At 45.5% G+C, this 57,671-nt stretch carries 48 protein-coding genes and 1 pseudogene (2 of these 49 running past the window's edge); 10 read left to right on the forward strand and 39 right to left on the reverse strand.

The window, feature by feature from the left end:
• From GUA98_RS08670 to GUA98_RS08715, 10 genes are all read right to left on the reverse strand, one after another.
• A protein-coding gene (locus GUA98_RS08670) for a PucR family transcriptional regulator (RefSeq protein ID WP_153978925.1) crosses the window boundary here: on the reverse strand, window positions 1-521 show its 5' end (the start). It extends 1,087 nt beyond the left edge of the window; the window shows 521 of its 1,608 coding nt (coding positions 1-521); its start codon is at window positions 519-521; its stop codon lies off the left edge, out of view.
• Between the two features lie 16 nt (window positions 522-537).
• Window positions 538-972: a cupin domain-containing protein gene (locus GUA98_RS08675; RefSeq protein ID WP_153978926.1), complete on the reverse strand. Its 435-nt coding sequence runs from the start codon at window positions 970-972 to the stop codon at window positions 538-540.
• 41 nt (window positions 973-1,013) lie between these two features.
• Complete coding sequence (locus GUA98_RS08680) at window positions 1,014-2,087, reverse strand: ring-opening amidohydrolase (RefSeq protein ID WP_153978927.1); 1,074 nt, start codon at window positions 2,085-2,087, stop codon at window positions 1,014-1,016.
• On the reverse strand, window positions 2,084-2,836 hold the full coding sequence (locus tag GUA98_RS08685; protein WP_127536827.1) for an ABC transporter permease: 753 nt from the start codon (window positions 2,834-2,836) through the stop codon (window positions 2,084-2,086). Before GUA98_RS08685 ends, GUA98_RS08680 begins: the two co-directional genes overlap by 4 nt.
• Window positions 2,833-3,657, reverse strand: a complete 825-nt coding sequence (locus tag GUA98_RS08690) for an ABC transporter ATP-binding protein (RefSeq protein WP_153978929.1) — start codon at window positions 3,655-3,657, stop codon at window positions 2,833-2,835. Before GUA98_RS08690 ends, GUA98_RS08685 begins: the two co-directional genes overlap by 4 nt.
• An 11-nt stretch (window positions 3,658-3,668) precedes the next feature.
• Window positions 3,669-4,676: an ABC transporter substrate-binding protein gene (locus tag GUA98_RS08695; protein WP_153978930.1), complete on the reverse strand. Its 1,008-nt coding sequence runs from the start codon at window positions 4,674-4,676 to the stop codon at window positions 3,669-3,671.
• A 48-nt stretch (window positions 4,677-4,724) separates the two neighbouring features.
• Window positions 4,725-5,408: a cysteine hydrolase family protein gene (locus GUA98_RS08700; protein ID WP_193722734.1), complete on the reverse strand. Its 684-nt coding sequence runs from the start codon at window positions 5,406-5,408 to the stop codon at window positions 4,725-4,727.
• A gap of 336 nt (window positions 5,409-5,744) precedes the next feature.
• On the reverse strand, window positions 5,745-6,284 hold the full coding sequence (locus tag GUA98_RS08705; RefSeq protein WP_153978932.1) for a GNAT family N-acetyltransferase: 540 nt from the start codon (window positions 6,282-6,284) through the stop codon (window positions 5,745-5,747).
• Window positions 6,285-6,503: 219 nt separating this feature from the next.
• Window positions 6,504-7,706, reverse strand: coding sequence for a glycoside hydrolase family 5 protein (locus GUA98_RS08710; RefSeq protein ID WP_095286566.1), 1,203 nt, complete (start codon window positions 7,704-7,706; stop codon window positions 6,504-6,506).
• Between the two features lie 440 nt (window positions 7,707-8,146).
• Window positions 8,147-9,553 carry a glycoside hydrolase family 4 gene (locus tag GUA98_RS08715; protein WP_193722735.1) on the reverse strand — a complete coding sequence of 469 codons (1,407 nt, stop codon included), beginning with the start codon at window positions 9,551-9,553 and terminating at the stop codon, window positions 8,147-8,149.
• A gap of 173 nt (window positions 9,554-9,726) precedes the next feature.
• Between GUA98_RS08715 and GUA98_RS08720 the strand changes: the two genes are divergently transcribed.
• Window positions 9,727-10,578 carry an AraC family transcriptional regulator gene (locus GUA98_RS08720; RefSeq protein WP_193722736.1) on the forward strand — a complete coding sequence of 284 codons (852 nt, stop codon included), beginning with the start codon at window positions 9,727-9,729 and terminating at the stop codon, window positions 10,576-10,578.
• 112 nt (window positions 10,579-10,690) lie between these two features.
• On the opposite strand, the gene GUA98_RS08725 is transcribed toward GUA98_RS08720, so the two are convergent.
• From GUA98_RS08725 to GUA98_RS08760, 8 genes and pseudogenes are all read right to left on the reverse strand, one after another.
• Window positions 10,691-11,623, reverse strand: a complete 933-nt coding sequence (locus GUA98_RS08725) for a copper amine oxidase N-terminal domain-containing protein (RefSeq protein ID WP_193722737.1) — start codon at window positions 11,621-11,623, stop codon at window positions 10,691-10,693.
• Window positions 11,624-11,706: 83 nt separating this feature from the next.
• Window positions 11,707-12,357, reverse strand: a pseudogene (locus GUA98_RS08730) (HAD hydrolase-like protein); the annotation flags it as partial.
• Between the two features lie 249 nt (window positions 12,358-12,606).
• Window positions 12,607-13,566 (reverse strand): amidohydrolase family protein, encoded by a 960-nt coding sequence (locus tag GUA98_RS08735; RefSeq protein ID WP_193722739.1) that lies wholly within the window; start codon window positions 13,564-13,566, stop codon window positions 12,607-12,609.
• Window positions 13,567-13,582: 16 nt separating this feature from the next.
• Window positions 13,583-15,067 carry an ABC transporter substrate-binding protein gene (locus tag GUA98_RS08740; protein WP_193722740.1) on the reverse strand — a complete coding sequence of 495 codons (1,485 nt, stop codon included), beginning with the start codon at window positions 15,065-15,067 and terminating at the stop codon, window positions 13,583-13,585.
• Between the two features lie 56 nt (window positions 15,068-15,123).
• A complete protein-coding gene (locus GUA98_RS08745; RefSeq protein ID WP_415753006.1) occupies window positions 15,124-16,014 on the reverse strand; it encodes a carbohydrate ABC transporter permease in 891 nt (296 codons plus the stop codon).
• A gap of 9 nt (window positions 16,015-16,023) precedes the next feature.
• Window positions 16,024-16,956 carry an ABC transporter permease gene (locus GUA98_RS08750; RefSeq protein WP_193722877.1) on the reverse strand — a complete coding sequence of 311 codons (933 nt, stop codon included), beginning with the start codon at window positions 16,954-16,956 and terminating at the stop codon, window positions 16,024-16,026.
• Window positions 16,957-17,281: 325 nt separating this feature from the next.
• Window positions 17,282-18,562: an amidohydrolase family protein gene (locus GUA98_RS08755; protein ID WP_227779501.1), complete on the reverse strand. Its 1,281-nt coding sequence runs from the start codon at window positions 18,560-18,562 to the stop codon at window positions 17,282-17,284.
• Window position 18,563: 1 nt separating this feature from the next.
• Window positions 18,564-19,784, reverse strand: a complete 1,221-nt coding sequence (locus tag GUA98_RS08760) for an amidohydrolase family protein (protein ID WP_193722742.1) — start codon at window positions 19,782-19,784, stop codon at window positions 18,564-18,566.
• Between the two features lie 204 nt (window positions 19,785-19,988).
• Between GUA98_RS08760 and GUA98_RS08765 the strand changes: the two genes are divergently transcribed.
• A complete protein-coding gene (locus tag GUA98_RS08765) occupies window positions 19,989-21,614 on the forward strand; it encodes a PucR family transcriptional regulator (protein ID WP_193722743.1) in 1,626 nt (541 codons plus the stop codon).
• A 166-nt stretch (window positions 21,615-21,780) separates the two neighbouring features.
• On the opposite strand, the gene GUA98_RS08770 is transcribed toward GUA98_RS08765, so the two are convergent.
• From GUA98_RS08770 to GUA98_RS08800, 7 genes are all read right to left on the reverse strand, one after another.
• Window positions 21,781-22,005, reverse strand: coding sequence for a hypothetical protein (locus tag GUA98_RS08770; protein WP_193722744.1), 225 nt, complete (start codon window positions 22,003-22,005; stop codon window positions 21,781-21,783).
• An 86-nt stretch (window positions 22,006-22,091) separates the two neighbouring features.
• Window positions 22,092-22,847, reverse strand: coding sequence for a class I SAM-dependent methyltransferase (locus GUA98_RS08775; RefSeq protein WP_153978943.1), 756 nt, complete (start codon window positions 22,845-22,847; stop codon window positions 22,092-22,094).
• Between the two features lie 183 nt (window positions 22,848-23,030).
• Complete coding sequence (locus tag GUA98_RS08780; protein WP_193722745.1) at window positions 23,031-25,082, reverse strand: serine hydrolase domain-containing protein; 2,052 nt, start codon at window positions 25,080-25,082, stop codon at window positions 23,031-23,033.
• Between the two features lie 112 nt (window positions 25,083-25,194).
• The gene (locus tag GUA98_RS08785; protein ID WP_193722746.1) at window positions 25,195-26,493 is read right to left on the reverse strand and encodes a sensor histidine kinase; all 1,299 of its coding nucleotides are present in this window, start codon (window positions 26,491-26,493) and stop codon (window positions 25,195-25,197) included.
• A gap of 1 nt (window position 26,494) precedes the next feature.
• Entirely contained in the window at window positions 26,495-27,235 is a 741-nt protein-coding gene (locus tag GUA98_RS08790; protein WP_193722747.1) for a LytR/AlgR family response regulator transcription factor, read from the reverse strand.
• A 250-nt stretch (window positions 27,236-27,485) separates the two neighbouring features.
• Window positions 27,486-28,526: an ABC transporter substrate-binding protein gene (locus tag GUA98_RS08795; RefSeq protein ID WP_227779502.1), complete on the reverse strand. Its 1,041-nt coding sequence runs from the start codon at window positions 28,524-28,526 to the stop codon at window positions 27,486-27,488.
• A gap of 285 nt (window positions 28,527-28,811) precedes the next feature.
• On the reverse strand, window positions 28,812-29,969 hold the full coding sequence (locus tag GUA98_RS08800; RefSeq protein ID WP_193722749.1) for a DUF2264 domain-containing protein: 1,158 nt from the start codon (window positions 29,967-29,969) through the stop codon (window positions 28,812-28,814).
• Between the two features lie 113 nt (window positions 29,970-30,082).
• Between GUA98_RS08800 and GUA98_RS08805 the strand changes: the two genes are divergently transcribed.
• A complete protein-coding gene (locus GUA98_RS08805; protein WP_193722750.1) occupies window positions 30,083-30,868 on the forward strand; it encodes a helix-turn-helix domain-containing protein in 786 nt (261 codons plus the stop codon).
• A 17-nt stretch (window positions 30,869-30,885) separates the two neighbouring features.
• Here the strand turns inward: GUA98_RS08805 and GUA98_RS08810 are convergent, their stop codons facing one another.
• The 3 genes from GUA98_RS08810 to GUA98_RS08820 form a co-directional block, all read right to left on the reverse strand.
• On the reverse strand, window positions 30,886-31,425 hold the full coding sequence (locus GUA98_RS08810; protein ID WP_193722751.1) for a GNAT family N-acetyltransferase: 540 nt from the start codon (window positions 31,423-31,425) through the stop codon (window positions 30,886-30,888).
• A gap of 208 nt (window positions 31,426-31,633) precedes the next feature.
• Window positions 31,634-32,047 (reverse strand): cupin domain-containing protein, encoded by a 414-nt coding sequence (locus GUA98_RS08815; RefSeq protein WP_193722752.1) that lies wholly within the window; start codon window positions 32,045-32,047, stop codon window positions 31,634-31,636.
• Window positions 32,048-32,076: 29 nt separating this feature from the next.
• Window positions 32,077-32,841 (reverse strand): carboxymuconolactone decarboxylase family protein, encoded by a 765-nt coding sequence (locus GUA98_RS08820; RefSeq protein ID WP_193722753.1) that lies wholly within the window; start codon window positions 32,839-32,841, stop codon window positions 32,077-32,079.
• Window positions 32,842-33,049: 208 nt separating this feature from the next.
• Here GUA98_RS08820 and GUA98_RS08825 point away from each other — a divergent pair, with 208 nt between their 5' ends.
• A complete protein-coding gene (locus GUA98_RS08825) occupies window positions 33,050-33,601 on the forward strand; it encodes a TetR/AcrR family transcriptional regulator (RefSeq protein WP_193722754.1) in 552 nt (183 codons plus the stop codon).
• Between the two features lie 566 nt (window positions 33,602-34,167).
• On the opposite strand, the gene GUA98_RS08830 is transcribed toward GUA98_RS08825, so the two are convergent.
• On the reverse strand, window positions 34,168-34,656 hold the full coding sequence (locus GUA98_RS08830) for an NUDIX hydrolase (protein ID WP_193722755.1): 489 nt from the start codon (window positions 34,654-34,656) through the stop codon (window positions 34,168-34,170).
• Between the two features lie 195 nt (window positions 34,657-34,851).
• On the opposite strand from GUA98_RS08830, the gene GUA98_RS08835 reads away from it, so the two are divergent.
• Window positions 34,852-35,793: a DMT family transporter gene (locus tag GUA98_RS08835; RefSeq protein WP_321573849.1), complete on the forward strand. Its 942-nt coding sequence runs from the start codon at window positions 34,852-34,854 to the stop codon at window positions 35,791-35,793.
• Window positions 35,794-35,891: 98 nt separating this feature from the next.
• Here GUA98_RS08835 and GUA98_RS08840 read toward each other — a convergent pair whose 3' ends face one another.
• From GUA98_RS08840 to pdxS, 4 genes are all read right to left on the reverse strand, one after another.
• Window positions 35,892-38,162, reverse strand: a complete 2,271-nt coding sequence (locus GUA98_RS08840; protein WP_193722756.1) for a beta-glucosidase family protein — start codon at window positions 38,160-38,162, stop codon at window positions 35,892-35,894.
• An 18-nt stretch (window positions 38,163-38,180) separates the two neighbouring features.
• On the reverse strand, window positions 38,181-39,413 hold the full coding sequence (locus tag GUA98_RS08845; protein ID WP_153978956.1) for a PTS sugar transporter subunit IIC: 1,233 nt from the start codon (window positions 39,411-39,413) through the stop codon (window positions 38,181-38,183).
• A gap of 201 nt (window positions 39,414-39,614) precedes the next feature.
• Window positions 39,615-42,128 (reverse strand): GH39 family glycosyl hydrolase, encoded by a 2,514-nt coding sequence (locus GUA98_RS08850; protein ID WP_321573850.1) that lies wholly within the window; start codon window positions 42,126-42,128, stop codon window positions 39,615-39,617.
• Between the two features lie 209 nt (window positions 42,129-42,337).
• The gene (gene pdxS / locus GUA98_RS08855) at window positions 42,338-43,222 is read right to left on the reverse strand and encodes a pyridoxal 5'-phosphate synthase lyase subunit PdxS (protein WP_212676968.1); all 885 of its coding nucleotides are present in this window, start codon (window positions 43,220-43,222) and stop codon (window positions 42,338-42,340) included.
• 213 nt (window positions 43,223-43,435) lie between these two features.
• On the opposite strand from pdxS, the gene GUA98_RS08860 reads away from it, so the two are divergent.
• Window positions 43,436-44,908 (forward strand): PLP-dependent aminotransferase family protein, encoded by a 1,473-nt coding sequence (locus tag GUA98_RS08860; RefSeq protein ID WP_193722757.1) that lies wholly within the window; start codon window positions 43,436-43,438, stop codon window positions 44,906-44,908.
• Window positions 44,909-45,087: 179 nt separating this feature from the next.
• Here the strand turns inward: GUA98_RS08860 and GUA98_RS08865 are convergent, their stop codons facing one another.
• Together GUA98_RS08865 and codB are read right to left on the reverse strand one after the other, a co-directional pair.
• On the reverse strand, window positions 45,088-46,356 hold the full coding sequence (locus GUA98_RS08865; protein WP_110823174.1) for a cytosine deaminase: 1,269 nt from the start codon (window positions 46,354-46,356) through the stop codon (window positions 45,088-45,090).
• Window positions 46,325-47,602 (reverse strand): cytosine permease, encoded by a 1,278-nt coding sequence (gene codB / locus GUA98_RS08870; protein WP_193722758.1) that lies wholly within the window; start codon window positions 47,600-47,602, stop codon window positions 46,325-46,327. The genes GUA98_RS08865 and codB overlap by 32 nt, the downstream gene beginning before the upstream one ends.
• Window positions 47,603-48,138: 536 nt before the next feature.
• Between codB and GUA98_RS08875 the strand changes: the two genes are divergently transcribed.
• Window positions 48,139-48,693, forward strand: a complete 555-nt coding sequence (locus GUA98_RS08875) for a GNAT family N-acetyltransferase (RefSeq protein WP_193722880.1) — start codon at window positions 48,139-48,141, stop codon at window positions 48,691-48,693.
• A 112-nt stretch (window positions 48,694-48,805) separates the two neighbouring features.
• On the opposite strand, the gene GUA98_RS08880 is transcribed toward GUA98_RS08875, so the two are convergent.
• Entirely contained in the window at window positions 48,806-51,058 is a 2,253-nt protein-coding gene (locus GUA98_RS08880; protein WP_193722759.1) for a glycoside hydrolase family 3 N-terminal domain-containing protein, read from the reverse strand.
• Window positions 51,059-51,249: 191 nt separating this feature from the next.
• Between GUA98_RS08880 and GUA98_RS08885 the strand changes: the two genes are divergently transcribed.
• Window positions 51,250-53,265: an ATP-dependent DNA helicase gene (locus tag GUA98_RS08885; protein WP_193722760.1), complete on the forward strand. Its 2,016-nt coding sequence runs from the start codon at window positions 51,250-51,252 to the stop codon at window positions 53,263-53,265.
• Window positions 53,266-53,518: 253 nt separating this feature from the next.
• On the opposite strand, the gene GUA98_RS08890 is transcribed toward GUA98_RS08885, so the two are convergent.
• Entirely contained in the window at window positions 53,519-54,199 is a 681-nt protein-coding gene (locus GUA98_RS08890; RefSeq protein ID WP_193722761.1) for a TetR/AcrR family transcriptional regulator, read from the reverse strand.
• Between the two features lie 141 nt (window positions 54,200-54,340).
• Here GUA98_RS08890 and GUA98_RS08895 point away from each other — a divergent pair, with 141 nt between their 5' ends.
• Window positions 54,341-55,690 (forward strand): MATE family efflux transporter, encoded by a 1,350-nt coding sequence (locus GUA98_RS08895; protein WP_193722762.1) that lies wholly within the window; start codon window positions 54,341-54,343, stop codon window positions 55,688-55,690.
• A 138-nt stretch (window positions 55,691-55,828) separates the two neighbouring features.
• On the opposite strand, the gene GUA98_RS08900 is transcribed toward GUA98_RS08895, so the two are convergent.
• Together GUA98_RS08900 and GUA98_RS08905 are read right to left on the reverse strand one after the other, a co-directional pair.
• On the reverse strand, window positions 55,829-56,545 hold the full coding sequence (locus GUA98_RS08900) for a 3-ketoacyl-ACP reductase (RefSeq protein WP_153978965.1): 717 nt from the start codon (window positions 56,543-56,545) through the stop codon (window positions 55,829-55,831).
• A gap of 166 nt (window positions 56,546-56,711) precedes the next feature.
• Window positions 56,712-57,083, reverse strand: a complete 372-nt coding sequence (locus GUA98_RS08905) for a winged helix-turn-helix transcriptional regulator (protein WP_153978966.1) — start codon at window positions 57,081-57,083, stop codon at window positions 56,712-56,714.
• Window positions 57,084-57,378: 295 nt separating this feature from the next.
• On the opposite strand from GUA98_RS08905, the gene GUA98_RS08910 reads away from it, so the two are divergent.
• On the forward strand, window positions 57,379-57,671 hold the 5' portion of the coding sequence (locus tag GUA98_RS08910) for a DinB family protein (protein ID WP_193722763.1). The gene runs 235 nt beyond the window's last position; the window shows 293 of its 528 coding nt (coding positions 1-293); it begins with the start codon at window positions 57,379-57,381; its stop codon lies beyond the right edge, outside the window.

The following is a 57,671-nucleotide window of genomic DNA, read 5'->3' on the forward strand; positions in this document are numbered from 1 at the left end:
GGATTGTTCAATATGCCATCCAGCGTTTGCAAAAATTCCTCTAAACCTTTCCCATACAGGAGCTGTTGAGAAAGCTTTTGAAAACGGCTTTGCAGCAGCGAAAGCTCTCTTGCCTCCTGTACAAGGACCCGCTCCATAATATCCCGGACAACATCCGAAAATACGGTCGCGGCCGGAAGCTCGAAGATCGGAAAGCCCAATTGGTCAGCCAGCTCGAGTGCACGGGCAGGAATATGATCGATGAATCGTTTGGTTTTGATCCCCAGCGCCGATACACCTTTCTCCACCAGCTGCGGTATGATGTCCGCAATAGCTTCCGGCTGATCACGAAATGGAAATCCACTGGTAATCAGAAACTCCCCCGGGCGTACCCAATCGATCACATCGGGCACTTCCATCACGTTGACACGGTTAATCATTCGCTGCATGCCACTCGCTCCAGCCAAGACGACAGCTTCCTTAAAGTCGGGGATCAACAAAACATCACTGCACGTGAATCCTGCCTTCTTGTGATCTGCCATCTCCTATCCCGCCTGACTATTTCAATTTGGTGGAAAAGACATCTTCCACTAATGTCGTATTAAAAAAGGAGTTAACCGGAGCATTTTCTTCAACCGGCAAAAAAATACTGATCTGCTCTGTCGGCTGTACATCATCATTGGCTACCGAATGAATAACGCCTGCCGGTACATGGAAGGTATCTCCTGCCTGGTAGCTCTTCCATTCTCCATTGCACAGCAGTTTCACTTTACCTACCGTGATGTGAATGATTTCGGCTACATCATGATAGTGAGGCAGTACCTGACCGCCGACTCCAATCTTTTCCCACAAAACAGAGCTGGCACGAAACCCCATCTGATCCGCCTGTTCCGCTGACACAATCTCGCGGTGATACAGGTGGATATGATTCGGCATTAATCCCCATTGCATGTCTTCTCCAGTGATAACCTCAGTTTTCTTGGCTGTAATCATCGTGTCATTCCTCCATTTGTTTTTTTATGGATGTATCCCGTCTAATCCCTGCGTTTAAAAACGACAGCCACCGGCCCGCCGCCTGCCGGCCCTTGATGTTCGGCTCCACCAGACACATAGATCATTGGATCACCACACACCGAAGCAAGCACACCTCCGACGACCGCTCTCGCATGTCTCGTATGGTTGATATCTGAATCATCCAGCATCGTATGTCGGTGACCCCGGATGAACCCGGTGGGATCAGCCTCTGCCTTAGCCATCACCTGCACCATTTCAGCATCTGCATGAACATCCAGCAGGCGCTTGAGTGCAGGAGCGTCAATCGAATCTTTCATTACAGCATGGTCGATAAAATACGGACCTTCCGCAAAGTCGGAATTGCCGAAGACGATCACCTCACAATACGCCAGCTCGCTGCCTGCCGACGTGGAGGCTACACTGCTGAACAGATGCCATGAATTGCAGATGTCCGTATTTTGAAGTCCAGCTCGCTCCACCTCGCCAAGAGCAACTGCCGCACCAAGTGCGGAGGCTCCTCGTGAATATCCCATGGATTTGTAGGTATCTTCTGTCACGGTGGTTTGAGATCTGCTCAAGGCATCATGCACGCCCTCGGACGTTAACAGCGGACACTTGATTTGCACAAAATGTACATCTGCTGAAGATTCGATGCCAGCTTCCGCTATGGCTCGCTGAACGGCCGCAGCCACTTCGTCCACTTGAGCCAGCCTTCCAATCTCCTCGGGAAGGAAATCCCGTGTTTTTGCGACGCCAATGGCCAGCGATTTCTGATCTTGTCTCTGACCATCTCGGTTGTAAGCACCCTTGCGGCTAATCACTGTAAAATGAGGGCTCAATATGCCCTCGGTTCCTCCTGACATGACATAGGATATCGTAGAGGTTGATTCTTTTCGGTATTCGCCAAAAAATTGCTTTAAGGCCAGCACAGCATAACCACGCGTAAAATCGTTCACGCAGCCATTGCCCTCGGTTTTGCCTAAGACTGCAACCACATCTTGAGGATCAATGACTCCCTCTTGGATCGCTCTCTCTATCGCAGCCGTATCGTTAGGCGAACGGCTTGGAATACGGTTCACAGTGCATCTCATCATAGGTCATCCGTCCTTTGCCAGAATATAATTCTTCTCTCAAGTAAGCTGATGGCCCAAAAGAGAACCAGTCCGCATAGTGCGGATGCAATAATTGCGGAGAACATTACAGGTGTATCCATATGGTATGAAGATACCAGGACGACATAGCCGAGCCCTTTGTTAGCGCCGACAAATTCACCGACAATGGCACCCACGATCGCCAGCGAGGTCGAGATTTTCAATGCAGAAAACACATAAGGCAAGCTTGCAGGCAGCCGTAATTTCCAGAAAATCTCCGACTTGGTGCCTTTATATGTGGAGAACAGCTCCCATGCTTCGTGCTCAATGGCTTTCAGACCCTTTACGCTGTTGACCAAAATCGGGAAGAAACAGATTAGCATGGAGGCTACGACCTTGGAGGAATATCCCGTCCCCATCCAAACCACCAGAAGCGGAGCCAGAGCCACAAGCGGGGTCGTTTTGAGTGCAATCGCCAGTGGGAATACTCCCTTTTCAATCGGCTTGGAGTGCACGAAGATCACAGCGGTAATCAATCCCAGGACATTGGCAAGCACGAAGCCCGCCAAAGCCTCCAGCAGCGTGACCAGCATATGTGACCATAAGGAGCTGTCCATCACCGATAAGATGCCTGTGGGAGATGGGAGCAAATAAAGGGGGATGTCGAAAAGGCGTACAATGAGTTCCCATAAGATAAGAAAGGCAATGGCGAATACGACAGGATACATGGCATCTTTGATCTTGGTTTTCATAGGTGTTTGACCCGCTTTCTTAACTCATTGACAGTCTGGTGGAAGGCCGGAAGTTCATCCATGCCAATCTCCCTCGGTGAAGGCAGCGGAACCGATATAATTTCCTCCACGCCGGCAGGCCTTGGTGACATCATGATCACGCGGTTGGATAGCAGCACGGATTCCTGAATCGAGTGGGTAACCATAACAACTGTACTTAGGCTCGTTTCGGGACTCTCCCATAAACGCAGCAGCTCGAAATTCAGCTTTTCTCTCGTAAATTCATCAAGCGCCCCAAAGGGCTCATCCATAAGCAGTACTGTCGGATCTGCAGCGAGTGCCCTTGCAATCGCAATCCGCTGCTGCATGCCCCCGCTCAGCTGATGCGGAAAATGATTCATGAAATCCTGAAGTCCAACCAACCGCAGCGAGGATTCTGCTTTTTCCTTGATCTCTTTTTTGGTGAATTTCTTCTCTCCAATCGTGAGAGGCAGGGATATATTTTGGATTGCGGTTAGCCAGGGCATCAATACAGGTTTCTGAAACACCATGCCGAGCGAGAGATCTTTCGATGGATAAATGATCTCTCCTCCTGCATTGGGTTGAAGCAGGTCGAGCATTAACCTGAGCAGCGTCGACTTCCCGCAGCCGCTTGGGCCGAGAATCGAAACAAACTCATTTTTATAAATATCAATCGACACATTATTCAATACGTTGACGTCACCAAAGGATAAGGAGCAATTTTTCAACGTAACCGCGATGTCGCTTTTGGAAGAAATGGTTGTCTGTTGTTCATGCAGCCCCGAAGCTTCTTTCTCCAGACCACTGGTCGTTGTTAGCATAAAATCACACCCTATTCGATAAATTCGTTTGAAAAGACGTCTTCAAGGTCTTGCTTTTTCTTCAAGAATTCCAGATCGATCAAGTTCTGCTGCAGCACGTCCCATGCCTCTGATTCCATTTTGCCGAGTGGAAGATTTTCCGGCTCCAGCAAAGGAATGCTTGCGTTCATCATGCTCACCTCGTGATCAATGGTCAATTTATCCCCGTATTTCAAGCCAAATTCGGCAGCCTCTTCCGGGTTCTCAATAGCGTAGCTCCAGCCCTTCATGGAAGCCTGTACGAAGCTTTTCACCATTTCGGGATCACGCTTGATGATGTCCTCTGTCGTAAACAACGTATCTGCATAAAAGTTAATATCATAATCGTTTGGCTCAATGATATTGACTTCATTCCCCTGCTCCTGTACGGCGAGAACCTCATTGATGACATAACCTGGCCATGCCTTTACCTGTCCACTGAGCAATGGGCTGAGATCATATTTTGCTGGCATTTCCTCCACCTTGGTTCCATCTATGCCCGCATTCTTCACCATTGCTCGGTAAGTCAGCTCTTCATTCCCTCCAAGCTTCACACCGATCTTCTGGCCGACCAGATCCTCCATTTTCGTGATCCCTGAATCCTTGAGACTAAACAACACAAATGGCGTTTTTCTGTAAATGGCGGACAGCGCCTTCACGGGAACCCCTTTCTCCCTGGCCATCAGTATTTGATCTGCGCCAGTCACCCCGAATTGCTCCGCACCTGATGCAATCATCTGTACGGAAGGAAAATCAGCGCCGCCGGGTCTGATCTCAACATCCAATCCCGCTTCTTTGTAAAATCCCTTTTCTACGGCGGTATAGAAGCCGGCAAACTGTGCTTGATGAACCCATTTTAGACGCAGAACCACTTTTTTCAGTTCACCGGATTCTCCATCTCCTGAAGCTGAACTGGGCACATCGTTCGACCCGCAAGCTGTTAGTGCGAGCAAACAAACCGACATTACGATAAGCAGTGACTTTCTGGACCATCTCCACATATGATTTCCTCCCATGCTGTTGTTTTTCTAATGCTGTATCGGTGTTGCTTAAAAGGCAGCTAGCGCCTTTAAAACCTCGCTGGAGTTACTGACGCTGCCGAACACGCCTCCCTGCATTTTGACCATCTGGAGTGCTGCATGATGATTATCAGGGTCGGTTGCTCCCGTGCAGTCTTCCAGAATCAGACATTCATATCCTCTGTCGTTGGCTTCCCGCATGGTTGTATGCACACAAACATCCGTTGTGATTCCCGTCAAAATCAGATGAGTGATGCCTTTATTCTTCAGGATCAGATCCAGGTCTGTGGCATAAAAACTGCCTTTACCCGGCTTATCAATGATCGATTCACCTTCAATGGGAGCAAGCTCCTCTATAATCTGCCAGCCCGGTTCACCTCGAACCAAAATGCGTCCTGCCGGTCCGGAAGAACCGATCTCTGCCCCGATCTGTTTGCTGCGCCAACGTTTGTTTGCTGGCAGATCGGATAGGTCCGATTTATGTCCCTCTCTCGTATGAATGACGTGAAAACCATCTATCTCCCTGACCCGATGCAAGAGCTTTTGAATAGGCTCAATGGGTTTGGCCGTCATGGACAAGTCATATCCCATCTGTTCCACATACCCGCCTTTTCCGCAAAAATCGATTTGCATATCAATAATGACTAATGCCGTTTTACCGGGATCGATGCTCCCGTCGTAAGGCCAACGGTAAGGTGCTGCTGTAATTTGCATAGATATTCTCCTTTCAGAACAGAGACTGAGATCCCTGTGTTGATTAATTTAGATGTAATATAACCTTACTTATTCCTTCATTTATTCTTCTTGTGTCATATTATATTACGAACATTTCTGGATGTCTTTGTAGTTTTCCATAAAAAAGCTTCATTATTTTTTGTTGTTTTTCACAATCATTCATTCTTTGTGTTATAAATTATTACATAATAACTCACTCCATGGCCTAAAGAGCAACAAAAAAAGTCGCTGATTCAGCGACTCTCAATTGTATGCGTTGGTATGATGAACACCTATCTATGACCTCATATAGGATTCATAAGGTTTACTGTGCAGTTATGTAGCCACGCCCTGGTTCAGGATCATACTGTATTCGATAAAGTCGAACCGTTCCACGCGATACAGATCATAGAACGTCTCCCCGGCATTGATGGACCCGTATAATTCATCATGCGAATCATTGGCCAGTTTTACATAGGGCAGTTTTTGTGCAGCTTTGCTCGACCGGATATTTTGTTTGCGAATCTTCAAAAATACCGTTTCTATGGCATGTTCGAGAAAAAGCTCACTCAAAAAGACGGATTTCGCCCGTTGGCTGTATCCATTACCGAAGTAAGGCGCTCCAATCCATGTGGCCAGAAACCCTGTTTGATTTACGATATGATATAAATCAATGGTTCCAATCGGCAGGCCCGCTTCGTTTAGAATTGTACGGGAAATCGCGGTTTTCTGTTCTTCCTCATCCATCAACTGTTTGGTCAGGAATACATATTCCTCAGGTGATTGACATCGGTAACGAACATAAGGTGACACTGAGGGGTCGTTCAATAAGCTGTACAGTGCGTGGCATTCATGCAAATCGCGTTTTTTTAACATTCTGTCTACCACCTAGTCCTTTTAGTTCGCTGTATAAGCAAATTAAGTATATAAAAGGTATTGTGGAGTTTAATGAATTCTGTATGTGGCTTATGTAAAATTCATTCGGCAATATGATATTTGTGGTTTGAATGATACCGAACGAGTATTGCATAAAAAAAAGGCATGTCCTTTCTTATGAGAGGACATGCCTTTAATACGATGAAACGCATGATTGGATTACTGCATACCCTGCATAATGGCATTAATAATGCCTTGCTGGGTAACCGTGTTGTTTGAGCGGTTAAACAAAGCAAAACCATGCTGACCGTTATGTCCATTGTCCCAATACACCGGCACGGCCCCGTACTTCTTGGCAGTTGCCGTTACCGCCTTGGCATAAGCTTGACGATAAACGTTATTGGTGGAGTCATACGCCGTTTTATCAATGGAGCCAAATTCACCAATAACAACCGGATAGCCCTGCGTTACAAACTTATCGTACATCGATTTGAACTGTGCATTCAGATAGTCTTCCTGACCCCAGGTTGATTTCTTCGAAGGATTTGTTGCCGCTGCGCCCCACTGCGTGATATTTCCGTTCTCCTCACCAGCAAAATCCCACGGAGAGTAGTAATGTGCAGAGATCATAATTCTCTTCTGAGAGCTCGGAATTGCCGAGGATCTGAAATGATCTGTTGGAAGAGCAAAGCCATAATTGCCCACCGTATAGTCAATATTGGTGTTCCAGCCTGGAATCAGTAACCATCTGGCGTTGTTGTTGCCCCCAGTCTGCCGGACCGTGTCCACAAAGATTTGATTATAGGCGTTCAAGTTAGCATAATATGCCGCATTCGGATTGCCGTAATTTCCGTCGAACACTTCGTTCATCGATTCAAAAATAAGACGCTCATTATAATTGCTGAACTTGGTAGCTATCTGCTGCCATACCTTTTGGTATTTCTCCTTAATTGCAGCCTGATTGCTGCCATTCACAAGAAGCCATCCGCCCGGGATGGAATTATAGCCATCTCCATGGATGTTAATGACGACATATAAACCTTCATTATATGCATAATCAACGACGGTTTGGACTCGATTCAACCACGCTGCGTTAATGGTGTAATTGGGAGCGCTTCCAATATGATTCAAATAGGATACTGGAATGCGAATGGTCTTGAAGCCTGCCGCCTTTACCTTTTTAATCAACTCTGGAGTAACAACAGGATTGCCCCAGGCCGTTTCACTAGGGACGCCATTCACTGTTGCTTCAAGCTGATTCCCCAGATTCCATCCTGCACCCATCTCCGATACAATCTGTGAGGCGTTCAATGATCTGAAATCCGCTGCCGATGCTTTAGTACTCCACCCGGTCAGAGCCGCAGCCGCAAACAATACAAGTGCCAAACTGCAAACGCCATATTTCTTCATTTTTTTGAGCATAACCAAACCTCCGCTTATTTTTCATTTTTTACAAGCAGTGCCGTTACTCTCTTTATACCAATTGAATGAATCGAGAAGATGTACCTCCCTTCCATATCGATCAGACAAATGAAATGGCCGCCTATCATCAACAGAATAACACAAAAATGGAAAATAAAGAACGATATTTTCCATGGAATCTTCGACGAAAATATCTATACCAATCTCGGATATACTAACTTCATATGAAGCAAACTCTGGCTAAAGAGCTGATTATGAAGATCATACAGTTTGTCCCCTACAATTTCCCACCCGCCTTCGTGTATACATGCCCATGACTCATAAAAATCCGATCGTGTTTCCTTCAATCAAGAAAAGCCGCCACACGAGCGACTTTCATTGGTAGTTCGTAAACAATTTAGGATTAAAAATCTGTTCCTTTTCTGTGAATTATCCGAAATTCAGATTTTGATCAGTCCATCCGAATACCAGATACTTGGGATCATCTCACGCTCCAGTTCCAGAAGATCTTTGATGATCTGGTCCGCGTCACCGATGGAACTGACAAGCGGATCCGTCAACATCGCTCTTCTTAGCTTCTCGTAGCTCTGCTCCACAACGGCTTCTGCCGTAAGCTCATGGGTATCGAGTACAAGCTCCTGCATCCCTCGAATTCCTCTCGGCATCTCACCGACATGAACCGGCTTCGCTCCCTCCATGCTTACATCACATAACAGCTCCAGGAACGAATCATCATTCATATTTGTCACTGCCCCATTGTTGAGCGTATTCACGAAGAAGCGTTTCCCCAGATTGCCCACCATATTTTCAATAATGTCTGTTGCATGATCCGGGCCGAAGGTACTCATATAATCAGCAATGGGAATGTCACCCGAAAGGAAACCGTCCACTTGGTTCCACATCTCGTCGTGACGCTGATAACGGTCCTCTGTCTCCCAGATCGATAATGGCGGGATACGATCTGGCGATTTGCCATGACCTTGCCAATAACGGACATACTCCTTCGTATGTGCAGTGCATGTAGGAATATAACCAAAAATATCGTACAACTCATACGTAATGGCATCGTTATGGAGAGCTTTGGCGCCTTGGTCACCACCGTTGTTCTCCTCACCGGCCGATATCCGCATAGCCTCCGCAATCGTCGGCATGACATCCTTGCCTTCGAACTCCGCTTTTAGGAGCCACGTAAAATGATTGACCCCGGCAATGCGGAAATCAAACTTCCGATCGATTTCCTCGGTGAACTCTTTTCTGTCGTCGATGATGCCTGCTCGCACAGCATAATAAGCCTTCTTATGAGGCATATGATGACTGTCACAGAGCGCAAACGATTTCAGCTTCGGTGCATAACGGTGCAGCGCTATACCGTGCACGGTAGACGGATTGATATAGTTAATCACCCAAGCATCGGGACACAGCTCTTCTATGTCTTTGGCGCATTCCATAATGATCGGCAATTCCCGCATCGCTCGGAAAATACCTCCTGGTCCGATCGTATCCCCCGAGCACATACGAATGCCATATTTCAACGATACCTCGCAATCCATCCCTCGATATTTCACCGATTGCTCTGCGAAGCTGAGTACAACGAAGTCGGCCCCCGGCAGCACTTGTCTGCGGTCTGTCGAGCCCTCAATCTTCAGTGATACATGGTTCTCCCGAGCAACCATCTCCGCAAGTTTCACCATTTTTGCCAGCCGCTCTTCGTCCGTATCGACCAGAGCAAGCGTGCCCTGGTTCAAGTAAGGGGAATGAACCATCTGCCATATGGACTGACGACCAAAGAATAGACTCCCTGCTCCAATAACGACAACCTTAGGCTGCGGCATATTTGTCGCGTTCATGAATAACCCTCCTCATGTGATATAAGTTCATTATAGAAGAGTGGCTGATAATCGGAATGTGCAATAGTTTTCAATACATGTCATATCGTACGATATTTAACAACGTGTAAAACCTTTGATATAATGAATTAATTTTATAGATGTCAGGTGGTAAAGGTGGATGAGGAAATCGGATGAGTGAAAACAGATTGAATATGAGCATCCTTAATGAACTTTCGGAATATATCCATCTCCGGATGAGCTCCTACCTGGAACAAACTCACGATCATGACTGGACAGAACACAAATCGCATCCTGATTACGATCTTTGGTTCATTCAGGAGGGCTCCGTCAAGATGATGATCGATGGGTTCGAATATACGGCAGTCCCGGGAGATGTCATATTCTTTTATCCGGATATGCCTTATATCGCCTCGTCGTCCGAGAACAGCTGCCGATTCATATACATCCATTTCGATTTTGGCATTGGGGAGCAGCAGCGAATTCTGGGCGGATTTCAACTTCCGGGAATTGTGCCGGGCAACCTGATTGAGGAGGAAACCAAGCTTTTCACCAGGGCGTTTCGTCGATTGAAACAGGAGAACGGCACGTCAGGGAACCAGCTTTACTTAAAGGCCTCTCTTCTCGCCGTAATTGCAAAGATTCTCGAGCTTCACGGTCAGGGCGCCTACGTGGGTCAATTTCTGAACGGCAAGAAACCGAGGAAATCTGAAGGTAGCCTGGAAGTATTACAAGACGTATTCCAATATGTCGATGCGAACCTGCACCATCCGATCCGAATGAACGATCTCGCAGCCATGGCTGGAATCTCTGAGAAGTATTTTATTTCCTATTTCAAGAAAACCGTCGGGATCACCCCGGGTCAGTACATTTCACAGATCAAAATGAATCGCGCCAGGGACTATCTCTACGAGAAAAAGTATACAATCCAACAAATCGCCGGCTTCCTGGGCTATCCTGATCCGTTTACCTTCTCGAAAGCTTTCAAAAAATACTATAACGTGCCTCCATCCAAATTTGAGTGATGAGGTTCCATTGATGTAGTGTGAGGGAAAAACGCAAAAAAACCGCCTCATGGCGGCTTCTTATCCTAGATCTGCTGAAGATTGGTTGCTAATCGTTCTGTCCCTACCCTATTTATTCTTCATAGACTACAACGGTTCTGCTTTGCTCTTCCCATAGGACCGTTGCTCTCAATGCCTCACTTACAAAACGAACAGGCACATAAGTACTCCCTTTGGTGATGGTGGCTGGTGCATCCAATGATACGTATTGACCATTAACCGTTGCGGTCTTACTGTCAACCACAAGTTTAATGCTTACTCCATCCTTACTGACAGTTATGGAGCGTTCTTCAGGGTTCCAGGTGACTTCTGCGTTCAAAGTCTCGGCAATGGCGCGAAAAGGAACGAATGTGTTACCTTTTTTGATGAACGGTTCGGCATCTGTCCCTTCACCATTCACATACAATTTCACTCCATTCTTTTTACCCGCCTTTTCATTCAGTTTCCCCAATGTTTTGTACAGATCGAGATTTTTGAAATTAGATTTTATCGCTTCTTCCTGCAAATACACAGCATCCGTCACACTACCATTATTCTCAAGCATCTCTGCTGCGGTTTCCAATGCCTTATCCTCTTCGATGATGGCTTCCAGTTCTTTTTTCTGTTCGTCTGTCAATTCAGCTGCATATTTTGTGAGCAAAATATCGGCCAAAACAGCACCCGCTGGCTTGTCTTTTACATTTTGAATGGCTTTTAACAACCCTTTGTATCCTTTGGGTCCTTTTTTACCAGGTTCGGATGAATCGGTTGCAGGGCTCTCTGTATTCTCTGCCTCTGATACTGAAGGCTCCTTCACTTCATCTTCTTCCGGCTTGGCCGTTTCAGAAGGATCCATTTCTTCGGTCTGTTTCTCCTCCACTTGACGCTCCTTGTCCTTAGGTGCTTTGGATGATACTTCTTTACCTGTTTTTCCGGGTGGAGTGTTTCCCGGTTTGGCTGAGGCTGTGCCAGCAGTGGTGACTAACATTAGTGCTAGACTTGTTAACAAGATGACCTTTTTTTTCATCGATGATTCCTCCTGAAGTAAAAATATATGCACCTTCATTATCGGCAGAATGCATACGTTTCGATAGGGAGTTTACAACACCATCAGTGAGAAAAATACTCTTTTAACTCGATTAGATCATCGATAACGATATCAGCCTGTGAAAGCTCATCACTTTTGGCAAAATCAAAATTACATCCGACCGCTACTAAACCGTTGTCTTTGGCAGCATGAATATCCGATAGGCGGTCCCCTATTACGGCTCCCTTCGAAATTCCATATTTTACGATAATCTGCTGAACAAGATCAGATTTATTCAACGATTGAATTTGCTGAATGCTAAACGTCTCCGTAACCCATTGATCCAAGCGATAATACTCAACAATGGCTCTGAGATATTCAGTCAAACCATTACTTGCTATGTAAATGGAGAAATCTCTATTTTTAAAGTAGGTGAATATTTCTTTTACGTTAGGGTATAGAGCCCCTTTACCATCTCTTATGTTATGTATTAATCTTTCCAGGAAATACGCGTCCGTTAATTCCCTCACCTCTGCAGAATGCTGGGGTAATAGCGTTTCCCATACCTTGGGCAGCGGCACCCCCATAATTTCTCGATATTGATCAATTGGTGTAGAAGTAAACCATTCATGTCGTACTCTTAAATGATTAAATGTATCTTCAAGTGATAATTCTAAAATTTTATCTGTTTGAAACAACGTTCCATCCATATCAAATATAAGTGATTGTGACATAGCTGCATCTCCCTTAATTAAGTTACATAATATATTATTATACATTTATTAGGTTCTTACAGGTGTAATTATTAAAATGGCAGATGGATCGGTATGTTGGCGCCGATGAGAGAATCCTTGTGACTGAAATGATCTCTCTTCATAACTATTGAAAAAGAGCAGTTGCCCATTGGCAAGCTGCTCTTTTTTAATTTCCAACAGATATATCCCTCTACTCTTCATTCGGCACAGTTTAAAGTCGTCCTGAAGTTAGTTCAATGTCACTTTTTCGTAGAACTTACTTATACGGGGAAAGAGTCGAAATGCGTTGCCGTAAGCAATCGCCTTCATGTTATCTTCGCTAATTTGCATGGCTTCATGGAGAACCGACTCCCGCTGCATGCGAAGCACGCTGTCTGCCGGCCAAGGAATATCCGCACCGAAAAGAATCCGATCAGGCTCAATTAACTTTTGGATTGTGCCGAGGTTCAGCGTGGAATCATAGTAGAGATGGTCCAGTTTGGCCATTTCGGCTTCAAATAGTTCCGGCGTTGCTTCCACTTGTATGGAATCCTGCCCTATGGCAGCAAGGGCAATTCTCCATTTGATATACGGAACCATGCCTCCTGTATGAGGAAGAATAAACCGAATTGAAGGGTATTGGTCAAAAATGCGATGAACCGCCATCGTAGTGACAGCACGAGTCGTATCAAAGGTTCCTTCTAGCAGCGCAGGACTCAGTCCGGCAATTTTCTGGGGAATGAGAATCGGGTGCATAAAGACAACCGCACTCCGTCGATCCAACTCGCTTAGCAGTTCAGCGTAATCTGGATGACTTAAATATTTCCCTTGATAGCTAGAGAGCATTGCAACTCCATCCAGTCCAAGGATATCTAGCGCATATATAGTTTCTTCCAGGGCAGCTTCAGCATCCGGGAGCGGCAGCGTAGCGAATGCACCATACTTTTCTGGATACTGCTGAGCATACGAAGCAAGCTCTTCATTCATCTTCCGCGCAAGCATATTGGCAGATGGCTGGTCAATGAATGTCAGATCTGACGGGGCCGAAAGAAACGAAAACGAAATGTCGGCTACACCCATTTTCTCGAGTCCAATCTCGGGCGTCCACTTCGGCATAAAACTTGGAATCTCCATGCCAAGCTCCTTCTGCTTTCTTTGCATTTCTCCAGAAATGATATGATGATGCACATCAATAACGGGATTAAACATAGATGATCAGCTCCTTTTATTTGTTTTCAAGCCATTGGTTTAGCTGGTTTTGCTTTTCTTCCAATATTTTGTCAACGCCTGCACTCTTTAATTTTTCGATATACGCTGGCAATTCTGCCGGGTCAAACGTTCCTGTCTGAAATCCAGCGTCATACTGATTCTGGACATTGGTTACCGATGTAATTTGCGTTTTGACCGGATTGATATCGAAGCTGAATCCCATCGCCCTTGATTTTACGGCACTTTCATTTTCACTCTTTAACACCTCCCACATATCAGGGTCATTCCCTTCCCAGATATAGGATAGAAAATTGTTGCCAACTGCGTACTGATTGGAATCATAGCCTGTTGAGCTCACACCGTCCGGCTTGGCAATGAGGCCATCGCTCTGTTTAACGTAATGCTTGCCCTCGATTCCATTCGTGAACAAATTAATGACTGCTTCGTCCGAGTAGAACAGTTCCAAAACCTGAATTGCCTTGTCTGGCTGCTCACTGTTTCTCGCCAAAGACATCATGTTGGAAGCTACGCTGTTTCGTGTCATATACGAATCCTCCAGGGGAACACATGCAAGCTCTGTCCCTGCCGCCAGTGATTCCGAGTAACACTCATTGATATTCCGGATATAGGAGAAGGCTTTGCCCGCCTTAATCAGGTTGGATCCCGTTTCCTGGGATGTTGCAACATCTTTGCTGAAATAACCTTTCTCGTACCATTCACGCATCAGATCGGCCATCGTCGAGAAGCGTTCGGTAGCAAAGAGATTGTGCACTGTGTAATCTGTTCCATTGAAATCCAGTACGCCAGGCGCTGTTCCCAAAGGATCGAAATTCAGCATGGCCTGTCCGGGAGTTTCCTGAGAGGTATAACTGACGATTGGTGTAACTCCCGGCTCTTCATCCTTGATACGCTGCAGCACACCCGAGATATCACTCCATGTCTTTATGGACGCAAGGTCGATACCATGCTTATCAGCCAGCTCCTTGCTCATCACAAAACTTGGAGATAGTGCCCAGGCTTTGATGCTTGGAACGCCATAGGTTTCACCATTCATTCTTCCGGCTTCCACCGCTTCTCCCGGAATGGTCTCCAGAATCTTTTGGCCGAATTCGTTCAACTGTTTGTCCATAGGCAGCAGCTGCCCCCTGCTGATCTGAGATTCCAGACCGAACCAGACACTGGTATACACCAGATCCAGTTTGTCGCTGCCAGCCAGCATCAAGTTCATCTGATTTGCATAATTGGAGCCATTTACAGGCAGGAGCTTAACCGTTGCACCTACTTTCTCAGCTGTAATTTCACTAATGGCATCCTGAACCTCCTTGACATCCGTCACGTCACCAAAAGCCGGATACGTCATGACCACTTCGTACAAGCCGGTTTCTGCGTCATTTCCGCTTACCGCTTCTTCCTCACTGCCCGAATTCCCGCATGCTGTTACTAAAACACCAAACAAGGAAACCACCAGCGCGAAACCTACAAACCTTTTTTTTGTAAACATCTTTCTTCACTCCCCCATGTTTGCTATTGGAACAACCTATTGGACGCTGAGCGCTGTTAGCCTTTTACAGCGCCAATGGTCAACCCTTTAACGAAGAACTTCTGGAAAAACGGATAGGCTGCAATAAGCGGCAGTACACCGATGACCGCAATAGCCATCCTCACGCTTGCAAGAGGTACGGATGAAGCGACAGCCGTCTGGCCGGACAAACTGTTCTGCTGTAAATACTGGACATCCGACAGCATGCGGTTAAGCAGGTTCTGAATACTGTACAGGCTTCCGTCATTGATGAAGATCAGACCGTTAAACCAATCGTTCCAGTACGAAATCATGAGCATCAGACCAATCGTAGCCAGACTGGGAAGTGCTAGCGGGAGAACAATTTTACAATAAATGACCCATTCACTCGCGCCATCCACGTAAGCCGACTCCACAACTTCACCGGGAATGGACGTGGAGAAGAAGCTGCGCATCAATAAAATGTAGAAGCCATTAGTCAGTAGATTCGGGATGATCAAGGACCAGATGGTGTCTTTCAAATGGAAGAGGTCCGTATACACCAGGTACATGGGCACGAGCCCGCCATTGAAAAGCAGAGTGAAAAATACAAAGAAGGACAGGAACGAACGAAACGGAAGCACATTTCTCGATAATGGATAAGCGATGAGGGTTGTAATCAGAAGGCCAAGAATGGTTCCCACAATCGTGATGAACGTGGTAATTCCGTACGAGCGCAGAATCAATGAATACTGATTGAACAAGTACACATAAGCGTCGAAACTGAATTGATCTGGAATCAAGCTATATCCATTTCTAATGATGGCTTGTTCCTCGGTAAGCGAAGCGGATATTAGAAGAAGGAATGGAAAAGCTGCAGCAATTGCCATTGTGATGAGCACGAAGTGAACCGTTATTTGATAAATTCGATTTGAATACAAGTTGACCACCCCCTTTTACTAAAACAGCGCCAGATCCTTGTCTTTTCTGCGAACAAACGCATTGGTCGTCAAGACTAATACAAAACCGACGATGGACTGGTACAGTCCTGCTGCAGATGACATCCCGAAGTCCCCGAAAGTCATCAAGCCGCGGTAAACATAAGTATCAATGACATCCGTAGTGGTTTGCAGTGCACCTGAATTCAACGGGACCTGATAGAACAGTCCAAAATCGGAATTGAAGATGCGTCCAACCGAAAGGAGAACCAGAATGACCATTGTGGGTTTAATCAGAGGAAGGGTGATGCTCCAAACTTGTCTCCACCTGGATGCTCCGTCCAGCGTAGCCGATTCGTAATACTCCTGGCTGATGCCTACGATAGAGGCCAGATAGACGATGCAGGTATAACCAACATTTTTCCACAGGTACACGACACTTAATATGTAAGGCCATTTCCCTGCGTTTGCATACCACGACACCGAATCGATCCCCAGCCAAGGAAGCACGTAATGGTTGACGAACCCATTCTCCTCGTTTAGCAAGGCTAGTACCAAATAAGCGACTATAACCATCGAGATGAGGTAAGGGAGTAAAATAACGCTCTGATACAAGCGGGAGACAAATCTTTTTCTTACTTCGTTTAGTAATACCGCTACGGCGATGGAGAGTATCGTTCCGAGCACGATAAACGCGCCATTGTACAATAATGTGTTTCGGGTAATCACCCAGGCATCCTGCGTTTGGAACAGGTAGGCGAAGTTCTCAAAACCTACCCAGTCACTTCCCCATATCCCCTTTGCAAAATTAACATTCTTAAACGCAATGATAATGCCAAGCATCGGCAAGTAGTTGTTGATGAACAGATAGATGAGACCTGGTAAGATCATGACCAATAGCAACCAATGCCTTTTTATGTTTTGGATGCGATATGCAAAGGCACTACGACGCATGCCCTTCTCCCCCTTTTCCACGTAACGATACTTGGTGTCGTAAATCAAATATATCCCTCCTTTTCTTCTTCGTGTAAGTTTATCTAACGTTATTTTCTTCTTACAAGAATAATACGCTGTAAACACCCCCTAGTCATTGGTGTAATCGTCTAAAAAAATCAACGCATCTTGGACTGATACACCAAAAGGAAATCGATATCAAGGCATCCGTGTCAACAATGATTACGTAACAACCCAACATGTCTAGTTTTTCGTACAACCTACTTCCACAAACCAAAAAGCAGCGCATCAAGGACGCGCTGCTTTTTACTCTAAGCCAAAAAAGTTATGAATGGATTTCGTCCATGTGCCTGCTGGTTGAGAACGCACGGCCTCCAACGAGTACACCACCCGAGAATACGGCTTCTCTTGGTGATGCCGCTGCCAGTGCATGCATCGCATTCAAGGCATGTACTAAGGAGAAATCGGCGCGATCCCCCACTTTTGGAGTTAACGGCGCATCGGAAATAAGCTTGTACGTTTCTAGCAACCAGTGGTCTTCTACCCAACCGGATGCTTCAGCGAGACGTGACCCACGTGAGAGCATGTCGCCATTGCCGAATGGACTCCACGAATCCAGAATATTATCTGAACCGACATGTACAGCTACTCCCGCTTCCAGCAATAGTTTGACGGGCGGCATAGGTCTATCGATAGGTGCACTTGTCATAATGGATACGCCGTTCGCACACAGCTTTTCTGCCAATGAACGTACCTCTGCTTCACTAACCTGACCCAAACAATAGGCGTGGCTCACTGAAGTGCGGCCGGACATGCCTGCCTGTTCCGTCAAATCAGCAAAACGATCAATCGTGTATATTCCGAGGTGATCCGGGTCATGCAGATGTAAGTCGATTCCCGCAGCAAATTCTGCCCCCAGCTCAAACATCGCTTCCAGGCTGGCATCCACTCGGCGGTCCAGCCCGGCCGGATCCACACCGCCTACATAGTCGGCTCCAGCCTGGAGTGCTTGCCGCATGACGGCTACAGATTCGGATCGAAGTAGTCCTTGTTGAGGAAACGCAACGACCTCCATATCCATGCGGCCGCGATATAATTCGCGAACTTCCAATATCTCTTCAAGATGCGAAAGACCGATTTGCGGATCTACGTCAACGTGCGTTCGGATCTTGGCCGTACCTTGGGCCAGCATTAAATCGAGCAACCGTTTAGCGCGTTCTCCTGCTCCTGTCGGAAGTTCTCCCAGCATGCGTTTCTCAAATTCCAATTGGCCAGGCAGGGTGACAAAGGGCTGCAGTGTCTTCCACGGCTCGCCAAGAAAATGTTTGTCCAGGTGGATATGCATATCTGCCATGGGCGGAACGTAATGTAAACCTTCTGCTTCAAAGACATTTGCCTCTTGATGGTTAGTACCTCCAGATGCAAACTCTGCATCGGTTGCGGCTGTTTCGATGCTGATGATCGTTCCTGTCATCCGATCAATCGTTAGATTGAACAGATCATCTGCCCATTTGACGTTTTTAATAATGGTTAACTGTTTCTCCATAGCTTCATCCCCTTCACTCGTGTTCCAATGGTATCCATAGCTTGTGATTTCCGCAGCCATTCTATTGCTTTTGAACCATATTACTGACCTGCACACCCGATTTCCAAACGATTCGCTTTTCCGGCTTATCCAGCAGTACATCCCTTTCTGATCGTTCCTGGAACAATATTAAATCCGCCGGAGCGCCTACCTTCATTCCATAATTTTTAATACCCAATGCCTGAGCTGCGTTATACGTCAGCATCCTGATCAACGCAAGGGCATCCCGTTCCCCGCCCATATACGAAGTGACTGCCAGAAGCCAGGCGACCTCTAACGGATCCGCTTTGCCAAACGGTGTAAATGCGTTGCGGACATTGTTGACGCCAATTGCTACATTCACACTGCATTCCTGCAGCAATTTCACTGGCGCCAAGCCTCTGCGCGGCCCTTCCGCATCTCCCCGGCCATTCAAAAACAGGTCGGTCATCGGCAGCGTAATAACGCTGATCCCGGCACGATGCAGAAGTTCCGCGATATCCATGGCTTCATGCTCAGGCATTGAACCGAGCGAGGTTACATGTCCGGCAGATACTTGTCCCTGCATTCCTGTGATGAGTGTTCTTCTGGCTATGTCCGCAATGGCACGGTCCTTGGGATTGTCCGAAAAATCCGTATGAAAATCCAGCGGCTTTCCGTATTTTTCTGCCAGACCAAATGCAAAATCCAAGTGATCTTCCAGGCATTCATCCTGATAAGTGATTCCTCCGACGACGTCAGCCCCCATACGCAGCGCTTCCTCCATTAACTCTTCCGTCCCCGGACTACTAAATACGCCTTCTTGCGGAAAGGCAACCACCTGCAGATCCAGTTGATCTCTTAGAGATTGTTTCAGATGGAGAGCCGACTCCATAGCCTTGAGACCCAGAATCGGATCAACCTCGGCATGGCAGCGCATATGGGTAACGCCGTTGCGGACAGCTTGACGAATGACAGCAAGCGAGCGCTCGTTCATGTCCTCGTCTGTAAAAGAACTTTTCAGTTTAGCCGTTATCTGAATTGCGTCTTGGAGAGATTCTGCATCCCGATCCATAACATCCAGTAAATAGGCTTTTTCCAGGTGAATATGCGGCTCGACCAAGCCAGGCAGCAGTAAGCCTCCTTTGGCTTGAACGACATTCATCGCTTCCGATATCCCTTCACCGGATGGTGAGATAAATGCAATTTTACCTGAGGATACTCCCACATCCATTCGCCTTCCATCCTTGGATAACACGGTATCAGTAATAAGCAAATCAACCATGACAACCCTCCAATCATGTGCGCTTTTGTTACACGTTAAAAACAATTCAAGCATATTCCACGCTGCAGGGGGAAGTCATTGGATGATAAAGATAAAAATAATTTAGATTATTGGACGAACAAGCCAAAGATATTTACTCGGAAGGATCGTAATGTTATATTACTTAACAATAGTTTAACTTGTTCCAGAAAGGGATGGGTCGATGTGCTGCTGATAGATTTGCTCAATAACGGCATTTACGATGATGCCAGAGTGATTACTGGGCATAAGGGTCTTAAGCGCGAGGTTCAAACCGTTAACATTATGGACTGTCCAGATATCATACGTTTTTTGAGGCCCAACGAGCTCTTGCTGACCAACGGTTATTTCATGAAACAGCAACCTGAAGTGTTCATTCACCTGATCAGGGACATGCAGCGGCTTCGCTGCTCCGGTTTGGCCATCAAAACCAAACGTTTTAAACTTCCGATCCCTGAGGAAATATTACATGAAGCGGACCGTATCGAATTTCCTATCATTGAAATTTCAGATGTATGTCTATCCCTTGGTGAGATTTTGCAACGATCAACCAGTGTTATTCTGAACAATAAGAGCGACGAACTCCAATATGCACTTAGCATTCACAAAAAATTCTCCGAAATGATCATGCGAGGCAAAGGAATTTCCGGCATTATCCAGTCCTTGTCCAAGCTGCTCTCATCCCCAGTCATCCTGTTAAACAACAAATGGAAAACCATTGCTTCCACAAATCAAAATGCAAATATTACTGAGCTTACTGCAGCTGCAGTTAGTGCACTTCACGGATTGTCCGACACCTCAAGCCCGACTTCATTGTGCTTAATCGACTCATCCCTGCGGGAACGCAGCTGCATGCTCGTATATCCGGTAAAAACGTATCGTCACGAAGGCTATTTGTTATCTTTTCATACGCCGGATCAATGGACTGGTCTGTACGGTTTAACGCTCGAACAAGCCTCTAACGTCATTGGAATGGAGCTGACCAAATCCCAAGCAGTCAAGGAACGTTCCCGCAGGCACAAAAATGAGTTTTTTTCCGACTTGATCGAGGGGTATATCACTTTCGAGCAGGAAGCGCTGAACCGCGGCAAGAAATACGGGCTTAGAAAGGGTTATTCATGTGTCGTGCTGGCTATTCGTAATGATGAGGCGGCAGTACTAAAGGGAGACAACTTGACTGAACAAGAGGAGCAATACGAGCACATTAAACGTCATTTCGGTGCGCTGGAGCATCCTTTTACCATGTTTACCAAACATGATACCTACTGCATTTTGCTATCCATCCCGGACTCAGGCTGGGACGAGGCGAAGCTCACCGAACATCTCACTGGAATGCTTAAACACCTCCATCAGGAGAATGGAATGAGCATGTCGGTTGGCATCGGCAAACCTGCAATGAATGTGCTCGGCGTTCGCCATTCTTACACAGAAGCAGTCAATGCGCTGCAATTCGGCTATCGATTTAAACGCAAACAATTTGTCCAATCCTACCAAGCCAAGGATATCGGGTATTTATTCCATATGCTTCCCCAAGACGAGCTAAAGCAATTTTACGAATCGACTCTAGATGGATTGCTGCAAATCACCGATGAATCCGAAAGAAAAGAGCTGCTCCGTACCCTGAACGCATTTTACGAAACACAATGCCAGCTTGTCGAAACATCCAAACACCTCTTCGTGCATCGGAATACGGTGGTGTACAGATTAGAAAAGTGTGAACGACTCCTGGATGTAAAACTCAAAGATCCCGCTGAAAGTCTACGAATTCGTATAGCGCTAGCGATCGAGCCTTTATTGCTGCAAAAAGATTAAGAGACACACCTTCAGAAGGTTCTTGTTTCGTCAAACATCCTACGAGAGGGTTCCGGCTGTTCTAACGGTATCTCAATAAAAAAAACAGCCGTTCTCAGGATTTCTGTGAGCGGCTGCAGATTATTTTTTTCAATGAACGCTATCATCTACATGTAACGATATATATTCATCGCCGAAGCCCAAAAACAGAAGCTGCCGCAAGAAGGAGACCGATTGATAACAGCCATGTCCATGAGTCATAAGTAAACATTCGAACAAGCTCCCATACGTTTGAAGGGCCAGAATGAGGTCCATCACGATATGGATCATTAAAAAATAGAGAAATAGCTGCAGCGATAATAAAAATTGCTCCAAGCACAAGTAAGGAATGTAATGCCATTTTTCTCATCATGGACTAACTACACCTCTAATTCAATTTTGTCGTAGTTCTGGTGAACACAATCGTCTATGATCACCAAGTTGCCCAATCAAGATTAATCACACTTCTCCCCAAAATATATCTGTTTCATAATCAAAAAGAACAGTACCCTCCCGTTTATTTCGATCAAATATGTTCTGAAGCTCAGTCATCATCGGAGTATAATTGGGATGCCCGGGCACAGGAGTATAGGAAGATGATTGCAATCTGCCTTTCAAGCCCTCAAAGTCGAACTGTTGACTCATTTGAAAGTTCGCTTTCTGCATCGTGCCTTCCTTGAAAAAGGATTGAAGCACAGACTCAGAAATGTTTTTATGATTCACTTTTTCATAGTCGGTCCCGTACGCATGCAGCAGCTGATCGTATTCTACACGAAAGGAGTTACCGCTAGTAAGACGGGAATTCCAGATTAATACCACTTTACCTCCGGGCTGTAAAATCCGCCTAAACTCGGTCTGTGCTGCCAAGCGGTCAAACCAGTGAAACGCCTGTGCGCACACAATAAATTCCACCGAACGATCAGGTAACCCCGTAGATTCTGCAGAGCCTGATATCGTCTGAAAGTTCGGTTCATTCTCCAACATCTGCTCGGCGGCTGCCCGCATGGCCTGATTCGGCTCGACGGCTATAACATAGCTCCCACGTTCCAGAAGCAATTTCGAGAAAATTCCTGTACCTGAACCAACATCTGCGATCTTACTGTTCGAATGCAAACCAACGGAGTTGTATAGATAATCAATAGCCTCTTTTGGATAACTCGGGCGGTAGTTCGTATAGGAATCAACCCGGTTTGAAAACCGTTCTTCATTTTTCATCTGTAATCAGGTCTCCTTTGAATTAGACTATCCAAAACAAAACACCATTTCACTATTTTCTCTCTTTATCTCAGATTACCTTCCTGTTTATTCCATTATTTGTCCCATAAAAAATAACAGACCCCTGGCACTCTGTGCTCGTGATCTGTTATCTCTACTAAACTCGTTTGATGTGGACTGCGTTTACTTTAAATGGATCTTGAAGACATCTCCAGCTTCACCACCAAAAACGATAAAGCCAGCTTTGGGAAGCTCAATGGATTGTTGATCGGTAGCAACCGAAAAGTGAACCACTTCGCCCTGCTCATTATATACAGCGTAACCGCCGCCTTCCGGCGAGTCTACCGTCAATGATTTGTTCGCAGAACGGGAATCGATAGCATACCAGCGGGCTTGACCGCTTGCCGGTATAGTGGCCTTACCTGTCTTACCGCCAAAGATCGGTGTAATCGCATCCTCTGCAATATATTCCTGTCCGTCCTGAATCAAAATCTCTGCATTATTCTTGGTGTAAAATTGCAGATCGAATGCGTCTCTACCGTTCATCACAGGAATCTCTGCGACATTCACTGCATGGTCTGAATCTACAATCTGAGTGCCGTTTGCATAACCGATCTCCGTATCCACGCTCAGATTTTTGATTAGCATCGAAGGAAGCAGATAAAAGATCGATGTGATTTTTTCATCTAACGCATAATATTTGGTGCCGTTGCGATCTGCCCATTTCTTTCCTGTGGCTGTGTTCAAAGGATTGGGATCCAACTTTTGATAATCATACGTGTTCATCACCGTTTGACCTAGACCCGGCAATGAAATCACTGCCTGCACCTTAACATACACTTTCCCGTTTTGTTCCTTCACGAAACTGGCCTTCACACTTCCATCCGTACTTGTGAATTGCCCCTCTCCAGTGTAGACATACTTCTGCTCTGGAATGATTCCGCCCTGCAAGGCTGGCAGTGTGATTTCGTCGTTTTTGACCTGAATATCCAGGGTTGTACCTACTGTACCATATAGACCCGAATACGCATTGAGCTCCGTAGGCATCTTTACTTTTACGGGCGGGGAGAAGGTCTGATCTTTCTTGATTTCATCAATGACACCTTGATACTCCAATACCTCCAGCAGTACGTTGCTCGCAAACATCTGATTGTGGATGGACGACCCACCTGAGGACAGAACGGCCATTGAAATATCAAGCTCAGGTATGGTAATTAGTGATGCATGATACATCATGGTGTCTCCGCCTTTGGCAAGTGCAGTAATGCCATAATCGCTAAATGGAGCAAGATCCACAGCATCCCATCCCAGTCCGTAATTGAACGTATTCCGCTCATCTGTGACCCATATTCCTTTTCGATATTCATGATTTTGCATGGACTTAACCGAGGATTCGGACAAAATGTCAGGTCTGTTACCCATTAATACTTCAGCAAATTCGGTCAATTCTTCGGATGTGGAGTATATCCCACCTGTACCGAGAATGTTCGCATTTTCAACTGGCATTTTGGTTTCAATCGTGGGCCAGTACGCTTCAGATAATTGATCTCTATCGAATGAATCCTGCGGTGTTTTGGTTGATTCCAGCTGTAACGGATTGCTGATAAACTTGGCGACATAATCGCTGTAGCTTAAACCACTCACGCGTTCAACCAGGATCTCAAGCAATTGAAAGCCGTCGTTACAATAAACGGAATATGAACCAGGTTTTGATTTTAACTTTTCGGTTTTGAGTTTGAGCAATAGTTCATCGTGGTTGCGCATGTCATTATCGTCAAACAGCATACTGTTCCCGTAATGTGAACCGTAGAGACCCGATGAATGATTCATCAGCATCCGCGGGGTAATTTGGGTGTACCGGGCATCCGCCATCTCAAAGTCCTGAATATAGGTAGTAAGAGGCTCATCCAGATTTACTTTCCCGGAATCCACCAGCATCATGGTTGCAGCGGTGACAACCATTTTGCTCACCGAGCCAATGCCGTACATGCTTTCCTTGGTGATTCGTGTCTGGGATGCTTTATCGTGAAAGCCAGTGCTGCCCGACAGTATGATTTCCCCTTGATCCCTAATGGCATATTGCAGACTTGTGACTCCATAATTTTGCACCAGTTTTGCTGCCATTTCTTCTGCCTGCTTTTCAATTGAAATGCTCTTATTTGCCTCTGCCCTGACGTCTGTCATCGGAGTGATTACCAGCACCGCTGTAAATAACACACTAAACAGTTTCTTCATCCTCAGCTTCCTCCCTCGTACTTTCGATATGATGAATTCATCATATCTGGGAAGAGGCCCCTTGAACGTGAACAAACCCTGAATGGAAAAAAACAATCCCTGAACGGCATGTTCAGAGACTGTTGACTTCAAAGGGCAGCACGACCATGTTATTGAAAGTCCGATGATGATGTTCAATCGTCATGTGCCCACCGTACTTTTCGCACATTCTTGATATATTCGTAAGGCCGATTCCATGAAACTCCGGATTAGGCTTCTCACTCTTCAAATGGGTTAGTGATTGCTCTACATGATTCAGCACTTGGATGATCATTGCAGAAGCAGTAGAATGAATGGCGATCAGAATATATCTGTCTTCAGCCTGTCTGACTTTTTTGGAAGCCTCGACTGCATTATCCAGCATATTGCCAAGTACAACACAGAGATCATAACGATCGATATGAACCTGTTGAGAATGAAGCTGAATGCGGGCGTCAATCTTGATTCCGTTTGCCTGTCCTACGGCAATGGTATTCGTGACAAGTGCATCGATCACGAGATTGCCGGAGTTCACCCGCTGGTATACGCCTTCAATCTTATTCAAGGTAAGCTTTATATGATCAGAAGCGGCTTCATGTTTGTTTTGCTTGATACATTCTTCAATGTACAGAAACTGCTGATGAATATCGTGGATGATGGCTTTCACATTTTTGAAACTGTGCACCGTCTTCTCGTAGTTGGCATCCTGATAATCCATCTGACGCTGCAGTTGGGCATTCTCATTCGCAAGCTGAACCTTCTCCACCATATTATCGAATACATAGACAATAAACACATTGAGAAACAGCGAGCCCATCACGGAAATGATATAAAAGATGTTTTTCTCAGTGTAGTTCGAAGCCACATTAATCTGATATAACGTAATAATCGGTACAATGAGAAAAAAAAGATAGTAGCGATAGTGAAGGGCAAAGCTTCTGCGTTTGGCAATAAGACGAACAACCTGAATGACAATAAACATGAGACTGCAGCCAAGCAGCATCACCTTGTAGAACACCCCATGATAACCCTCGTTGAAGTGATCCCATGTGGTGTAATCCGTAGCGTCCCAGACACTCATAATATATACAGCAATATAATTCACCATGGTGACCAGTACGGCATATAGGACCGTGAACACCAGTTTTAGCTTCAACTCCACGTCATAGGATTGCGCCAGACTGAAGATAAATAATAACACAACCAACGACGAGATGACCGAAGGCAATGTAGAAGCCAGATAGAAAAAACATAAGACAATAAACAGGACAAAATAGACCACTCTGTTCGGCTTTTGCCTGGACTTGCCCAGTACCGAATTGAAATAAAAATTCACCTGGAATGCCATAAGCAGCGTAACGATGATGATAGACAAGAACGTAAATGGTTCCATATCATTGAATCCTCATAATCATATATTTGGTGTAGGCATCCTTGACTTCCTTGACTTTGGAACGGCCGATGGGCAATTCAGCACCATTTAACATGACGACCTGGGAGCCGCTAAACTTCTGGACATGCATCAGGTTAATGACAATCGAGCGATGAATTTGCAAGAAGCCATGATCCTTCAGAGCATCCGCATAATTCGAAATAATGCCTTTACTTTCATGCGTGCTTTCGTTGGTCACAAAATTCAGTTTGTTTTTGATTGTTAGACTTTTCATCACTTCGATCCAGAGAATATCATCGTATTTCAACAGCAATTCTTCATAAGCTGATTTGATTAATACAAACTTTTTGTCCATTGATCTCAAGTACTGGCATAGTTTAATCATTTTCTCCTCGAAGATATGTGTCTGGATCGGTTTGATCAGATATTGAAAAGTAACCACATCGAAGCTCTCTACCATATACTCCGGATAGCTGGTCAGAAACATGATTTGTACATCCAGAAATTTCATCATTCTGATTTCTTTGGCTGCCTGAATGCCGTTCATCCCGTGCATCTCTACATCCATAATAAGAATATGGAAGGCATCCCCTACCGTTTTGTAATGAGAAATCAACTCTTCACCGGATGCAAATAAGGTAACTTGGAAATCAATATTCGTTTTCAGAGATAAGGAGATCAGCATCGCTTTCACGAGATTTCTTTGTTTCTCCTCATCATCACAAATGGCAACATTAAACATGATTGAACATCCGCCCTTCATTTGACGACAATTCTGAGTTTCACTCTCAAATATACTACTTTATCATACATTTCAGGGGGAAATGGGATGAAACGCATGTTTCAAACCCTAAACTGCAAGGTGACCGGTTGGATCCGGCAACATTTGAATTTATTCAAGAAAAGAAAAAGGAACCAACTCCTAGAGTTGGCTCCTACTTTAATGTGAAGATATAGTGTAGTAACACATCAATTATATAAATTAGGTTATATTACAACCCCATATCATCAGCAAGCTTCTCAACACCTGTGAAGATGGAATCTCCGTAACCCCAGAAATTGTTGAAATCAATAACATAGATTTTCTTGTTTTTCACTGCGTTAATACTTTGCACCTGCTTGTTGGCAAGCAACTTGTCAATCGTTTCTTGTGGATCAATACCGCCAGCATATTTGGAAATGATCATCACATCCGGATTGACCTCGATGAGTTTCTCCAGACTGAGTGTGCCTGTTTCATTGATCAACATATTATGTACGTTGATTAATGACATTGCACTTTCGATAAACGTATCTCCATTTCCGTTGTAAACCGCAATGGTTCCATCACCATTGTCAGAGAAGGACGCATAGTTGATTGTTTCAGCGCTGGCACGAGCCTTCAATGCTTCCTCGCGTACTTTAAGTTCCTCAATATAGGCTGCCGCGTTAGCTTGTACGTTGAAGATCTCGCCCAACTCGGTGATATCCTTATACAGACTATCCAACGAAGCATCAGTAACACTCGTGCTCTGCACAAACGTTTTGATCCCCATATCATTCAAGCCGTTGACTGTACCCACACCCCAGTCGGCATCCTCAAATAATCCACCACGTCCCATAATGAGGTCAGGCGAAGCGCCAATGGTCACTTCCTTACCAACATATCCTTCAGCCAGAACAGGGATTTTCTTAAACTCCTCAGCAATATCTTCAGGCACACTGCCAAACAATGCAGCTACACCCACGAGCTTGTCCGTCAATCCAAGGCGAATCATCAGCTCGGCTGCGCCTTGAGTATTGGCAACAACGCGTTCAGGTGCCTTGTCAAATGTTTGTTCCTTAGCGACCCAGTTACCGTTCTCTGTTGTATAATTCGACACGGTTACCGGGTAAGTCGTTTCTGTTGCAGCTGAAGCATTAACATCGGTCTGCTCCCCATCTGCTGCTGCATTCGTGGCGCTGCTCTCCTCATTTTGCTGTGAGCTGCCCTCGGCATTATCGCTCCCACCACTTGAACACGCAGCCAGCACCAAAATCATTGCAGTAATCAAACAAAGAAACATCCCTTTTTTTACGGACACCAACATGTAAATAACCTCTCCCTTTTCCATTCTTGTCTGGCTTTTTGACCATTATGTAAAATAACTATTGTCAGTATACAGTAAATGTCGAAGTGTGTAAATGAGAACAATAATCAATATCATTATCATTCGATTGAGAACATAAAAAAGCCGCTTTACAGCGACTCTCTATGCACTCCTATTCTTATCTCTCCATGACATCCGTTCGAAAGGCTGCAAGAACAAAGGAACAATATAATGACCTGAAGGAGTTCCTCAACCCCCTGTAAAATGTTGATCATGATAGGCTTTATCCAAATTGACCTCTCCTCCGGACCATACCTTCCGTGAAGTCCACTCGGCCTCTCCTTGCCAGAAATCAGACTCAGGCGAGAGTCCTAGCGCAAGGAATACGGTCGTACACAGATATAAACTGCCCGTCGATATGTAAGCTTCACCGATTTCCGGCTGACTTCCGGCGAATCCAATTCGCAGCCATCCGGCATCGTCAAACGTCCCTGGCATCTGAATCTGCCGCTCGATTACCGCCGTAAGTGCGCAGCGAACTTGAGCTGGTTCCACTTCTATCGGGAGTTCCTCTCTTAGTGCCATGAGAGATAAATGCTGAAATGCTCCGAAACGATAGGCAAGCGATCGTCCAATAGGCGGGAAGGTGCCTTCGGGTGAAATCAAGCGTTCCAGGATGGCTGCATAGCGAGTTGCTCTGTCTAGCGCCTTGACCCTAATCGCTTTCCAATCCTCGAATTGATCTCCTAACGCGTCCAATGTATCCACGAGCATGGGTTGAATCACAAAGCTGTTATAGTAATCCCAATGAAAGTCAGGCCCATCGCCATATGCACCATCACCCATGTACCATTGGTCATGCTGTCTTACCGCATAATCCACTCGCATGCGATCCCAAGTTTCTACGCCCATTTGGGCAAGGGCCGCTTCAATAATTGCACTAAACAACAGCCAGTTACTGAATACGGGGCGTATAATCCGTGTGGCGAGCAGGGCTGATTTCAGATTATCTTTTGCTTTCTCGTCCAGCAGTTCATACAGTTCACGTGGAGCCCGAAGCATCGCATTTGCAAGAAAAGCTGCGTCAACAACAGGCTGGCCGCCTTGCGTGAAATTCATAAAATCGGGCGAAGTTGGATCTGTCGCCACTTCAATTGCACGTCTGGCCAGATCTGCCATCCTGTCTCGAATCTTCCCCTCCTCACCTGAACGAGGGCCATGTTCAAGCCATGGTGCAATCCCGGCCAAAGTCCGTCCCAAAGCCTCCAAATAAGCGTAGTCATTACGATCTCCCCCCTTTGATTCGACAGGCATATCGATAACAAGTCTGCTTTCTGCTAAGGCATCGAGCACAGGATGAGCTATGCGAACCAACGTATCGACCCAATATTTTCTGTCAACCGACACTTATTTCCCCTCCTCTGAATAATCATTTTCAGAAAATTATAGAAGGTTGTTTAGACGTGAACAATAAACTATAATCATCAAAAACTGACCTATTGTGCTGAGGAGGATAAGACATGCTTACGTTGCTTTCTTGCGGCTATCGAACCATTCACCATGAAGGGATTGTGAGAAACCGGCCAAGTGGTTCGGGAAATTACACTTTTGTGTTTTTTAACAGCAGAGCAGAGGTGAGATTGCATGACAACACAAGCACGGTGGAGAAGAATACCTTCATTTTGTTTCAACCTCAAACGCCTCATTATTACCGTGAGCTGGAGAGTCCATTTATTAATGATTGGTTCCACTGTAACGGCAGCGATTTTCACGAATTTCTCCTAAGTATTCAATTTCCTGTGGACACACTTATTGAAGCTTCAGATCCCTTGTTGATCTCCAGAAGCATTGTGGAACTTCAGAAGTGTCACAGACTGGATGGAAAGCTGCGTGAGCGTATTATCGATTGCGACCTTCGGTCTTTCTTCATGAAATTGAGTGACTTGCGTGCAAGAACTGCTCCCCACCAACTTAGCCGTTATTACATTCAATTTACAGAACTGCGCAACGATATCTATCGCTCTCCTCAGCTAAACGTATCCGTAACAGAACAAGCTTCACGATTAAATATGAGCAAATCCTACTTTCAACACATCTATAAAGAGCTATTTGGTTGTTCCGTAATGACGGATATGATTCATGCCCGGCTTGACCATGCCAAATATCTTTTGGATCACAGTGAGCTCTCCGTTAATCAGATTGCGTATGCATGTGGATATGAGAATGACACCCATTTTATGAGGCAGTTCAAAAAATTTGTTGGTGCTTCGCCCAGGAAATACAGATTCAGAATTGAACCCAGTTGAGGTGTGTTCTTTTGGTCCTAATAAAGATAGCCTAGCAAGTCCAGCTCCCCTTCATCCCAACTCATCTCACTTACTTCCTTGATCATGATTTCGCTTATCGGCTCGTGACCTATTCCGTTCGTCATTTGTAATTCATCATTAATCTTCAACCACTTTACTCGATTTTCAACTCTTTTATATCCATGCTTTAGATACAGAGCCATGTTATCTGCAAACAGAAGATGGAAGTCTATATTCCTGCCGATTGAGAATGTATCAATTTCCTTAAGCAGCTTGGAACCCAGCCCTTGCGAACGCTCGTTTTGTGAGACGCACAAATCAATCACACCAAGGACTCTAATGCGTTTACCATTTAGATTCATCACTCTGTAATCCAGACCCACTTGCCCTACGAGTTCATTCTCATCGTTAAAAGCCAAGAATCTAAACTGCGGTACTTGCTTGAAGTAAATTCGATCCACAGGATAAACTTCAGGAAAGCTTTTGATTAATAACGCTTGTATTTTCTCGCTAAGCTCCACACCAATTTCGAATTCAAATACCTGATCTATTCTCAAATGACTCCTCCTAAACAAATGTAATAATTTAAGCCTTTCTCCATTGCCTTTCTACACTGGTTCGCAAAAATCCTTTTATATTAACGCAATAGATTTCTATACGATTTAATTTAATCACTAAACCAGTATGTAGAATTGCAGCAAAAAACACCCTTACGGGTGTCTCATTCGTTCACTCTTAACTATAAGTATATGAGAATCTGGTGGTTCACTTCCTCGCACTATCGTAAACTTCATCCGTAACAGGTTCTAGCCATTCAGGTGTACCTGCAGTGATCGCTATATGTTCAAACCAGCTGTCTTTTGCGGCACCATGCCAGTGTTTTACACCATCATGCGTAACAATAACATCGCCGGCTGTCAGGAATTGAGCAGATTTGCCTTCCTCCTGATACCACCCTTCCCCACCGGTAACTAACAGTATCTGAAATCCGCCACGGTGAATATGCCAGTTGTTTCGGCAGCCTGGCTCAAAGGTCACGTTCCCTACACCAACATTCACTTTCGGATCTGCAACCAAGGTTTGAAGATAGCTCTGTCCCACAAAATATGATGCAAAAGCTTCATTCTTCTCTCCTGCCGGAAAAATAACGCCGTTCTTTACCTCTTCATATTTTGCCATATCTGATTTCTCCAATCTATTGATTAAATTTATTTCTCTTCATTTTCCGGAATCACTTCATTGATACAAGCAAGTGCATTGAGTGTCCTTGGAAAACCCATATAAGGCAGACAATGTGTGATCGCTTCAATCAGCGTTTCCTTGTCATTTCCCACATTTATATTTCCCTGTACGTGTGCCTTAACTTGGCCTTCGGCTCCTCCCAATGCACTGACCATAGCCAGTGTTAACAATTCCCGGATTCTCAAATCAAGTCCGTCACGGGTATAGAAATCACCGAAGCAAAAAGCCGAAAGATACTCCTGAATATGCTTCTGGTTCAAAGGGGCGCTTGCTCTCATTTTTTCAATGACATCACCAAAAATCTCAATCTGTACAGCAAGCCCTTTTTTCAAACGACTATGTTCTGAGACCTGGCTTTGGCTTTCCATAGGCAGTGCAATATTACGGGACGTGAACACCTCATTCACTTCATCAATGGCGTTTAATGTTTTCGGAAAACCGATATATGGGGCACACTGGTAGACGGCCTCTTTAATTTCTACCGGAGTCACTCCAACATTCAATGCCGCACTTACATGAGCCTTAAGCTGAGGTAATGTCTGATTGACCGTAAGGACCACCAGTGTCAGCAGCTCCCGCTGAATGTCCTTCAGCGTACCTTGATAGAACACTTCTCCAAAGATAAAACGGCTTAGGATGTCCTGAAATTCAGGATCTGTTGCATAGGCAGAAGGTACGCTCTCACCAAATAGTTCTTGGTATTTTTCCTTGCTCTTTTCGATTCGATCCATGCGTCTCGCCTCCTTTTAATCTTCTCTTCTATTATTTCAGTAGAGGAAACATAAATGATGGAGATAATACATATTGATGCGTTACCGCACATGTGTATAATATAAATGGAAAGTGTCCCCCCTTCAATAAACAAACCGTCTTCATTCGTGCGCTATTGCACAAATTTGAAATAATGTGCGACAACCCTCTGGAAAGGAGAGAACCCTCATGTCCCAATTGAAATTGGATCGAAGAGTGCAAAAATCTCAAGATGCGATTAAGAATGCATTCACACAACTGATGTCTGAGAAAAATCTGGATCAAATTACGATTCAGGACATTTCCCATCGGGCAAACGTCGGTCGTAGAACGATCTATGATCATTACATGGATAAATTTGATTTGCTCGACAAGCTTATTGAAGAACACATTAACGAGCTGCGAAAAATATGCGAAGCCGCATCTGACTTAAGTTTTGCAGAGGGAAATCTCCTCTGGTTTGAATACTTTGAACACCATCTTCCCTTCTTTTCAGCCATGTTATCAAGCAAGGGTGCCTCTGTATTTCGTCATCATTTTCTTGCATTTGTTATTAAAGAATTAGAGGGCGAAGTGAATATAACCGAAGGAATAAATCAGGGATTAAGCAAGGAGATCCTTCTTAATTTCTTTGGAGCGGCAATCGTGGAGATCGTCGAAGCGTGGCTTACCAATGGAATTACGGAGTCAACTCAGGTTATTGCAGAACAAGTAGGGGTTTTGTTGGATCGGAATTTCTAGGAACGAGTTACAGAATGAGATATCACAGCAGAAGGAGCATTGAGCCATGATTTTTATTACCAAAAAATTGATGAATCGGCTAACTCAATCTTATAGAGAACCTGACATGTACATATGTTATTCCACACCACAGAGCTGGTCAGCGAAGACAAGCCGGGCTATATTGCTCATCAATGAGGATAAATTAATCATCCTCTTCCTCAATTTTTTTTCGACTAAAGTTGTACATACCATTGAATTCCAAACAGCAGAATTACAAGATCAAAAATATCATTCTGGCACCTTATTGTCTGCAACATGGTCATTCCACGTTCAAGGCCGGCGATGGAAATTCATGATTCCCAGAAAGATTCTTACGCTGGGCTCGATGCAGAGCGACTTTTTGTATTTTATGAAACGGCATATCTATCATTAAGGTCATATTGTCGCATCGATCTTCTGCCTGTATGAATAAGAGCAGTCGATCCAATGAATCGACTGCTCTCCTATGTTCCATCAACAGCTGTTCTACCCATTGACGCTTGAGCATCTGCACATAACTTATTCAACTGCATGCACCCGTATAGCTAAACATGTCGATGAAGCTTGGTGTTGCACTCCGATGTTGTCGCAGTGAAATACTCCACATAATTCACTAAACCTTGAAAATTCAGATACGCTTCATAACGCATGCGAATTGCAGGTAGTGTAATATAATCCAGCACCTGTTCCTTGGGAACCCACCTGCACTCGCTCGTTTCCTCAGATGCAGCTAATTCTCCACCTTCTAATTTGCACACAAAATTAAACATGACCTTTGTCGGAACATCCGTCACACCGTCATACCACTTATGTACTGCTGTATTCGAGACAACACTAATCAAATGACTCACACTGGCGTCTATCCCGCTTTCTTCCTTGATCTCACGGATCACGCCATCAATCAGGTTTTCTCCTACCTCAGTAATCCCGCCTGGGTACACCCAGCCATCGTCATGAGCTTTTACTAACAGGATATTTCCATGTCCGTCTTCTACAATTCCACCTGCCGATACAATATGGGTTGGAAAGACCATCTAACCACCTCCTCTACAGAAAATCTGTATATAAATTCCACATCCTTCATACAGCTTCCTGCATAAAACACATATTCCTTTTCCTTAATGCTTAGTCCAATCAACTTTTGGATACAAGCCGCGGGAAATGTGATATGGTCTAGAATGTATTTGTTGCATAACAAAACGCACTACTTGCTGAGGAGAAGATTACAAGTGAATGAGATTCAAGGAATGGAGAAACCACACAGATTAACGGATCCACGGGTTGTAACCTTAATCGCAAGCCTATGCTGCTTGCTATGGGGGAGTGCTTTCCCATCGATTAAACTAGGGTATATCGCTTTTAACATCATGCCAGAAGATATGGGTTCCAAGTTTGTATTTGCAGGGTATCGATTTATACTCGCAGGCTTGCTGCTTCTGATCCTATACCGACTGATTGGAAAACGGAAGTTCGCTCTATCTGGACGGCAATGGACCAGTCTCGCTATGCTGGGAGTCATGCAAACAGGCCTGCAGTATATGTTTTTTTACATAGGTGTATCCAATACGACTGGTGTTAAAGGCTCCATTGTGAACGCAACAGCTACCTTTTTCAGTGTGGTGCTAGCCCATTTCCTGTATCAAAATGACAAGCTAAGCAATAAAAAAGTGATTGGCTGCGTGCTGGGATTTATCGGAGTCATCATTGTGAATTTCAATACCGATCTACTCTCATTTTCCGTTTCATTTACAGGTGAGGGCTTCGTCATGGCAGCTGCTTTCATATTTTCCATTACGGCCATCTACGCGAAGCATTTAACCTCTTCCATGGATGTATTGGTCGTCACGGGTTTCAGCCTGTTTGTGGGCGGATTAACGCTGGCTCTGCTGGGTCTGCTGCTGGGCGGACAAGTTACACATTTCACCCTGGAATCCACGAGTAACTTAATTTATCTGGTACTGCTGTCATCGGCGGCATTTTGTTTATGGAATATGCTTCTTAAATACAACAAAGTAGGAAGAGTGTCTGTTTACAACTTCCTTATCCCCGTGTTTGGCGCATTGCTATCAGCTGTATTTTTGGGCGAAAGCATTATGGAACTGAAAAATCTGATTGCCCTCCTGTTCGTGTCGATCGGCATTTACATCGTGAATCGAGCAAGCTCTGCCTAGCATGCAGCTGTTTGTAAACAATCTGTCCTGGAACGACAGAAAAACCAAGCTCATCTCCTTTTTACGGGATCGAACTTGGTTATTCTTAACTTTATTTATTATTTTCGTGCCTGGTTAACCCTGGCAATAAGTTCATGAATAACTTCATCAGGTGAACGCTCATTCATCCATTGTTGACCGAACATTTGGAATACTTTGATCATAGGGAAGTCTTCCCAAAATCCCACAAATTCCTCATTAAGATATACCTTATCTGTCACATGCTCGTTCATGTCATTCAGACATTTTTCCAATTCTGCTTTTGCTGCCGGATCACTTATCCATTCGCTTAGAAGGCTGAATTTGTGAAACGTAATCTCTTCTTTCCCAAAGTCACAGTGGAGACGTTCCGTGATTCGGATGTCTTTGGACGAGCTGCCCAGCGAAATCTGGAAGTATCCGGTCTCTGCTACCCAGCGGTTATACTTGGTGTTATAGTACGAAAAATCTCTCTCTTCCAGATCAAAGGTAATCTTGCGTTTCTCACCGGGCTCCAGTTCGATTTTGACAAAGGCTTTTAGCTCTTTCTCCGGACGGGTCCATGTGCACTCTTCATCGTGTACGTACAATTGAACAACTTCTTTTCCTTTGCGCTTACCTGTGTTTTTTAATTGGAAAGAAACGGTGACGCCAGTGTTCGTCTGAGCCACTTCCAGATCCGAATATGAGAACGATGTATAGGATAATCCGTGTCCAAACGGGAATTGAGGAGCCAGTTCTTTCCGGTCATAGTATCGATATCCTACAAAAAGACCTTCACGATAATACAGCTTGCCATTCTCTCCGCGAATCCGCATATGGGATGGGTTGTCCGATAGCTTCACAGGGAAGGTCTCCGACAGCTTACCCGATGGATTCGTGTGTCCGAATAATACATCTGCAACCACTTTACCCATGCCTTGACCCGACAACCACGAGTGAATCACACCAGGTACATGCTGTACCCATGGACGCATGGCGAGTGCGGTGCCGCTGCTGGTTACGACAATGCACTTGGGCTGAACTGCGGCTACCGCCAAAATCAATTTCACTTGATGCTCGGGAAGGTCAATGCCTTGCAGATCACGCATCTCCGATTCGGCATATTCCGGCTGGCCAACAAACAGTACAGCGACATCAGAATTCTTGGCTAATGTGACACTTTCCTGAATTAACTCATCGTGAATGGAGTCATCCTCCGGGTATCCTTCTGAATATCCTATCGTAATATTCTCGCCGGCCAGATTCTTTATCTCGTCCCACGGAATGTCGACTCTTGTCGGCGTTACCTTCGCACTGCCTGCCCCCTGAATTCGAGGCTTCTTGGCAAACCGCCCAATCACGGCAATGGATCCCAATGATTCCGGCTGCAGCGGAAGAATCGCGTTCTCATTTTTCAGAAGCACAATACTTTCGGCTGCCGCTTTACGAGCAAGTGCATGGTAATCCGCATCTTCAGAAGTCCCCTCACCTTTGCTGCCCGTTACCCGTTCGACCAGCTTCAAAATGCGACCCACGCTTCGATCCAATTGTTCCTCGGAAAGGCTTCCGTTCTGAATCGCCTCAATGATGGCTTTGGCATTGTAATGAGCAGGACCTGGCATCTCCAGATCAAGTCCAGCCTTCAGTCCGCGGATGCGATCATTGACAGCTGTCCAGTCGGATAGCACAACGCCTTCATAACCCCATTCTTCTCTCAAAATGTCATGCAGCAAATGTTCGTTCTCACTCGTGTACGTTCCATTCAATAAGTTATAAGAGCACATGACCGTCCAAGGATCGGATTTCTTAATAATTCGTTCAAAGGCGCTCAGGTAAATTTCGCGCAGTGTCCGCTCGTCAATTTCCGAACTGGTCACCATTTTCTCAAACTCCTGGTTGTTTCCCGCAAAGTGTTTGACAGAAGCACCTACACCTTCACTTTGAATCCCATTAATGAACGCAGCGCCAAGTTCTCCCGTCAAGCACGGGTCTTCCGAATAGTATTCGAAATTTCTACCGCCAAGCGGTGTTCTTTTCATATTGACACCCGGTCCAAGCAGCAGCTCTACATCCATGGCTTTCGATTCCCGTCCTAGAGCCACACCGACCTCATGCAGCAATTCCGTGTTCCACGAAGAACCGATGGCCGAACCCGTAGGGTAACAGGTTGCAGGTACATTTTCCGTTGTGATCCCCATTTCTTCATCGCTGTTCGTTTTACGGATCCCATTGGTTCCGTCGTACATATGAACAGGCGGAATGTTCAACCGCTCGATCCCCTTCGTCATCCACATATTTAATCCCGCGCAGAGTGAAGCTTTCTCGGCAAGTGTCATTGCGGGCAGCAATTCATTAATCGATTTATTCATGGTTCTCACCCTTTTTATTTAATTTTGTTCCTGTTCTTTCTTCAGTTCCTGTGCATCATACAGTTTGAAAAACGGAAACCATACCGCAAATACAATGAGCAGAACCACAGCCAGCAAAATAAGACCGTTAAACCCGGACATAATGTAGGTGGACAGGCCAATCGGCGTGTACCATAGCTGGAAGATCTGGCTTGGAATCCGCACCCAACCCCAGTCTAGAGCGAGGTATACAATCACCGGCGTGATGAGTGCGTTGATCCACATCGGCACCATAAGCAGCGGATTAAAGGCAATTGGCGCTCCGTACACGACAGGTTCATTGATGTTGAACAAGGACGGAATGATGGTCGCTTTGCCGACCGATTTCAGCTTTTTGGATCGTGCCATCAGGAACCAGACCACTAACGGCAAGGTTGCTCCCATCCCACCAATACCAAGCCATCCGGAGAAGAAGGTTTCAAATGTGTTGATATTGACCGGATCTTGTCCGGCTGCAACGAGAGAAGCATTCTGCTCTATTGCAGGTATCCAGATCGCGTACCAGATCGGTGTCATTACCCATGGGCTTACGCCGAAGGAATAGAGCACTACGCCGATAAAATTAAATAATAAAAATCCAGTTAAACTTTGTCCTACAGCATTGATTGGCTCAAATATGTTTACAATCAGTCCAAAAATATCAAAATGAAGCTGATATACGAGAACCCATCCTGTGGTTAATACCAGGGCGATCGGTACGAGAAAGTCGAACCAGTCCATAATGAATTCGGGAAGTGAAGACCCCTTTTTGAAGAACGAAAATTTGTTGCACATAATCATCACAAGAGCAACGAATACTCCCACCAAGAGTGCTGTGATCATTCCCGAAGGTCCAAATCGTTCAAGGATGAACTGAATGGTACCATCTTCGTTTATTGTCGGGTTAAGCAGCATAGCGAACAGGGATACCCCCGTCATTCCCGCCAGCAGCTTAATTTTGTGCCGCTCCTTTTTTTCCATCACCACATAAGGCGTCAAGAAAGCAATAAACAACCCAAGCAAACCGAAACTGAACGTCGTGATCGGTGTCAGGTCCGGCATACCCGGAATAAAGTCCTGCAAAATAGAAATCAATGTAATAATCGAACCGATGAAAATCATCGGAATGGCGACCATAATGGCTTCTTGAATCGAAGAAACCCAAATATTATTCGTAAACGCCTCCAATCTTGGCGCAAACGAATCTGTCATCCATTTCATAAACCGCTTCATCCAAACTCCCCCTGTCTTCCTCTTAGCTGCCACAACCATAGTATATCGATTCGTGTGAACGCTTTCTTGTTGGAACTTGCCACTTGATGGTTCGTTTTTTGCCCATTTCTAGTCCTACGTTCTAGCTTGCCTGCCTGTACAAGAAATAAACAACAAAAAACATCCCTCCATTACCGAAAGGATGCCTTAAGGATACTTTTTTTAATATTGTCTATTTAATATGAGCAGCATCACGCCATGTGGGGGGAGCAAAATCTCTCTGCGCCAACACTCATCCCTAATTATCTCTGTCCTCATGAAGGGTCCGCTCCTGCCATCTAGATAAGAGATTTCTTCTTCCGTTAACGAATATGGCGATCCCATGCGTGTCCACTCATCAAATACGGAGCCATGATCCCGATCGAGTTGATAACTGGTGCATTTATAAGGCCCCGGGAGCTTGTTAAGCATGAGTTCAAAAGCCTTGCTGCCCTTCTCCTCAAATACGTCATAACGGGTTGAACAGGATAATTCGGACCAATCTCCACTCGCAAACAGCTGATCTACATGCACATAATGATAGAACAGAAATTGCATGCTTCCGTCACTTTTTCGGGTTCCGACATAACCGTCTCCCTTGATTAGCAGCTCATCACCCAGCTTCTGCATAAGCTCAAATGCATAATAGCTAGGTTTCTTCAGACCATCGCGATTGATCAGACCAAAGCCCCCATAGAAAGGAGAAGTCGGGACGATACTTTCTTCGAATACATCGGTAAAAGACCAAAAAGCCATGGCATTCACATCACCGAGTGTATTCATGGTGTGATAAATGACGAACGGAGCCATGAACATGGTATCGTGCAGCAAGTTACGGTCATACAGCGAAAAGTTCCACTCGGTAACATGGAGTTCAACATGGCCGTACGAAGACGCCTTCATTTTCTGCCGAAGAAGATCAATACTTTCCTTATAGAAGGATGGCGGCATGATTTGAGTTAAACGATCCTCTTCCACTTTTAGCTTCGGATACTCCGAATAGATATGGAACGAGAAAAAGTCGAGAGCAACTTCATGCTTCCCGCAGTATGACAGAAACTCCTCAGCCCAGGTGTCGTTCCAAAGAGATCCATACCCCATCGCAGGGCCTCCCACTCTCAGATCGGGCAGTACAGTTTTGATGGCATGGGCAGTCAATTCGTAAAAAGCGAAATATTCTTCCTTGCTTCCTGCCCAACATACACCAGCCAAGTCAGGCTCGTTCCATACTTCGAAGTACCACTTCTTCACTTCATCCGCCCCATAACGATTCAAACAGTGCCTGATGAATTCGCGAACAAGGGCCTGCCACTTGGCAGGGTCGGATGGCGGACTAATATTCCCCCTCCACCAAAACAACGTTTCCTTGGATCTCGCCAGCTGGCTCGGCATAAAGCTTAATTCCACGAATGGCCGAACTCCCTGATCCAGCAGGAAATCATACAACTTGTCCACATAAGACCAGTTATAAACAGGAGCGCCTTGCTCTGTTTCGCTGTACACCATCATCTCATCATTAAATATGCCGTGAAATCGAATGTACTGAAAAGGTACTTTGCCTTTCAAATCAGACAGCTGCTTCCGCCAATCTTCACGCAAACCTTCGATGGCTCTCCCCGCCGTCATGGTAATATTCCAGTGCTTTTCATAGATGAACGACGTCTGATCTGCATGAACCTCTATGCGGGTTTGGTCTGACAGATGTGCAGACGATACAGGGAGCATCTCGTGTTCCGCGTCGCCCCTGGGATCCAGATATCGATACAGCGAGGCAATTGCGTTCATCGTTTCCATCTCGTAATAATCTCCGCTAGAAGATTCCTCATACGTTTTGGGCTTGCGGTTCACATTCAACTCATGGGGCTCCGGTGTACGCGAAGCTTCACGGTAGGAACCTGGCGTGCAGCCGTACTTTTCCTTGAAGTATTTGTTAAACAGCTTGATGTTGGCGAATCCGCAATCCAGTGCGATTTCGGATATTTTTTTATCATTTGCTGCCAGCTGGGCCTGGGCTTTCTCCAGACGAATAAGGGTCAGATACTTTTGGAAAGGTATCCCGATCTTGTCCGTAAAGAAGTGGGAAAAATAATGCAAGCTTAAATGCTCGGAATGTGCCATATCCTGCAGCGTAATCTTCTCATTATAGTGAATATCAATATATGTGAGAACCCTGTTCAGCCTTTTATAGTCATAATCCTTACTTCCTTCTTCCAACGTTGGATTCGTTCCATTTGAAAAATGCCTCTGCAGGAAGCCGCATAACATTTGTAATCTGCCCATGGTGAAATTTTGATATCCCGGCGTTTTTTTGTTGATCTCCCACACCATCTGCGCAAGATGTTGTTTGATGCTAAGCAGCCGGGGAACGTCCTGCTCCACGTTCAAGGCAGAGTTACAGGAGATAAACGCATTATTGTTCATCAACTCCGGACCAAACTGCAATGTTAATAACACGTTATCCTGATTGGTTCGTTCCATCTTGTGCACGGACATGCTGTTTACCACAATCAAATCATCTGCATGCAATGTATACTGCTGCTGGTCCAAATACATGTTGATTGAACCATGGAGAACATAGACAACCTCCACTTCCTTATGCCAATGGAAATCGATATGTTTCACTGAGTTCACGAAGAGTTTCATCGGCAGATCGTCGTGATGTTGAATAAACTCATATAGATAGCGAATGGTCTGCACCTTCCTTCATACCGCTTATTATAGACACAGCATTTTGAAGATATCAATGTGCAGTCCATTTCACATCCGTTACTTTTATTGTCTTCCTTTTGGAACATCCCTACATTGTTCCTAAAGAATTACAAAAAAGCCGATCAATTATACGCCATTGATCGGCTTTCTTTTCTATCTATTCAGACTACCTACTTCATATCGAAATCCCTTATTTCTTACCAACCGCGATCGGACATACGCTCATCCGCAGACAGTTTGGAAATCTCGATCCCTTTCATCGGGGCACCCAGGTTTTTGGACACTTCGGCAATCAGTTTGTAATCCGTGTAATGTGTTGTCGCTTCAACAATGGCACGAGCGAACTTCTCAGGGCTGTCCGATTTGAAAATACCGGATCCAACGAATACGCCGTCTGCACCCAAATGCATCATAAGTGCAGCATCTGCCGGAGTAGCTACCCCGCCTGCAGCAAAGTTAACAACTGGAAGCTTGCCGTTCTCATGTACTTCGAGCAGAAGCTCATAAGATACACCCAGGTTTTTCGCTTCAGCATACAACTCGTCCTTGGACATGTTTTGGGCTTTGCGGATTTGGCTGTTAATCAGACGCATATGACGAACCGCTTCAACAATATTGCCTGTTCCCGGCTCACCTTTGGTGCGAATCATCGATGCGCCTTCACCAATGCGGCGAAGAGCCTCTCCGAGATCTTTGGCTCCACATACAAATGGTACAGTGAACTCATGTTTATCAATATGGAATACTTCGTCTGCAGGTGTCAGTACTTCACTCTCATCGAGATAGTCCACGCCCAGGGATTCAAGCACTTTGGCTTCAATGTAATGACCGATACGCGCTTTGGCCATCACCGGAATGGATACCACTTTCATAACCTCTTCAACGATCGTTGGATCTGCCATGCGAGCTACACCGCCAGCTGCGCGAATATCAGAAGGTACCCGCTCAAGAGCCATAACAGCTGTTGCCCCAGCTGCTTCCGCAATTTTAGCCTGTTCCGCATTCATGACGTCCATGATGACGCCACCTTTTTGCATTTCAGCCATTCCTCTTTTAACACGATCTGTACCTGTTTGCATGATTGTAATCCTCCCAGTTTAACTTTTGATTGATTTCAAAAAGGACATCTTATTTCAAAAAAGTAAATGATCTATTTTTCGATGCCACTATTGTTTCCCCTTAAACTATGAATTAGTATAAAATGAGAATGGATACATAAAAAGATCCAATATCACCGGATTTTATTGTACCACTTTGAATGTGTTGAACCACTTTATACAACCATTGGAGGATCTATGCAATTTCATCTAGCGTACAGTTCATATTTGAACCGACAATATACCAAAATGAAGGCTCTCTATCATGCGGTTCGTGACGCTATTCATGATGGTAACCTCGTATACGGCGAAAAGTTACCTTCCACAAGGGAGTTAGCAGCGTCATATCACATATCCCGGGGAACCGTGAACCAAGTCTATGATACGTTAACTGCCCAAGGTTACCTTCAGTCAGAGCACGGCAGAGGTACCTTTGTTGCTTATCAAGCAGATTTTAGCAATGAGGATTACCCGGTAAAATCCTGTACTCATCACTTGTCTGCTTGGGGAAATCGTATCCAGCAGCTTGAGCAGCAGACCATCCATCAATCGGCACAAGCTCGTGATCACAGCAAAGAGAACAGCGAAGTGATCGACTTCAGCAAATATCAGCCCGATCTTTCCAAGTTCCCTTACGATGAATGGAATAATCGATTGTATGCAGAGATACGCCATCGTGAGGAGAACGTTATCCATGCTTCTGCCTCTGTTAGCTCAACAGGAGACCCGAAATTAAGAGAAGCCATTGCTGCCTACCTGCGGAGAATGCGGGGGATTCATGTAGATGCGGATCATATCGCCGTTACTGCAGGTTCCATGCAGGCTATAGCGCTGCTTACTCAATTGCTCGCAGACCCTGGCGACCATGTTGTGACAGAAAGCCCTTGTTATGTCGGGATTTCTCAAGCCATTATGGCTGCAGGCGCCAAGTTGATTGAAGCGAGTCTCGATGGTCAGGGATTGGTTCCCCAAAACTGGGATGCACGTATGCTGTTTGTCACGCCGTCAAGGCAATTTCCAACAGGCGAAATGCTTAGTCTTGAACGCAGACAAACCCTGCTGGACTGGGCACATCGCCGGGATTCCATGATTGTCGAGGATGATTACGACAGTGAGTTCCGATACCGCGGAATGCATGTTGAACCTCTGAAGACACTCGATAAAGAAGGACGCGTCATTTACCTTGGAAGCTTCACCAAAACATTGCCTTTTGAAGTCCGTCTGGGTTATGTGGTCCTTCCTCCCACCCTGGCAGACACGTTTAGAAAGGCCCAGGCTTTATATGAGCCAAGACCTGTCAATCTAATTGAACAGCGGGCGCTCGCCGCATTTATGACAAGTGGTCAGTATGAGCGCCATCTGCGCAGAATGAATCGTCTGTACAGCCGCAAGTTCCATATGTTACTCAAACTGTTGAATCAGCAGCTCTCTACATGGTTTGATTGGGTGGAAAATGAAGCGGGTCTGCACGTGTTCGGCTGGTGGCGAGGTACAGCCTCAGCTTATGAAGCCTTTCGGTCATCTGCCAGATCAGAAGGGGTGCGCTACTCAGAAGTCAGCAGCTCAACATCGGATGGCATAAAGGTTGGTATTTATTTATCCTTTGCCCATTTGTCGGATGCACAGATCCAGGAAGGCGTAGCGAGATTACAAAAAGCTGTATTGGTCTAGTCTAATCATGAGATACTTTATCTCTTTAATAACAGTAAAAAATCCCCTCATGTGTGGCAGGAAGAATTCACGATTAGATGTGATTTCTGATTGATCCTGCCACCCCGAGGGGATTTTTATAATTAATGCCTGGAGAATGCTTCATGTATAATGGGCCTAATTCATTTCAATCTCATTGCTTATTTATTAAATGTTACCTTCTCCAAACCGCCTTCAAGAATGATCGATGTATCCCGTGGTTTCGTTTCCGCGATTTTGCGGCCGCCTCTGAACGAGTAGAGCACACCGGCTTGTTTACGGATGGCTTCATATTCATTCTCTGCTTCCAGAACGATGAAGTTGGCAGGCTTGCCTTCTTCAATGCCGTACACATCCTCGATATGAAGCGTTCTTGCGCTGTTTTTGGTAATCAGGTCAATGGAATTGACGATCTGATCGTAACCAAGCAGCTGCGAAGCATGGATCCCCATATGCAGCACCTGAAGCATGTTACCTGTTCCGAGTGGATACCATGGATCGAAGATGTCATCGTGACCAAAGCACACGTTCAGACCTGCTTCCTGCAGCTCTTTGACACGTGTCAGTCCTCTTCTTTTCGGATACGTATCGAAGCGTCCCTGCAGGTGGATGTTAACCAGCGGGTTGGATACGAAGTTCAGGTCAGCCATTTTCAGCAATCTGAACAGCTTGTACGTATATGCATCATTGTATGACCCCATGGCCGTTGTATGACTCGCTGTCGTGCGGGAACCCAGTCCACGTTCATAGGCTTCCTTGGCCACGACTTCGACAAAACGGGATTGCTCATCATCGATTTCATCACAGTGAATGTCGATTAGACGGTCATATTTCTCAGCCAGGTCAAATGCAACCTTCATTGAATCGACGCCGTATTCTCGCGTGAATTCGAAGTGCGGAATGCCTCCCACAACGTCAACGCCCATTTTCAGCGATTCTTCAAGCAGCTCCACACCGTTGGGATAGGAATGAATACCTTCCTGCGGGAAAGCGACCAGCTGGATGTCAATGTAAGGCGCCATCTCTTCTTTTACTTCAAGCATCGCTTTAACTGCCGTCAAGCTTGGATCTGTTACGTCCACATGTGTCCGCACATGCTGGATGCCCTGCGCCATTTGCCATTTCAGCGCCGTTTTGGAACGTGTCTTCACGTCTTCATGCGTCAAAAATGCTTTGCGTTCGGACCACCTCTGAATGCCTTCGAACAGCGTACCGCTCAAATTCCATTCCGGCTCACCTGCCGTTAACGTTGTATCCAGATGAATATGAGGCTCAATGAACGGTGGCAGTACAAGTGAACCGCCCACATCGACGACTTCCTCATTCGCAGCAGCAGCTGGCTCCTGCGTGATTTGTTCGAACTTCCCGTCTTTTACGACGATATTCCATAGACCTTCTTTACCCCGCAATTTCGCGTTCTGTATAATCATTCATTTTCCCCTTTTCTTTGGATTCTTTCGCAGGAACGATCAGCATAAGTACAATATAGGCTACCGCTGTACCCAGAAGGGCATTCAACGGCGTTACTCCTGGTGCAAGCTGAGCGAATGCCACACCGATCGCCCAAGCCGCCATCGCTATCCAGTTTACCGTTTTGAAAGTCATCTCGGCAAACGGTTTATAATTTCTGCGCTTCACGAAGAAGTAATCTGCAATGATAATGGCCCCGATGGACGGTACGGCTGCGCCGAGTACATTCAGGAAACCAACGAAGTTGTTATACATCCACATCGCAAAGATGGTACCCACGATGCCGTTAACGATAACGAAGAATTTCTTCGAAATTTTAGTGATGTTGGCAAAACCAAGTCCCGAAGCATATAGAGCATTGTCGTTCGTTGTCCAGATATTCAATCCCAGAACGATGATCGCAGGAATGATCAAACCTTGCAGGAACATGACTTCCGAGATATCGGCCAGGTTATACGCCATGGCGCCGACTGCCCCGAACAGGAACATGAGTGAATTACCCAAGAAGAATGCAATGACAGTTGCGATGACTGCCTGGCGTGACGTACGGGCAAAACGGGCAAAGTCTGGCGTTAACGTTCCCCCGCTGATAAATGATCCGATACAAATGGTTAGTGCGGCTGCTGCAGTGAGCGACTGTGCTGGCGTGTAATCAAATAATCCTTGCAGACCGCCCAGTGTGTCTGTTCCTTGCAACATGGAGTAACTCCCGAGAATGGCAATAGCCGGAACTGCAATATAACCCAAAATGACAAGTGACTTCATCCCGAAGATTGCAGATGCCGTCATGGCGAGACCAAACACAAAGATTAACAGGTACACATTCCAATCCATCGCTTTGGCAACAGGAATCGCGAACATCGCTACGCCGACACCGAACCATCCAACCTGCGTGAATCCGAGCAGGAACGAAGGCAGATACGACCCTTTCTCACCGAATGCATATTTGGCCAGCAAATGTGTGGACAAGCCTGTCTTCGACGCGATATGTGCCAGTGCTCCCGTATAGATCCCGAGCACCAAATTACCCGCAAGCACGATACCAATGAACTCCATAAACGTTAAGCTGACACCAAGTGTTCCTCCTGCCAGCATGCTTGCTGAGAAGAACGTGAACCCCAGCATAACGGACAATGTCTTCCAAAAATGGTTTCTCTGCGTTTTTGGCACTGCCTGCCATGAAAATTCTTGATCTTGTTTGCTCATCAGAATACCCCCAACTTAAAGTGTCCTGATACCAAAAAGCAGAAAAAAGAGGCAACTCGTCAGGTCTTAACTGACAAGTAGCCTCTTTTTTGCATCATAATCCGCGCGAAGACGCAGAGCATCCCTGAACGGAATATGCCCTGTTTCATGCGTGATTATAAAAATCCGCTGCCCTTGCCAGCCTCTCTGGACTGAATTAAAGGTACCAGTATTCAATTACGTTCTATTATTTTGAAAAACGCCACAGATGTCAATGTCATTATTATCCAAACACGATAAAACAGTTATGGAATCAAGCTTTTCTTCTTAGACCTTTTTTATGTTTTAAGTATGAATAGCCCTTCATATCTTCGTTAACGATTATCCTTGCATCCTTGTTCTCAACAGATCCATCCTGTGATAAACTGGCCTTGCTTGATCTGGTTAAGTCTGAAAGGTGTGATGACCATGGCATATAAGCTTGATTCTCGAAACAAAAACGTACGTTCATGGAAGCAGCAATCCAATCTAAAGGAGATGTCACGTTAAAATTGACTATGGTGAAATTTGATTATAGGTCAGAGACAGAGCGATTAATCATCAGACCTTTACAAAAAGACGATTATATCAATTGGTTGTATGCATTCGAAAACCGCTTCCCCTCCCAACATCGTCATGATCAAGGGAAAGTGGACATGACGGAATGCACACGAGATTGGTTCCATCATTTGGTAGATCGACATCAAGAGCTAGCATGCACAGATGCGGTTTATGTATTTGGGGTATTTAGAAAGGAAGATGGTACCCATCTGGGTACCATTGATATTGCAACCTTAGCCAGAGCTAATTTTCAATGGGCCAGCTTCGGCTATACGATCCATAATCAATATTGGAGGCAAGGATACGGCAAAGAAGCAGTAAAAGAAGCTCTTAATATAGCATTTGAACATTTGAAATTTCACCGTATAGAAGCCCATATTAATTTGGATAATACCCCTTCAATAAAACTTGCTGAACACGTAGGTATGGAATTTGAATGTATACGCAAAGGCTTCATACACGAACATGATGAATGGACGGACCATTTGGTTTATTACAAAAATATCAATTAATTTATTTTTTATACTGGGGAATCCAAAAATCAAAATTAAAAGACGGACTCCGTAGCTGGAGTCCGTCTTTTGATTATTTTATGATTATCTTTTTGATTATTATCAATAGGTTTTAATTCGTTTTCACTGGCAACTTGCCGGTAGCTTCTTGATGACCAAGCAGCACGTTGATTCCGGCTTCCGTATTGGGCACCTGTTTGCCATAAACAGTAAGTCCTGAGCGAATGTTCTTCAGATATATCGTTTCATAAGGGTTGCCGAGTGACAACAGCGTGTAGCGTTGATTACGAGTGTTCATCTCATTGATTAAGGCTTGATAAGCGCTCCATCCAAACTGGCTTGCTACGTTACGGAACTGGTAGGAAGCCAGGATGACATAATCGGCTTTGGCAACCGTCTCTTTCGTTTGTGCTTGTCCAATTAGGGCAATGTCCGTCTTTAACGACAGGTTATTGGATGCCTGCTTCAACTGTCTCTCGAGCTGCTTGGCTTGCTCCTCTTCCGCTGCAACAATAACGACCCGATCTCCTTGTTGCAATGAATCCGGGCGTTTACCGTCACGGCTGGCCAACAGGGTCACTGCTCGCTCTGCAATTTCCCGCTCCACCTCGCGATGCCCCTGTGAACCGATAACTTGGTTAAGCTTGGCCAGCTTAGACGTAAGGCTCTCACTGTGTTCAAACAAGCCATACTTCGCTTTCAGTTCCAAAATGCGCTCAACGGATGCATGAATGGTTTCGATCGGAATCGTTCCGTTCTTCACCGCATTCACGAGTGTTTGGTGAGCAGCCGCAGAATTCTGCGGCATTAGGATGATATCCACACCGGCGTTGACCGCCCGTTCTACCGCTTGGTCTTCACCAAAATGCTCCGCTATTCCATCCATGGTGAATGCATCTGAAATAATGATCCCCTCATATCCCAGCTCTTCCCGAAGCAGACCATTCAACACCTTTTTGGATAACGTGGCAGGAACAGGCACGCGTTGTCCGTCTTTAAGCGAAGTGACCTGTTCGTTGTCGATGGCAGGAAAAGCAATGTGTGCAGTCATGATCATCTCTACCCCGTTCTCGATTGCTGCCTGAAAAGGTTTCAGTTCCACCGAATCGAGCCGCTCGCGATTATGCGTCAGGACCGGCAATCCGAGATGGGAGTCAACCATCGTGTCCCCGTGTCCTGGAAAATGCTTAACTGCCGCAATAACGCCCGATTGCCGCAGCCCCGTTATCGTTGCGAGACCAAGTCTGGTGACCAGATCTGCATCTGAACTGAATGATCGCATACCGATGATCGGGTTGTCCGGATTGCTGTTAATATCCAGCACTGGCGCAAAGTTGATGTTCAGTCCCAGTGCTTTCAGCTCTTCTCCCGTCAGCAGTCCGGCCGCTTCGGCCAGGGCTGAATCTCCGGTTGCGCCTAGAGCCATTTGACCCGGCAAATTGGTGCCTCCAGGGATTCGCTTAATAACGCCTCCCTCCTGGTCAATGCCAAGAAACATCGGAATGTCCCCTGATTCCATTTGCAGATTGTGCGTAAACGTTGTGACCTGCCGAGTGTCTACAATATTTTTATCGAACAGGATTAAGCCGCCCAGATCCTGATTATGGATGCTGCTTTTCAACCCTTCATTAACGGTCGTGGTCACTTTACCATTCCACTGCCGAATGTCAGGCATAAGCATCTGACCGACCTGCTCACTCACGGTCATATAAGAAATTAGCTTGTCCCAATCCTGTGCCTGAATGGCTGCCTGGCGTTCGAACTGAATCAATCGTGACATAAATACGGCATATTCTGCTCGCGTGACCGTTTGATTCGGACGGTAGGTGCCATCTGAATATCCGCCGACCAAACCATTGGAGCTCATGACGAGAATGGGCGCTGCTGCCCAATGGCTTTCCGTATCGGACCAATTGGCGGTTTGCTTGCCTTCCGATAGAGAATATGCGCGCGTTAAGAAAGCTGCAGTTTCAGCGCGGCTAAGCGGTGCATCCGGACGAAAGGAACCATCCGGGAATCCGCTGGCAAGTCCATTTTTAGAAGCTATCGCAATTTCTTTAGTAAAGGCGTGTGTCTTGGGAACATCCGAGTAAGTCATACCTTCAGCAGGCTTCTCAAGCTGTTCCGGATATAGCTCCCGCACCAGAAAGGTGACAGCCTGTGCTCTTGTGACAAGCCCTGCGGGTTTAAATTTCCCATCTCCATACCCTGCGACAGTTCCCCGCTTCGCCATATACTCAATACCGTCTTCTGCCCACTTGGAATACTGTAGATCATTAAAACGCTCTTCGGCTGCTGCATTTCCCGCCCATATGAGCATGGAGCCGAGAACGGCGCCGAATATGCCTAGCATTTTTCGCTGCATTTGTATCACTCCTGTTGCGGTTCTATGTAAGATAAATAGACGCTTAGATATCCGTTTTGTTGCGTTTAATAGTCGTGGACGTGATCATCCATGCTGTGCACTTGACTGTGAATGACGCATCTAAGATAATTAGGGTTTCACTAAAAATAGCCAAAGAGGAAGATTTTACATTGGGAAGTGAGGTGAATGTCTTGAATTGGTTAAATGAACTCTCCAAATCACAGAAACGCAAACCGAAAAAGGAGCTCGAACGCTCACTTGTGGAAGGCATCTTTCGGGTGTATGACCGTTTTCCCCGAATGGGTCTTCGCGAGCGGATTGGGCAGCAGGATATGTCTCTCGATATAACGGATGCCTATGTTAACGGGCGTAATGCCATGATTGAAGCTGGCGTAGGTATCGGCAAGTCCTTTGGATATCTCATCCCCAGTCTGCTCATTAATCAGGTGTCACAACAGCCCATTATTATCGCCACATCCTCCATACAGCTTTCGGAACAGATACATAAGGATCTTCGCGTCATCGGCAGCCGGCTCGGCTTCAATACAGTACGCTCTGTCGTAGGGAAAGGCATGGGCCAGTATGCTTGCCGTAACAGGGCTGCGGAATTGTTCAAGCCAGATGATCCCAATTCCCACTTGTCCGCCCTTGCTCAGCGAGTAATCAATTATGAAATTGATGAAAGAGCGGATATCCAAGGCGGAATTAGTGATACTGAATGGTCTAATGTGTCCGTAAATGATTGCCAATTCGAACGTTGTCATCATAAAAATGGATGCATGTTTTACAAAATGCGAGCCAAAATTAATGCAAGGCCAAGCGAGATTGATTTTATTATTGTGAATCAGGATCTGCTCATCCGGGATCTGATGAAGAAAAAAGAAGGAACACGGGGCATCATTACCGAAAGACCGGCTCTAATCATTATTGATGAAGCCCATAATCTGGAGGCCAAAGTTAGAGACGCAAGGACGCTGGAGTTCACATTAAGAGGCATCTGCCGTACGCTGGAGGACACGGTGCAATTGCTCATGAAGCAGTCTATGGACAAGATGCTCCTTTCCCAATCCAAATTCATCAAAAGATGTGCTCAGCATATTTTCAAACAAATCGACGCTGACCTTCTCCGAGAGGCCAAACAGGATAGCGACCGTATCAAGATTTCTGAGATGCAAGGCATACCTTTCCGCCAAGTCTCCCAACATTTGAAGGACCTTAGTCTTCGCTTATCGGTTCTGACCTCACGCAACGAGCGGGAGATTGACGAAGTTTATGAAGCTATGAACGGGCTTATATCTCTCATGGATGTTTTGGCTAACACAGACGAAAATCATCTGAGTTGGGCAAGCAGGACACTTCGTGCAGCTACCATCAGTATCTGTCCCAAAGATATAAGCCAGTTTCTGAAACATACGTTATTTAACGGCAAGACGTCTGTGATTCTCACGTCGGCCACAATGTGTCAAGGCGGAGACACGCTGGAGGAACAATATTCTTATTTAACACAATCACTTGGTTACAGGGGCGATTATATGGACCGCAAACCCTCTCCATTTGATTATACCAACCATGCCATGATGTACATCTCAAACAAGGTTCCAACCTATCATTACGATCAGCGCGAATTGTATCTTGAAGCAGCCTACCACGAAATGATTCAGCTCTGTAATCTAACCCAAGGTAGAACACTGGTCCTTTTTTCTGCCAAGGAAGACATGAAGTATATTCATCAGAAGTTGATCTCACATAAGAGTCAATATCCCTGGGCGGTACATGTTCAGAAGGAGGGATCTTCCCAAGATGGGGTAATCGCTGAATTCCGGGGAAGTAAAGGTGTGCTGCTTAGTACAGGCGTTTTCTGGGAGGGTGTAAATATCGAGGGTCCTGACCTGTCCCAAGTCATTGTTTTCCGTCTGCCCTTCCCTGTTCCGTCTGATCCCATCTATGAGTATAAAGCATCTGTATCGGATAATTCGTTCATGGACGTGTTTGTACCGGACATGCTTCTTCGGTTACGGCAAGGAACAGGACGATTGATTCGCAGCGAAACGGACCTTGGCGTGCTCAGCATCCTTGATTCTCGTCTTAGCGCAGCAGCAGGGAAGAATTACCGGGGACAGGTGCTGGAAACATTGCCTTTTAAAAAGGTGACCGAGGATTTTTCGGTTCTGAAAAATTTTGTACACGAAAAGGGCATTAAACGGTAAGTTGAAATGGGATACGACTGTTAACGATGGGTTGCGGACAGTCATTAAAGAGTCGCATTATGGGCGTTCAACATAAAAAAGCTGATACGGTCTTATCACTCGCATCAGCTTTTTCAGTTTACAATCCAACAAGGGAATGCACCTGGGCAATTACTTCCCTATATACACTATCTCTATTTCGTTGCACGTTATGTCCAGCGCATCGTAAGGTCTGCCGGTGCAACTTCATCCCCAGATGAGCAATGAATATTGATTAATGGTTCTGCTCCTTGATTACCTGCTCAATCCCCATCAAAATCAGCTTCAAACCAAATTCAAAAGCCTGATCGGTCCACATGACCTCAAAAAGTCCGCTTTTGTACATTCCTCGGAAAAGTCCCGCTTGTGCCTCTGTCATAGAGTCCAGAAGTTCGTTCATTTGCCCGCCTGGAAATTCTACCTCGTCCTCCTGCATCACGGCAATATTGCGCTGATGTTGATAATCATCCAGAACGAAATAGAACACATAGTTTGTAAGCGTTATAACGGCTTGCAATTTTTGCTCTTGCTCAAGTGGGGTCGATTCCACGCAAAGCAACATACGGTTGGTGAATTGAATCATGTCAGGTTCATGGGGCAACGTCATCATCATGAGCTGCGTTGAGCAGGGATAACGACTCAACACTCTTCGCATGGTTATGGCTAATTCCTCCAACTGCTCTTTCCAATTCCCCTCCGAATTGAACTCGTCCAGAATGATTTTCGATATCTGGTTAGCCAGTCGTTGATAGAGATTCTGTTTGCTCTTGAAATACCAGTATATAGAAGGCGCTTGAATCCCCAGACGATCGGCTAGTCGTCTCATGCTGAATTTCTCAATGCCCTCTTCTCCCAAAAGTCCCCACGACGCTTCCAATATTTTATCTTCCGTGATTTGTGGCTGTTGCTTTTTCATTTATACCCGCCCTTTATCTAACAGTGTAAGTTTTACTTTACAGGTTCATACGCTCATGATATCATCTTACACTGTAAGGTACAAACTAACACTGTTAGATTGCCAGCAATACTAAATTACATGAAGAAGGTAGTGACCCACATGGATGCAGAAAACCTCCATTATTTTGAAAAGGCTCCAATCACCAAAGCCGTAGCTCACTTTGCCATCCCGATGATGCTTGGCACGTCAATGAATGTCGTATATTCCATCCTGAACGCCTATTTTCTCGGTACGCTGGGCAACACAGCGATGTTAACCGCTCTTGCGCTAACCTTGCCTTTGTTTGCCGCCATCATGGCGTTAGGTAACTTGATCGGCATAGGCAGTGGTACCTTCATTTCCCGTTTGCTGGGCGAGCAGAAATATGATGACGTAAAACATGTGTCTTCCTTTGCGCTCTACAGCAGTTTAGTTCTTGGTATACTCGTAATGGCCATCGGTCTTCCATTGATCGATCCCATCGTTCATGGCTTGGGCGCCACAACAGAATCATTTGGATTCACTAAAGAGTATGTCACCGTTATGCTGATTGGCTCGCCATTTGTAATCCTGTTTTTCACACTGGAAAATATCGTACGTTCCGAAGGAGCGGCCATCACGTCAATGGTCGGCATGATCCTCAGTGTGGTCGTAAACATCATACTTGATGCGGTAGTCATCTACGTCTTTCACTGGGGCGTTATTGGTGTAGCCTCTGCTACCGTGATCTCCAACCTGGTTGCGAGTGCGTTCTACGCCTTTCATATGGGTAATAAAAGCCGTTTACTCACCATATCTGCCAAATGGTTTAAGGCAAGCAAAGACATCCTGAGTAATGTATTTAAAATTGGTGTTCCTGTCTTTATCATGAGTATCTTCCTGGGGGCCATGTCGCTTTTCTTGAACCATTTTCTTGCCGATTATGGGGATCAGGCTATAGCTGGTTACGGGATAGCATCACGTTTGCTGCAGTTTCCTGAATTTATTTTGATGGGGTTATGTGAAGGAGTTGTCCCACTGATTGCTTTCACGTTTACGGCGAACAGGCTGCGTATGAAACAAACCATTGGATTTACGATTAAAAGCATTCTTGTTCTAGCCGCAGGGTTCGGCATCATCGTTTATCTGATCTCGGATCATTTAATCGGGCTATTCACGAATGATCCGCAGCTCATTGAAATGGGAAGCTATATTCTGCATGTAACATTTCTGTCCCTGTTCATCTCAGGAATGACGACGCTGTTCACAGGCATTTTCCAGGCAACCGCCCAAGGAACCGCCGCATTTGTCATGTCCATTATTCAAGGAGTTACACTGATTCCTGTGCTTTTCATCGCGAATCATATGAGCGGCTTCCATGGTGTAGTCTGGTCACTTGTTATTGCGGATGCGGTTGCTTTCCTCGTTGGTGCGGGCATGATGTTTATGCTGCGGAATAAACTGCAGCCTGAACTGGAACACCTTGTGTAGTAGAGAATATTATCGAGGATTTGTGTGACTAGGCCAGAACGTTGCAAAACAAAAATAAGCCGCTTAAGCAGCGACTTATTTTTGTGTATTCTAGAGTGCATTTTTAATTTTTACGATGCACTAATATTTCTATCCAATTTACGGATTCGTTGACCATAGACCCGCATGCTTCAGCAATACGCGTGGGTGCAGCTTCAGTTGTGCCACGATCAGGTCTGCCAGATCTTCAGGCTGCATCACCTTATCCGGATTGCCGTCCGTCAACTTGAGCTCGACCGCCATATCCGTCGCAACGGTGCTAGGAGTCAGAGCCGTAACACGAATATTTTTCTTACGTACTTCGAGCATCAAGGACTCGGTGAGTCCATTCACAGCTGCCTTGGATGCAGTATACGCACTCGTAAGCGGCGCACCTTTTTGTCCAGCCGTAGATGAAATGTTAATGATATCGCCTGTGTTGCGCTCCATCATTTCTGGCAATACCGCACGCGTCGTGTAATATACACCTTTCACATTGACATCAATGATATTGGTCCATTCTTCCGGTGTTAACTCCATGAATCCGCCGAATTTGCCAATACCTGCATTGTTGATCAGAATATCGATCGCTCCGAGCTCTCCCCGCACAGACTCTACTGCTGCCGTAATGGAATCCAGATCGGCCACATCAGCTGCAGCTATCGCTACGTTCACATTGTACGATTTAAGTTCTTCCTTGACCTTTTGCAAATTCTCAAGCGTACGGCCTACAAGACCTACGTGAATGCCCTCTTGTGCAAATGCAATGGCAATCGCGCGGCCAATCCCGCGACCTGCTCCTGTAATTAATGCTACTTTTCCTGCTATGGACTGCATATTATTGTTCGCTCCTTCGAATATTAGATAAGTTAAATTGAATTAAAAAATCTAGCGTTAAAAACAATCGTTCTCAACTTCTATTCCATTCTAACTGCCCTTACTTTAAATGAAAAGCATGCACTTTTTGGTGCGGTGGTTACCAAACGGTAACTGCCACATCTATTTACTTGCTTTCTTCCTTAAGCTGACTTAGCCGATTCAGACCCCAAGTATACATCATTTCCACAATGGGCAGTATGCTCATTCCTACTTCTGTCATCGAATATTCAACCTTGGGTGGGACATCCGGATAGACTTCTCGATGAACGATGCCATCCTCCATTAGCTCACGCAGCTGGCTTGTCAACATTTTATGTGAAATTTTAGGAAAGAGCTTTTGTAAATCGCTAAACCGGTGAGGTCCTTCCACTCCCAAATGCCATAAAATAACCACTTTCCATTTGCCGCTAAGGATCGATAACGTATACTCTTTCTCGCAATGGTAATCCTTTTGGGCTAGTCGATCCCGGATATCTTGTCTCAGCGAATCTGTCATGTCTAATCATTCCTTTATTGAATTAAACTTTCTGTTAGCGATCTCGCTACCCCCGTGCTCCACACAACAACGTATTTAGCGACCTTTCGATTATACCATCCCATGCCTGAATGGAAGACGATAACGTGAAACGGAAGTGATCACGAAGCTGCTCTATCAATCTACTCTAGAATTGATTCACCCTATTAAATATTAACAACATAAAGGAGCAGCTTCCTGCCATTGAAAGGTTGAGAATATGTCCAGGCATATACTACAATTAATCCAGAGCTAGAAATCCAAAGGAGGCAATACCATGCTTGAAAGACCAACGACAGAGGAGTATGCAGCTTTTTATGAAGGGTACATAAAACGGGTTCCCGAAGGGAATATCATCGAACGGTTGGAGCAGCAATCCAATATCGTACAATCCGTTCTGTCCTCCTTGACTGAGGAGCAGGCGAATTACCGTTATGCTGAAGGCAAATGGAGCGTAAAAGAGGTCATTGGCCACCTAACGGATAATGAACGTATTATGAGCAGCAGGCTCCTTCGTATCGCCAGAGGCGACCAAGCAAATCATCCCGGTTACGATCAGGATGTCCTTAT

It is taken from the genome of Paenibacillus sp. P13VS (assembly GCF_015143645.1).
Classification (GTDB): Bacteria; Bacillota; Bacilli; order Paenibacillales; family Paenibacillaceae; genus Paenibacillus; species Paenibacillus xylanilyticus_A.

Bases quoted from the DNA above. Each gene is read 5' to 3' on its own strand.
- GUA98_RS08905 (WP_153978966.1), bottom strand. From the start codon at position 57,083: ATGACAGATTCGCTGAGACAAGATATCCGGGATCGACTAGCCCAAAAG.
- GUA98_RS08725 (WP_193722737.1), bottom strand. From the start codon at position 11,623: ATGAAAAAAAAGGTCATCTTGTTAACAAGTCTAGCACTAATGTTAGTC.
- GUA98_RS08735 (WP_193722739.1), bottom strand. From the start codon at position 13,566: ATGTTTAATCCCGTTATTGATGTGCATCATCATATCATTTCTGGAGAA.
- GUA98_RS08840 (WP_193722756.1), bottom strand. From the start codon at position 38,162: ATGAATAAATCGATTAATGAATTGCTGCCCGCAATGACACTTGCCGAG.
- GUA98_RS08890 (WP_193722761.1), bottom strand. From the start codon at position 54,199: ATGAAAAAGCAACAGCCACAAATCACGGAAGATAAAATATTGGAAGCG.
- GUA98_RS08820 (WP_193722753.1), bottom strand. From the start codon at position 32,841: ATGGATCGAATCGAAAAGAGCAAGGAAAAATACCAAGAACTATTTGGT.
- GUA98_RS08900 (WP_153978965.1), bottom strand. From the start codon at position 56,545: ATGCAGTCCATAGCAGGAAAAGTAGCATTAATTACAGGAGCAGGTCGC.
- GUA98_RS08680 (WP_153978927.1), bottom strand. From the start codon at position 2,087: ATGATGAGATGCACTGTGAACCGTATTCCAAGCCGTTCGCCTAACGAT.
- GUA98_RS08880 (WP_193722759.1), bottom strand. From the start codon at position 51,058: ATGCAGCGAAAAATGCTAGGCATATTCGGCGCCGTTCTCGGCTCCATG.
- GUA98_RS08865 (WP_110823174.1), bottom strand. From the start codon at position 46,356: ATGATTATACAGAACGCGAAATTGCGGGGTAAAGAAGGTCTATGGAAT.
- GUA98_RS08755 (WP_227779501.1), bottom strand. From the start codon at position 18,562: ATGGCTGCGGAAATCACAAGCTATGGATACCATTGGAACACGAGTGAA.
- GUA98_RS08830 (WP_193722755.1), bottom strand. From the start codon at position 34,656: ATGGTCTTTCCAACCCATATTGTATCGGCAGGTGGAATTGTAGAAGAC.
- GUA98_RS08895 (WP_193722762.1), top strand. From the start codon at position 54,341: ATGGATGCAGAAAACCTCCATTATTTTGAAAAGGCTCCAATCACCAAA.
- GUA98_RS08825 (WP_193722754.1), top strand. From the start codon at position 33,050: ATGTCCCAATTGAAATTGGATCGAAGAGTGCAAAAATCTCAAGATGCG.
- GUA98_RS08790 (WP_193722747.1), bottom strand. From the start codon at position 27,235: ATGTTTAATGTTGCCATTTGTGATGATGAGGAGAAACAAAGAAATCTC.
- GUA98_RS08845 (WP_153978956.1), bottom strand. From the start codon at position 39,413: ATGAAGCGGTTTATGAAATGGATGACAGATTCGTTTGCGCCAAGATTG.
- GUA98_RS08805 (WP_193722750.1), top strand. From the start codon at position 30,083: ATGCTTACGTTGCTTTCTTGCGGCTATCGAACCATTCACCATGAAGGG.
- GUA98_RS08720 (WP_193722736.1), top strand. From the start codon at position 9,727: ATGAGTGAAAACAGATTGAATATGAGCATCCTTAATGAACTTTCGGAA.
- GUA98_RS08695 (WP_153978930.1), bottom strand. From the start codon at position 4,676: ATGTGGAGATGGTCCAGAAAGTCACTGCTTATCGTAATGTCGGTTTGT.
- GUA98_RS08770 (WP_193722744.1), bottom strand. From the start codon at position 22,005: ATGATGAGAAAAATGGCATTACATTCCTTACTTGTGCTTGGAGCAATT.
- GUA98_RS08675 (WP_153978926.1), bottom strand. From the start codon at position 972: ATGATTACAGCCAAGAAAACTGAGGTTATCACTGGAGAAGACATGCAA.
- GUA98_RS08815 (WP_193722752.1), bottom strand. From the start codon at position 32,047: ATGGCAAAATATGAAGAGGTAAAGAACGGCGTTATTTTTCCGGCAGGA.
- codB (WP_193722758.1), bottom strand. From the start codon at position 47,602: ATGAGCAAACAAGATCAAGAATTTTCATGGCAGGCAGTGCCAAAAACG.
- GUA98_RS08780 (WP_193722745.1), bottom strand. From the start codon at position 25,082: ATGAAGAAACTGTTTAGTGTGTTATTTACAGCGGTGCTGGTAATCACT.
- GUA98_RS08685 (WP_127536827.1), bottom strand. From the start codon at position 2,836: ATGAAAACCAAGATCAAAGATGCCATGTATCCTGTCGTATTCGCCATT.
- GUA98_RS08690 (WP_153978929.1), bottom strand. From the start codon at position 3,657: ATGCTAACAACGACCAGTGGTCTGGAGAAAGAAGCTTCGGGGCTGCAT.
- GUA98_RS08710 (WP_095286566.1), bottom strand. From the start codon at position 7,706: ATGCTCAAAAAAATGAAGAAATATGGCGTTTGCAGTTTGGCACTTGTA.
- GUA98_RS08740 (WP_193722740.1), bottom strand. From the start codon at position 15,067: ATGTTTACAAAAAAAAGGTTTGTAGGTTTCGCGCTGGTGGTTTCCTTG.
- GUA98_RS08715 (WP_193722735.1), bottom strand. From the start codon at position 9,553: ATGAACGCGACAAATATGCCGCAGCCTAAGGTTGTCGTTATTGGAGCA.
- GUA98_RS08875 (WP_193722880.1), top strand. From the start codon at position 48,139: ATGGTGAAATTTGATTATAGGTCAGAGACAGAGCGATTAATCATCAGA.
- GUA98_RS08775 (WP_153978943.1), bottom strand. From the start codon at position 22,847: ATGAAAAATGAAGAACGGTTTTCAAACCGGGTTGATTCCTATACGAAC.
- GUA98_RS08705 (WP_153978932.1), bottom strand. From the start codon at position 6,284: ATGTTAAAAAAACGCGATTTGCATGAATGCCACGCACTGTACAGCTTA.
- GUA98_RS08700 (WP_193722734.1), bottom strand. From the start codon at position 5,408: ATGCAAATTACAGCAGCACCTTACCGTTGGCCTTACGACGGGAGCATC.
- GUA98_RS08785 (WP_193722746.1), bottom strand. From the start codon at position 26,493: ATGGAACCATTTACGTTCTTGTCTATCATCATCGTTACGCTGCTTATG.
- GUA98_RS08760 (WP_193722742.1), bottom strand. From the start codon at position 19,784: ATGGTTGATTTGCTTATTACTGATACCGTGTTATCCAAGGATGGAAGG.
- GUA98_RS08860 (WP_193722757.1), top strand. From the start codon at position 43,436: ATGCAATTTCATCTAGCGTACAGTTCATATTTGAACCGACAATATACC.
- GUA98_RS08750 (WP_193722877.1), bottom strand. From the start codon at position 16,956: ATGCGTCGTAGTGCCTTTGCATATCGCATCCAAAACATAAAAAGGCAT.